The organism is Streptomyces sp. NPDC104581, assembly GCF_055583685.1.
The window spans coordinates 1-57,671 of record NZ_JBVJNN010000038.1 but is presented as its reverse complement, the minus strand read 5'-3'; the positions used below and the strand labels follow the sequence as shown (position 1 = coordinate 57,671).

At 70.7% G+C, this 57,671-nt stretch carries 43 protein-coding genes and 1 pseudogene (1 of these 44 running past the window's edge); 18 read left to right on the top strand and 26 right to left on the bottom strand.

The features are described from left to right. Positions 1 to 1,659 carry the 3' portion of an aminomethyl-transferring glycine dehydrogenase gene (gene gcvP / locus ACZ61E_RS25845; protein WP_469702253.1) on the top strand. The gene continues 1,227 nt to the left of window position 1, outside the view, so only the last 1,659 of its 2,886 coding nucleotides appear in the window; its start codon lies off the left edge, out of view; its stop codon occupies positions 1,657 to 1,659. Between the two features lie 71 nt (positions 1,660 to 1,730). On the opposite strand, the gene ACZ61E_RS25840 is transcribed toward gcvP, so the two are convergent. After that, entirely contained in the window at positions 1,731 to 1,937 is a 207-nt protein-coding gene (locus tag ACZ61E_RS25840) for a DUF5999 family protein (RefSeq protein ID WP_355187043.1), read from the bottom strand. A gap of 344 nt (positions 1,938 to 2,281) precedes the next feature. Further along, positions 2,282 to 2,896, bottom strand: a complete 615-nt coding sequence (locus ACZ61E_RS25835; protein ID WP_469702252.1) for a hypothetical protein — start codon at positions 2,894 to 2,896, stop codon at positions 2,282 to 2,284. A 509-nt stretch (positions 2,897 to 3,405) separates the two neighbouring features. On the opposite strand from ACZ61E_RS25835, the gene ACZ61E_RS25830 reads away from it, so the two are divergent. After that, on the top strand, positions 3,406 to 4,938 hold the full coding sequence (locus tag ACZ61E_RS25830; RefSeq protein ID WP_469702251.1) for a glutamate-cysteine ligase family protein: 1,533 nt from the start codon (positions 3,406 to 3,408) through the stop codon (positions 4,936 to 4,938). A 328-nt stretch (positions 4,939 to 5,266) separates the two neighbouring features. On the opposite strand, the gene ACZ61E_RS25825 is transcribed toward ACZ61E_RS25830, so the two are convergent. Further along, positions 5,267 to 7,024, bottom strand: coding sequence for a substrate-binding domain-containing protein (locus tag ACZ61E_RS25825; RefSeq protein ID WP_469702250.1), 1,758 nt, complete (start codon positions 7,022 to 7,024; stop codon positions 5,267 to 5,269). 161 nt (positions 7,025 to 7,185) lie between these two features. Here ACZ61E_RS25825 and ACZ61E_RS25820 point away from each other — a divergent pair, with 161 nt between their 5' ends. Together ACZ61E_RS25820 and ACZ61E_RS25815 are read left to right on the top strand one after the other, a co-directional pair. After that, entirely contained in the window at positions 7,186 to 7,986 is an 801-nt protein-coding gene (locus ACZ61E_RS25820) for a CPBP family intramembrane glutamic endopeptidase (RefSeq protein ID WP_469702249.1), read from the top strand. Positions 7,987 to 8,192: 206 nt separating this feature from the next. Next, the gene (locus ACZ61E_RS25815) at positions 8,193 to 9,119 is read left to right on the top strand and encodes a DUF4231 domain-containing protein (protein ID WP_469702265.1); all 927 of its coding nucleotides are present in this window, start codon (positions 8,193 to 8,195) and stop codon (positions 9,117 to 9,119) included. A 29-nt stretch (positions 9,120 to 9,148) separates the two neighbouring features. Here ACZ61E_RS25815 and ACZ61E_RS25810 read toward each other — a convergent pair whose 3' ends face one another. The 4 genes from ACZ61E_RS25810 to ACZ61E_RS25795 all read right to left on the bottom strand — a co-directional run bounded on the left by ACZ61E_RS25810 (position 9,149) and on the right by ACZ61E_RS25795 (position 15,861). Next, positions 9,149 to 10,213 carry a pyridoxal phosphate-dependent aminotransferase gene (locus tag ACZ61E_RS25810; protein WP_469702248.1) on the bottom strand — a complete coding sequence of 355 codons (1,065 nt, stop codon included), beginning with the start codon at positions 10,211 to 10,213 and terminating at the stop codon, positions 9,149 to 9,151. A gap of 14 nt (positions 10,214 to 10,227) precedes the next feature. After that, positions 10,228 to 11,154, bottom strand: coding sequence for a 2-hydroxyacid dehydrogenase (locus tag ACZ61E_RS25805; RefSeq protein ID WP_469702247.1), 927 nt, complete (start codon positions 11,152 to 11,154; stop codon positions 10,228 to 10,230). After that, complete coding sequence (locus ACZ61E_RS25800) at positions 11,151 to 14,357, bottom strand: TIR domain-containing protein (RefSeq protein WP_469702246.1); 3,207 nt, start codon at positions 14,355 to 14,357, stop codon at positions 11,151 to 11,153. The genes ACZ61E_RS25805 and ACZ61E_RS25800 overlap by 4 nt, the downstream gene beginning before the upstream one ends. A 727-nt stretch (positions 14,358 to 15,084) precedes the next feature. Beyond that, positions 15,085 to 15,861 carry a 2OG-Fe dioxygenase family protein gene (locus ACZ61E_RS25795; protein ID WP_469702245.1) on the bottom strand — a complete coding sequence of 259 codons (777 nt, stop codon included), beginning with the start codon at positions 15,859 to 15,861 and terminating at the stop codon, positions 15,085 to 15,087. Positions 15,862 to 16,193: 332 nt separating this feature from the next. Between ACZ61E_RS25795 and ACZ61E_RS25790 the strand changes: the two genes are divergently transcribed. After that, complete coding sequence (locus ACZ61E_RS25790) at positions 16,194 to 16,799, top strand: PadR family transcriptional regulator (RefSeq protein ID WP_078078425.1); 606 nt, start codon at positions 16,194 to 16,196, stop codon at positions 16,797 to 16,799. A 106-nt stretch (positions 16,800 to 16,905) separates the two neighbouring features. On the opposite strand, the gene ACZ61E_RS25785 is transcribed toward ACZ61E_RS25790, so the two are convergent. Beyond that, on the bottom strand, positions 16,906 to 17,100 hold the full coding sequence (locus tag ACZ61E_RS25785) for a hypothetical protein (RefSeq protein WP_469702244.1): 195 nt from the start codon (positions 17,098 to 17,100) through the stop codon (positions 16,906 to 16,908). 234 nt (positions 17,101 to 17,334) lie between these two features. Between ACZ61E_RS25785 and ACZ61E_RS25780 the strand changes: the two genes are divergently transcribed. The 3 genes from ACZ61E_RS25780 (at position 17,335) to ACZ61E_RS25770 (ending at position 20,153) form a co-directional block, all read left to right on the top strand. Beyond that, complete coding sequence (locus ACZ61E_RS25780; RefSeq protein WP_469702243.1) at positions 17,335 to 17,886, top strand: peptidase; 552 nt, start codon at positions 17,335 to 17,337, stop codon at positions 17,884 to 17,886. 83 nt (positions 17,887 to 17,969) lie between these two features. Beyond that, entirely contained in the window at positions 17,970 to 18,992 is a 1,023-nt protein-coding gene (locus ACZ61E_RS25775; RefSeq protein WP_469702242.1) for an EamA family transporter, read from the top strand. Between the two features lie 162 nt (positions 18,993 to 19,154). Then, positions 19,155 to 20,153 carry a DMT family transporter gene (locus ACZ61E_RS25770; RefSeq protein ID WP_469702241.1) on the top strand — a complete coding sequence of 333 codons (999 nt, stop codon included), beginning with the start codon at positions 19,155 to 19,157 and terminating at the stop codon, positions 20,151 to 20,153. 55 nt (positions 20,154 to 20,208) lie between these two features. Here ACZ61E_RS25770 and ACZ61E_RS25765 read toward each other — a convergent pair whose 3' ends face one another. Continuing rightward, complete coding sequence (locus tag ACZ61E_RS25765) at positions 20,209 to 20,883, bottom strand: pyridoxamine 5'-phosphate oxidase family protein (protein ID WP_469702240.1); 675 nt, start codon at positions 20,881 to 20,883, stop codon at positions 20,209 to 20,211. 36 nt (positions 20,884 to 20,919) lie between these two features. Here ACZ61E_RS25765 and ACZ61E_RS25760 point away from each other — a divergent pair, with 36 nt between their 5' ends. Continuing rightward, entirely contained in the window at positions 20,920 to 22,251 is a 1,332-nt protein-coding gene (locus tag ACZ61E_RS25760; RefSeq protein WP_469702239.1) for an aminotransferase class I/II-fold pyridoxal phosphate-dependent enzyme, read from the top strand. Here ACZ61E_RS25760 and ACZ61E_RS25755 read toward each other — a convergent pair. After that, on the bottom strand, positions 22,242 to 23,297 hold the full coding sequence (locus ACZ61E_RS25755; protein ID WP_469702238.1) for a DMT family transporter: 1,056 nt from the start codon (positions 23,295 to 23,297) through the stop codon (positions 22,242 to 22,244). The genes ACZ61E_RS25760 and ACZ61E_RS25755 overlap by 10 nt on opposite strands. A gap of 73 nt (positions 23,298 to 23,370) precedes the next feature. Here ACZ61E_RS25755 and ACZ61E_RS25750 point away from each other — a divergent pair, with 73 nt between their 5' ends. After that, entirely contained in the window at positions 23,371 to 24,288 is a 918-nt protein-coding gene (locus ACZ61E_RS25750; protein WP_469702237.1) for a LysR family transcriptional regulator, read from the top strand. Between the two features lie 48 nt (positions 24,289 to 24,336). Here ACZ61E_RS25750 and ACZ61E_RS25745 read toward each other — a convergent pair whose 3' ends face one another. The 11 genes from ACZ61E_RS25745 to ACZ61E_RS25695 form a co-directional block, all read right to left on the bottom strand. Beyond that, on the bottom strand, positions 24,337 to 24,807 hold the full coding sequence (locus ACZ61E_RS25745) for a Rieske (2Fe-2S) protein (protein ID WP_469702236.1): 471 nt from the start codon (positions 24,805 to 24,807) through the stop codon (positions 24,337 to 24,339). A 153-nt stretch (positions 24,808 to 24,960) separates the two neighbouring features. After that, positions 24,961 to 25,881 (bottom strand): endonuclease/exonuclease/phosphatase family protein, encoded by a 921-nt coding sequence (locus ACZ61E_RS25740; protein WP_469702264.1) that lies wholly within the window; start codon positions 25,879 to 25,881, stop codon positions 24,961 to 24,963. A gap of 410 nt (positions 25,882 to 26,291) precedes the next feature. Next, positions 26,292 to 27,629, bottom strand: coding sequence for an ABC transporter substrate-binding protein (locus ACZ61E_RS25735; protein WP_469702235.1), 1,338 nt, complete (start codon positions 27,627 to 27,629; stop codon positions 26,292 to 26,294). Between the two features lie 120 nt (positions 27,630 to 27,749). Continuing rightward, positions 27,750 to 29,357, bottom strand: a complete 1,608-nt coding sequence (locus ACZ61E_RS25730; RefSeq protein ID WP_469702234.1) for a glycoside hydrolase family 43 protein — start codon at positions 29,355 to 29,357, stop codon at positions 27,750 to 27,752. After that, on the bottom strand, positions 29,354 to 31,351 hold the full coding sequence (locus ACZ61E_RS25725; protein ID WP_469702233.1) for a DUF6807 family protein: 1,998 nt from the start codon (positions 31,349 to 31,351) through the stop codon (positions 29,354 to 29,356). The genes ACZ61E_RS25730 and ACZ61E_RS25725 overlap by 4 nt, the downstream gene beginning before the upstream one ends. Further along, a complete protein-coding gene (locus ACZ61E_RS25720) occupies positions 31,348 to 32,244 on the bottom strand; it encodes a carbohydrate ABC transporter permease (RefSeq protein ID WP_469702263.1) in 897 nt (298 codons plus the stop codon). Before ACZ61E_RS25720 ends, ACZ61E_RS25725 begins: the two co-directional genes overlap by 4 nt. 8 nt (positions 32,245 to 32,252) lie before the next feature. After that, positions 32,253 to 33,221 carry a carbohydrate ABC transporter permease gene (locus ACZ61E_RS25715; protein WP_469702232.1) on the bottom strand — a complete coding sequence of 323 codons (969 nt, stop codon included), beginning with the start codon at positions 33,219 to 33,221 and terminating at the stop codon, positions 32,253 to 32,255. Positions 33,222 to 33,269: 48 nt separating this feature from the next. After that, a complete protein-coding gene (gene araD, locus ACZ61E_RS25710; RefSeq protein WP_469702231.1) occupies positions 33,270 to 35,045 on the bottom strand; it encodes an L-arabinonate dehydratase in 1,776 nt (591 codons plus the stop codon). After that, positions 35,042 to 35,953, bottom strand: coding sequence for a dihydrodipicolinate synthase family protein (locus tag ACZ61E_RS25705; protein ID WP_469702230.1), 912 nt, complete (start codon positions 35,951 to 35,953; stop codon positions 35,042 to 35,044). The genes araD and ACZ61E_RS25705 overlap by 4 nt, the downstream gene beginning before the upstream one ends. Continuing rightward, positions 35,950 to 36,594: a GntR family transcriptional regulator gene (locus ACZ61E_RS25700; protein WP_469702229.1), complete on the bottom strand. Its 645-nt coding sequence runs from the start codon at positions 36,592 to 36,594 to the stop codon at positions 35,950 to 35,952. Before ACZ61E_RS25700 ends, ACZ61E_RS25705 begins: the two co-directional genes overlap by 4 nt. A 347-nt stretch (positions 36,595 to 36,941) precedes the next feature. Further along, positions 36,942 to 37,760 carry a hypothetical protein gene (locus tag ACZ61E_RS25695; RefSeq protein ID WP_469702228.1) on the bottom strand — a complete coding sequence of 273 codons (819 nt, stop codon included), beginning with the start codon at positions 37,758 to 37,760 and terminating at the stop codon, positions 36,942 to 36,944. Between the two features lie 219 nt (positions 37,761 to 37,979). Between ACZ61E_RS25695 and ACZ61E_RS25690 the strand changes: the two are divergent. The 3 genes and pseudogenes from ACZ61E_RS25690 to ACZ61E_RS25680 all read left to right on the top strand — a co-directional run. Then, positions 37,980 to 38,237: pseudogene (locus ACZ61E_RS25690) on the top strand (ATP-binding protein); the annotation flags it as partial. Positions 38,238 to 38,322: 85 nt separating this feature from the next. After that, positions 38,323 to 38,733 carry an ACT domain-containing protein gene (locus ACZ61E_RS25685; RefSeq protein ID WP_469702227.1) on the top strand — a complete coding sequence of 137 codons (411 nt, stop codon included), beginning with the start codon at positions 38,323 to 38,325 and terminating at the stop codon, positions 38,731 to 38,733. 116 nt (positions 38,734 to 38,849) lie between these two features. After that, a complete protein-coding gene (locus tag ACZ61E_RS25680) occupies positions 38,850 to 41,351 on the top strand; it encodes an excinuclease ABC subunit UvrA (protein ID WP_469702226.1) in 2,502 nt (833 codons plus the stop codon). Positions 41,352 to 41,402: 51 nt separating this feature from the next. On the opposite strand, the gene ACZ61E_RS25675 is transcribed toward ACZ61E_RS25680, so the two are convergent. Both ACZ61E_RS25675 and ACZ61E_RS25670 read right to left on the bottom strand, forming a co-directional pair. Next, entirely contained in the window at positions 41,403 to 42,737 is a 1,335-nt protein-coding gene (locus ACZ61E_RS25675; RefSeq protein WP_469702225.1) for a metallophosphoesterase, read from the bottom strand. Between the two features lie 12 nt (positions 42,738 to 42,749). Further along, positions 42,750 to 44,228, bottom strand: coding sequence for an FAD-dependent monooxygenase (locus tag ACZ61E_RS25670; RefSeq protein ID WP_469702224.1), 1,479 nt, complete (start codon positions 44,226 to 44,228; stop codon positions 42,750 to 42,752). 297 nt (positions 44,229 to 44,525) lie between these two features. Between ACZ61E_RS25670 and ACZ61E_RS25665 the strand changes: the two genes are divergently transcribed. From ACZ61E_RS25665 to ACZ61E_RS25645, 5 genes are all read left to right on the top strand, one after another. Beyond that, entirely contained in the window at positions 44,526 to 45,542 is a 1,017-nt protein-coding gene (locus ACZ61E_RS25665) for a thiamine pyrophosphate-dependent dehydrogenase E1 component subunit alpha (protein WP_469702223.1), read from the top strand. Next, entirely contained in the window at positions 45,530 to 45,796 is a 267-nt protein-coding gene (locus ACZ61E_RS25660) for an acyl carrier protein (RefSeq protein WP_469702222.1), read from the top strand. Before ACZ61E_RS25665 ends, ACZ61E_RS25660 begins: the two co-directional genes overlap by 13 nt. Continuing rightward, positions 45,793 to 47,988, top strand: a complete 2,196-nt coding sequence (locus tag ACZ61E_RS25655) for a 2-oxo acid dehydrogenase subunit E2 (RefSeq protein ID WP_469702221.1) — start codon at positions 45,793 to 45,795, stop codon at positions 47,986 to 47,988. Before ACZ61E_RS25660 ends, ACZ61E_RS25655 begins: the two co-directional genes overlap by 4 nt. A 15-nt stretch (positions 47,989 to 48,003) precedes the next feature. Continuing rightward, on the top strand, positions 48,004 to 49,008 hold the full coding sequence (locus ACZ61E_RS25650) for a 3-oxoacyl-ACP synthase III family protein (protein WP_469702220.1): 1,005 nt from the start codon (positions 48,004 to 48,006) through the stop codon (positions 49,006 to 49,008). A gap of 73 nt (positions 49,009 to 49,081) precedes the next feature. Next, on the top strand, positions 49,082 to 49,594 hold the full coding sequence (locus tag ACZ61E_RS25645) for a hypothetical protein (RefSeq protein WP_469702219.1): 513 nt from the start codon (positions 49,082 to 49,084) through the stop codon (positions 49,592 to 49,594). 644 nt (positions 49,595 to 50,238) lie between these two features. Here ACZ61E_RS25645 and ACZ61E_RS25640 read toward each other — a convergent pair. The 3 genes from ACZ61E_RS25640 to ACZ61E_RS25630 form a co-directional block, all read right to left on the bottom strand. Further along, the gene (locus ACZ61E_RS25640) at positions 50,239 to 52,524 is read right to left on the bottom strand and encodes a M28 family peptidase (protein ID WP_469702218.1); all 2,286 of its coding nucleotides are present in this window, start codon (positions 52,522 to 52,524) and stop codon (positions 50,239 to 50,241) included. A gap of 202 nt (positions 52,525 to 52,726) precedes the next feature. After that, positions 52,727 to 54,577 carry an AfsR/SARP family transcriptional regulator gene (locus ACZ61E_RS25635; RefSeq protein ID WP_469702217.1) on the bottom strand — a complete coding sequence of 617 codons (1,851 nt, stop codon included), beginning with the start codon at positions 54,575 to 54,577 and terminating at the stop codon, positions 52,727 to 52,729. A gap of 351 nt (positions 54,578 to 54,928) precedes the next feature. Next, on the bottom strand, positions 54,929 to 57,520 hold the full coding sequence (locus ACZ61E_RS25630; RefSeq protein ID WP_469702216.1) for an amino acid adenylation domain-containing protein: 2,592 nt from the start codon (positions 57,518 to 57,520) through the stop codon (positions 54,929 to 54,931). Between the last annotated feature and the right edge of the window lie 151 nt (positions 57,521 to 57,671).

Genomic DNA, 57,671 nt, shown 5'->3' with positions numbered 1-57,671 from the left:
GCCGCCGCCCGCGAGGGCGGGGTCAACCTCCGCCTCGTCGACGCCGACCTCGTCTCGCTCGCCTGCGACGAGACCACCGGACGCGCCCAGCTCACCGCCGTGTGGACCGCCTTCGGCGTCAAGGGCGACATCGAGGCCCTGGACGCGGCGTCCCGCGACGCGCTGCCGACGGCCCTGCTGCGCACCGACGACTACCTCACGCACCCGGTCTTCCACCAGCACCGCTCCGAGACCGCGATGCTGCGCTACCTGCGCCGCCTCGCCGACAAGGACTACGCCCTGGACCGGGGCATGATCCCCCTCGGCTCCTGCACCATGAAGCTCAACGCCACCACCGAGATGGAGCCGGTGACCTGGCCGGAGTTCGCTGCGCTGCACCCCTTCGCGCCGGCCGACCAGGCGCGCGGTTATCTCACGCTGATCCGGGAGCTGGAGGAGCGTCTCGCGGAGGTCACCGGCTACGACGCGGTGTCCCTCCAGCCCAACGCGGGCTCGCAGGGCGAGCTGGCCGGGCTGCTGGCCGTGCGGGCGTACCACAGGGCCAATGGCGACACCGGCCGTACCGTCTGTCTCATCCCGTCGTCCGCGCACGGCACGAACGCCGCCAGCGCCGTCATGGCCGGTATGAAGGTCGTCGTCGTGAAGACCCGCGAGGACGGTGACGTCGACGTCGAGGACCTGCACGCGAAGATCGAGCAGTACGGTGACGAACTTGCCGTCCTGATGGTCACCTACCCCTCCACGCACGGCGTGTTCGAGGAGCACATCACCGACATCTGCGCGGCGGTGCACGACGCCGGCGGTCAGGTCTACGTCGACGGCGCCAACCTCAACGCGCTGGTGGGGCTGGCGAAGCCGGGCCGGTTCGGCTCCGACGTCTCGCACCTGAACCTTCACAAGACCTTCTGCATCCCGCACGGCGGCGGCGGACCCGGTGTCGGCCCGGTCGGCGTGCGCGCCCACCTCGCGCCGTACCTGCCCAACCATCCGCTCCAGCCCGCGGCGGGACCCGCGACGGGTGTCGGACCGATCTCGGCCGCCCCCTGGGGCTCGGCCGGCATCCTGCCGATCTCCTGGGCGTACGTACGGCTGATGGGCGGCGAGGGCCTGAAGCGCGCCACGCAGGTCGCCGTCCTGGCCGCCAACTACATCGCCAAGCGTCTGGAGCCGCACTTCCCGGTCCTGTACGCGGGTCCGGGCGGACTCGTCGCCCACGAGTGCATCGTGGATCTGCGTCCGCTGTCGAAGGCGACCGGCGTCAGCGTCGACGACATCGCCAAGCGGCTCATCGACTACGGGTTCCACGCGCCGACCATGTCGTTCCCGGTGGCCGGCACGCTGATGATCGAGCCCACCGAGAGTGAGGACCTGGCCGAGCTGGACCGGTTCTGCGAGACGATGATCGCGATCCGTACCGAGATCGACAAGGTCGCGTCGGGGGAGTGGCCGGCGGACGACAATCCACTGCGCAACGCCCCGCACACGGCCGCCGCGCTGGGCGGGGAGTGGGAGCACGCCTACAGCCGTCAGGAGGCGGTCTTCCCGGGTGATGTCTCGCCGGCAGACAAGTACTGGCCGCCGGTCCGCCGTATCGACGGTGCGTTCGGTGACCGCAATCTCGTCTGCTCGTGCCCGCCGCTGGACGACTACGACAACTGACGGACGGCACAACTCCGTCGGGGCCGGTACGGAGTGGACTCTCCGGCCGGCCCCATTCGTTACGGACGGCGTCAGGCCGCCGTCATCACCTGTCCGCTGCCGGACGGCCGGTGCGGCGCGATGATCTGACCGTCGGGCAGCAGCTCACCGGTGTCCTCGAAGAGAAGAACGCCGTTGCACAGCAGGCTCCAGCCCTGTTCCGGGTGGTGGGCCGCGAGACGCGCGGCTTCCCGGTCGGCGGATTCGGCTGTCGGGCAGGCTGGCTGGTGCTGGCACATGGGCGGTTTCTTTCGCTGCGTCGTGGTGACTGTCCTGCGGCTCGATGTATTCATGGCCGCCCCCCGGTTTCTATTGGTCCGTACCCCAGTGTTGCCCCACGGGCGTCGTTCCGCAGGGATTTCGCGGCAGCGCTTGTCTCTGCTTAAGGACGTGTCACCCGCCCGGACGGTTCAGCCCAACTGGGGCGTCCCTTCGGGTGGTTCGGGGTGACCCATCGGGACTAGTCCGGACGGGCAAACAGAAAGCCCCGTGACCGCTGGGGGTCACGGGGCATTCTAGATGCGCCGGGGCGGTCCGCAGACCTCCCGGCACCGGCGTTCCGGCGACGGACCACCGGCACCGCTCAGGCGGGGGCGCTCAGCAGCGGGGCCGACGGGGCCGGGGCCGCCGGGAGCTCCGAGGTCAGGCGCAGGCCCATCATCGGGAGCAGGTCGGCGACACGGTGCGGCCGGTGGGCCACGATGCCCGGAGGGGCCGGCGCGAGCGGGATCAGCAGATCCGCGGGTGCCGGAGCGCCGACCGAGCCGTCCGCCTCGAGGTCCTGGTGCAGCCACAGAGTGAGCATGTAGAGCCCGGGGACCGAGAGCAGCCGCGGCTGGTACGGGGAGTTCAGCGTCTCGGCCTGGCGGAGCGCCCGTTGGGTGGCGGAGATGTAGGGGCCCTCGAAGAAGCGCGAGAACGCCCAGCCGTCCGGGGTGAGCATCGTGTCGGCCGCCGCGACGGCGCGATCGCCGCTGTGAATCAGGAAGCGCCACCCGGCCAGCCGGGTCTGGGGCGCGTCACTGCTGGGCGCGATCTGTTCCAGTACGTGTACCGGAAGGGGCAGTTCGGGGCTCAGCGGTCCCTGGACGGACCGGAGAGCGGGTGTACGGGCCTCGCGTACGGCGGTGGGAGAACCGAGGGCCGCGAGGACGCTGCGCAGGGCGGGCGCTGGAGCCAGGGGGACATGCAGCGGCATGATGGGTTGCCTCTCGCTCAGTAGGCACAGTCAAGCGTCGGTGATGCGGGGTGCGGGTGCGGACGTCGCTGTCGGCGCACGTGGTCAGAGGAGGGCCCAAGACGTGGCCGGGCTCCGACTCTCTGCCTCGTTCCCACACACTTTATACGATGCGTGTTCACAGAATGTTTCTGCTAGCTGTCGCCCGTATTGCGCACAAGGGCATATCCGGACCATCTCACTCGGAATCGTCGTCGATGAACCGTGAGATGAACGGTGAACGCAGGCTCGTGGCCTGGGGTTGTTCGACCGGAACGGTAGGCCGAAACCCGTTCGCGTTTTCTGCCGCCGAACCGGGCAGTGAAATTGCTCACTGCCCATGCCCAAGGAATGTGCCGCGAGGCCGTTCTGTCCACTCTACCCGGCGCGGCGCGCGAACGGGACGTTATGGATCACTCAGTCTGGGCACTATCGATCGTGAAGCGATGCCCGGGGCGGCCGGGACGCCGACGTGAAGGAGGAACCCTCCGATGGGGGAGAAGGTCGAATCGGGCGGTACCAGCCTGTCCGATCGGCAGAAATACCGGGCGAAGCTCCAGCAGTGCCTCGCGGTGCTGGGGCGGCTGCTGGGGGAGAAGCGCTTCGACAGGCCCCGGAATCTGATGGGCCTTGAGATCGAGCTGAATCTCGCCGGTTCCGACGGGATGCCGCGCATGATGAATGCGGAAGTGCTTGAGAGGATCGCCAGTCGTGATTTCCAGACGGAACTCGGAATGTTCAATCTGGAAGTGAACATCGCTCCGCACAGAATCGGCGGACGTGTTCTCGATCAGCTTGCCGAAGAACTGCGCACGGGGCTCGGATATGCCCATCGCAAAGCGAATGAGGTCGACGCGGGGATCGTGATGATCGGCATTCTTCCGACACTTTCCTTCGATGACGTGGCCTCGACGAACCTCTCGGACGCGGACCGCTACACACTTCTCAACGACCAGATGGTCGCCGCGCGCGGCGAGGATTTCGCGCTCGACATCGACGGGGTGGAACGGCTCACGTGCAGTTCACCCTCGATCGCGCCCGAAGCCGCCTGTACGTCGGTGCAGCTGCATCTCCAGGTCACCCCGGACCGCTTCGCCGACGTGTGGAACGCGGCGCAGTGCGTGGCCGCCGTGCAGATCGCGGTCGGTGCCAACGCGCCATTTCTCTTCGGGAAGGAGCTGTGGCGCGAGTCGCGGCCACCGCTGTTCCTCCAGGCGACGGACACCCGGCCGCCGGAGCTCCAGGCGCAGGGCGTCCGGCCGCGGACCTGGTTCGGCGAGCGCTGGATCGACTCCGCGTACGACCTCTTCGAGGAGAACCTGCGCTACTTCCCGCCACTGCTGCCGATGAGCGACGAGGAGGACCCGCTCCAGGTCCTGGACGAGGGCGGTACGCCGCGCCTCGCGGAGCTGGTGCTGCACAACGGCACGGTGTACCGGTGGAACAGGCCCGTGTACGACGTCGCGGACGGCCTTCCGCACCTGCGGGTCGAGAACCGCGTCCTGCCCGCCGGGCCGACCGTCACGGACGTCGTCGCGAACGCCGCCTTCTACTACGGTCTGGTGCGCGCGCTCGCCGAGGACGAGAGGCCCGTGTGGACCCGGCTGCCGTTCGCCGCCGCCGAGCGGAACTTCGAGACCGCGTGCCGCGACGGCATCGAGGCCCGGCTGCGGTGGCCGCGCGGCGGCCGGGGCGGCAGCGATGTCGCCGAGATCTCGGCGGTCCGGCTGGTCCGCGACGAGCTGCTGCCGCTCGCCGCGGCCGGGCTCGACGCGTGGAACGTGGAACCGGCCGACCGCGACTTCTACCTCGGGGTCATCGAGGGACGCTGCGAGCGGCGCGTGAACGGTGCCTCATGGCAGGTGGACACCTACCACCGGGCCCGGGAGGCCGGCCTCCGCCGCGAGGCCGCCCTCGCCGCGACCACGCGGCGCTACGCCGAACTCATGCACCAGGGAGACCCGGTCCACACCTGGCCGGTGGGCTTCCCGGCCCCCTCCCGTATGCCGGACCTGTCGGCCTGACGGGGACTGGGCCCCGTGGCCCCGGCCCGGCCGCGCGGCGGGGCGGCCTCCGCCGCGCGCTGGACGCGGCCGCCGTACCCCTCGCCCCCGTGCCCGCCCGCCCGGACACGGCCCGGGGCGTGGCCGCGGAGCCCCGCCCTGCCCGCAGGCGCCCGGCGCGGGACTTCTCCCCCGTGGCTCCGGAGGGGGCGCGGGAGGTCCCGCCGCGTGTTGTCGTAAGCCGTCCCAGTACGCCCGGTACGAGGCCGGGTCCTCCGCCTCGCGACGCACCGCGCCGGACACCTCGGGCACCGCCCCGCGGGCGAACGGCGCTCCTCGCGCACACTCCCTAGCGTTTGGTGCCGCCCACCGACATGATCGCTTCGATCATCACCGCCTGGATCTCGGACGGGTCGCTCACCTCGTAACCCGCGCCGCCGGTGATTCCGGCGACCTCGTCCATCTCCTCGCGGTCCGCCTCCGGGCCCACCGCGATCGCGATCAGGGGGACCGGGCGCCGGGGGTCGCCCAGTTTGCGGAGCTCGTCCATCAGGGCCGTGCGGGCCGCGGTGTCCGTGTCCCGGCCGCCGGTGAGGATGATGACCGCGTTGCACTTGCCGCTCACGTACGACGACTGGGCCTCCTTGAAGGCCGCCAGCGTCGTGTCGTACATGCCCGTCGCCGACCCCGACGACACGGGCGCCAGCGCCGAGACGGCGTCCGAGAGGCTCTCACGGTGCGTGGCGCCGTCCTTGGCGCGTTCGCCGAGTGGCGCGGTCTCCGCCAGCTTGCGGAAGTCCTTCGCGCCGTCCAGGCCCGCCGCGAAGTTCCACAGGCCCACCTCGTCCGCCGGCGTGAACTGGGCCAGCGTCTGGAGCATCGAGGTCTTCGTGACGTCCATCCGGGACTCGCCGTCACTCCCCGGTACGGTCCCGGCCATCGCGTCGGAGGTGTCCACGACCACGGTCAGCCGCGCGTCCTGCACGGTGACCGTCCACATGCCGAGCGACTCGTCGACCATGTCCGTCGCCGGGGGCTGGGCCTTCGTCAGTGCGTACGGCTGGGGCGCCCGGCCGCCCGCCGTGCGGACCACGCCCCCGGGTACGACGGAGTGGCCCGTGCGGAACCCGTACTCCGCCATCGTCCGCTGGGGCCCGTCCTCGCTGAGGAGGGAGATGAACCGCATGGCGGCGCGGCTCTTCTCCGCGGTCAGGTCCGGCTCGTTGACCAGGTTCAGCGGGTAGTTGAGGACCGGGGCCGCGTCCGTCGGATAGAACAGCTGGAGATCGGGGCCGCCATCGTCGGCGGAGTTGTGGACGAACGCGGCCTGTTCGGAGAGGAACACCGCCTCGTTGCCCCGCGCGTCGCCCGACCGGCCGCGCACCAGGGAACGGACCACCTGGCCGTCCGAATCGGACACCCGCCCCGCCAGCGCCTCGGCGGTGGCGGCGATCCGGCTGTCGCTGTCCGGGTCCTCGTCGCGCGTCGACCCGACCACGCTGCTGAACGCGAGCAGCCCGGTGGCGCTGCGCGCCGGATCGGCCGCGCCGAACCGCAGCGCGTCCTTTCCGGTGGCGGCGGTCAACTGCGCCCAGGTGTACGTCTTCTCGGGCCAGCCGAGCTTCGTGCCGGCGGAGGGGACCGCCGCCAGGGTCACCGGTGTGGTCGCCGCGTTGCCCGCGGGCGTCAGCGTGACGCCGTCGCCCGCGTCCAGGGCGCGTTCGACCCAGACGTCGGAGTCGGGCAGCCAGACCTCGTAGTCCGGGGCGCTGGTGCCGGTGGCGAGACCGTCGGCGATCTCGTAGTTCTCGCGGGCGTCGACCCGGACGTCGACGCAGCGGCCGGCGGAGGTGACGTGCTTCCTGCGGGCGTCGTCGGCGACGGCCCGCACGGCGGGGGCGATGTCCGGCGAGGCCGCCAGGTCGATCCGTACGGCGGAGCCCGAACAGCCGTCGGCGAAGGACAGCAGACCGCTCTGCGCCGCGACGCCCGTTCCCGCGGCCACGCTCAGCACGAGAGCCGTGGCGATCAGTACGGTGCGACGGCGCGGGCGACGGCCCCTGGTGCTGTCCGTCGCTTCTTCGTCGGGCAAGCTGTGACGTTCCATGGCGGTGGTGCCCCTCCTTGACCTGAACAAGGAAAATGGGGGACCTCGGCCCGCTGAGAAACGCCCGTCCCCCGACGTGTAGCGCGATCTTCGTACCCGCATTCGAGACACTAGCGGCACGGGAAGGGGCGTGCGGCGCGAATAGTCAACTGGAGGCAGCTGTGCAGTCGGAGGCGGGCCGCGTGGCCGATTTCCTTCCCCAAGAAGACCTTTCGCGCAAGATGCTGCGCTCCGAGGTGCTGATCGTCCTGGCGCTGTCGCTGGGAGCCAGCGGCGTTTCGGCGCTGATCAGCTTTGTCGGATCGGTCACCAAGCCCGGAGGCCTGAGCGATCAGGCGGCCACGCTCAACGGTTCGCACGCGCCGGGACGCCCATGGCTCGATCTCGCCTGGCAACTGTTCGGCATCGCCAGCTCGTTGGTGCCTGTGGTACTGGTGGCGCACCTGTTGCTCCGAGAGAGCAGCGGACTGCGCGCCATGGGGTTCGACCGACTCCGGCCATGGTTCGATCTCGGCCGTGGCACGCTGGTCGCCGCCGGTATCGGAAGCGCCGGGCTCGCCTTCTACATCGCCTCGCGCGCGGCCGGGTTCAACCTCACGGTGGTGCCGGAATCGCTGCCCGAGGTGTGGTGGAAGTTCCCGGTGCTGATCCTCTCCGCCGTGCAGAACTCCGTACTCGAAGAGGTCATCGTCGTCGGGTACCTGCTGCGCAGACTCGATCAGTTGGGATGGACGCCGACGGCCTCACTGGTGGCGAGTTCGCTGCTGCGCGGTTCCTACCACCTGTACCAGGGCATCGGCGGCTTCATCGGGAACATGGTCATGGGCGTGGTGTTCGTCCTGGCCTACCGGCGCTGGGGGCGGGTCGGCCCGCTGGTCGTGGCACACGCGCTGCTCGACATCGTGGCCTTCGTCGGATACGCGCTGCTGGCCGGGCACGTGGACTGGCTGCCGACGCCGTAGCGGGCGGGCGCCGGCAGCAGCGAATGCTTCACGGGGGAGGGGACGGTGATCTGCTTCCATGCCGGTCTTGATGATCATCGACGGGAAAAGCCTTGATCGGGGCCCCGGAGTGACATATGGCCAATCCCCGCAGGAGACCGATGTCGGCCCACCTGACCGGATGGGTCCCGGTACTCTTTCGCTTCGGGCAGGCTGGGAAGCCAGCCGTGAACAGGGGGCAAGAAGTGAGCGGCGAGCCGCACGTTGGACTGAGGCACAGTGACTTACCAGGCGTGTTTCACGCCGCAGACAGGGAGTCGCTGTTGGGACAGCGTAGCTATCTGCGGGGTACACGAATACGTCTTGGCCTCCTACTCGCCGTAGCGGCGGCTTCGCTGGTTTCGTACCACTCGGGGGGAAGCCGTCTGAACTGGACGGCCTTGGCGGCGGCAGTCGCGCTGTGCGGCGCTCTGATCACCGAACTCACTCTAATTCAAACCGTTCCCGAACGAGCTTGGTACGACGGTCGGGCGCTTGCAGAGTCGGCCAAGACTCTCGCATGGAAGTACGCGGTCGGTGGTGCCCCCTTCCAGATCAGCGGCACAGGTGGGAGCGACTCGGAAGCCGACGTGATGCTCGCATCACGGTTGGAGGTGCTACTGACCACGATCCGCACGCGAATGGAACTCGTCCCGGAAGGGGCGGTTCAGATCAGCGAACGCATGCGCACCCTGCGCTCGGCACCACTCAGTGAGCGTCAGCGCGCCTATGCGGAGGGCAGGCTGCTCGGTCAGTACGCCTGGTACTCGGCCAAGGCGCGTTACCACCGGCGCAGGGCGACCGCCTGGCGGCTCACGATGCTGTTCGGCGAAGCAGCGGGGCTGGTCTTAGCCACCCTTCGTGCCGTGGGCGCCATCAGCCTGGATATGGTGGGGCTGGCCGCCACAGTAGTGGCCGCAGCCGCGGCATGGCTCGAGACGCGTCAGCACACCACCTTGAGTCGGGCCTACACAGTGACAGCTCACGAACTCGCACTCGTTCGTATCCGACTTGACCTGCCACAGTCTGAGCAGTCCTGGGCACGCGCTGTCAGCGACGCGGAGGAGGCCATCAGCCGCGAGCACACGATGTGGCAGGCATCGAGAAGCGGATGAGGGCCTGCACCTCGGGTCTTTCCTTGGCGTTATGCCTTCGGCCAATCGGGATAAAGCAGGTTTACCCGCACGTGCTGGTCAAATCCTTTGAGACCGAAGAACCGCTGGTCCATCACGATGGCGCCTTTCATGAACGCGTCGTTCAGAACGGCAAAGGTGTAATAACCCGCGTCGGGTGAAGCGGCTTCGGCCAGTATCACCCCTTCGGTGAGGAGACGTTCCCTCTCCCTACTTATGTGTAGCACCAGTTCCTCGTTCGACTTCTCCGAGTCGAGCACTTGCATGATCTGCGTAGCGAAATGCTCGTTGGCCGCGCCGGTTGCGCCGGTTATGTTTGCGCAAGCGTAGCGAATTTCCTCCTGGAATTCGGGTGGGAGGAGGAGATACGCGAAACGCGTCCCGTGTACTGCGAGGCTCTTTGTTGGGCATACAATTCGAAACGTGAGATCTCTTTCGAGTCGAGACGTCTGTTCCGCACGTGAAGACCTGTCCCAGCGCATGTACTGAAAGGTGCCGTCAACCAACACCAGTGATCCTGTGCGACGTTGCCATCTGGCGATTCTCTCGATCTGTCGCTCGTGCACGGTGGTGCCGAAGACCCAGATCGGATCGCTGAGGACGAGAGCTGTTTTCCTTTCAGGCAGTCGGAGTTCGGCTTTCTCGCTGTGCAGTAGATCTGAACTGGCCTGGTGCATTGCTAACCCGAGGGATGCGCAAAAATAGTGGCACGAGTAGTACACGGGCGGCACATGGATTACATCCTGGACGCCCATTTCTCGTAGCGCGAGAAAGAATCCGAGGAGAAGTGGGCTCGAGCCGCTTGATACATAGATGGAATCCTTGCCATATACCACACCGTCCGCCGTGGCGTGGAAATCTGAAATCGCAGCGGCCAACGGTATGGAGTCTGATAAGAAGCTGTAGGAGTCCAGTGAGCCAAGATCTTGCGGGACTCCGCGTGTGCCGTTGAGGTACTGGTGCACGTAAGGGTGGGTCGTCTGCCAACCCGAAAGGAATCGCCCGCTCGTTTCCGTTCGAGATTTTCTATCCAACTCACGGTGTAGGCGTAATATCTCGGTGGGGGAAATGATCACTCCCAACCTTCCTGTTATACAACCTGATGGGTTGGCTCGCCTGTCAGTGCACTTTCGATCGTGTTGATCCATGTCTCCGCACGCCTGTGCACGCTTTCGGCGGTGTACCAGCCGCGAGCCGGCGTCATCACCGTGTTCGGCAGGTCGGTGTACGTCTCGGCCGAGCCGATGACGTCAAGCCCTGCCCCAGCGATTTTTCCCTCCCGCAGTGCGGTACCCAGCGCCTGGGGGTCGATCAGTTCGTCCGAGGAGATGTTCACGACATAGGCCGTCTGCTTCATGAGAGCGAATGCGTGCTGGTCGAGCAAATGGTGGCTCGCCTGAGTCAGCGGAAGGCAGAGAAAGACGACGTCAGCCGCAGAAAGTAGCTCTTCCAGCCCGACCTGGACCGCTCCCTCCACTGTCTTGGTGGTTCGGCTAGCGAACTGAACTCGCATCCCGAAACCATTGGCAATGGAGCAGATTCTCTTCCCGATGTCACCAGCCCCGATGACACCAGCGATCTTTCCTTCGAGTTCGAGACCGAGGTGCTCTGAGGTCTCCGAGCCCGTGCGTAGTGCCTGATCGAGGGTTGTGATCCGGCGATTTGCCGAGAGATAGAGCGCGACGGCGTGTTCGGCTACTGAGGAACCTGTATAGCCGGGCGTATTACAGACTGCGATACCGTTCGCCTCGCAATAGGAGATGTCCACGTAGTCGTAAGCAGTGCCTGTTGCGATAATCAGGCGCAGTTCCGGCATCTTTTCCAGTACTTTCGCGCTCAAGTCGCGGTTTGCCGTGACCAGGATCTCGACGTCGTCCGCGGTGATGTCGCCACTCGGCCGCCACACGGCACGCACCATGGATTCCAGCCGTGGTCGCAGGCTGTCAGGCACATCCCCCGGGGTGATCAGGAACAGGGTCCTTGGGGCTGCCTGTGAGGTTGAGAAGGGGAAGGTCACGATAGATTCCGTTCCGTGGTCGTCCCACCGTCGAGGGGCGAGTGGGCAATGTTCTCTAGAGTCACGCGCAGCCATATGGCGATGTCGGTGAAGGCTGCGTCAGGGTTCGGCCACGCTGTGACCGGTCTGCCGTCGCGGGGCAACGCCTGAAGTGAGCCGAATGGGAACCCGTTCCAGTCGCAAGCCCTGAGTACCACCGGAACTACCCGCGCTGTCCCGTCGGTGTGACGTTCCATAGCCCGACGCATCTCGATGTCCCTGCAGTATTCTGAAGCCAAGAAATCGGCGCTGATGAGTAGCAGGATGATGTCCGCTGACTCCAGATTTTCATCAATCGCACCGCTCCACTCGTCTCCCGGCCGGATCTTCCTGTCGGACCAGGAATCCAGTAGCCCCCGCCAGCGAAGAAAGCTGAGATGCTTTTCAAGCTGCAATCTGAGCTCGTCGTCGCGATGAGAATAGGAGATGAACATCTTGGCGCGCCGGGCGGAGGAGGGAAAAATCGGCGGTCGGCGTTCCGACCGAGGGGAGGCGCCAGCCGTTCGCTGTCGTGGCGTAGGAGGATTCGGCGAAGAAGACTCGATCGCACCCAGGGCTTTCAGCGAACTCAGCTCGGCGGGGGTGATGCCGCGGCAGCCGGTGATGTCGAAGCCCTCGAACTGCCTGTCCACCCGCATGGCTTCGGTCTCGTCAAGGTCCGGAAAAGTGTAGTGACGGATCGCCTCGTCGCTTCCTACGGCGGCGACCCGCGTGGCGTCGGTGTGCCATGCGATCGAGCGGATGGTGCCACTGGGCGTGCTGGAAACACCTTGCAGCTGTAGTCCGTTCGGTCGCCAGGTACGGAGGTACCCGTCCTGTCCGGCGCTCAGGAACACGTCCGCGTGTGGCGATGCCAACAACGAGAGGACAGCGCCGTCGTGGCCTCGGCTCTGGGCGTGCAGTGTCCCTGATTCCAGATCCCACAGCCGTAGCAATCCGTCACTACCGCCTGTGACGCACCGCTTGTCGCTGAGGACACAGACACTGGTGACGTGGCCTTCCATGCTGCCGAGCAAGTGCGATTCGCCGCTGGGGATCTCCCACAGTCTCGTCTGCCCGTCTTCGCCGACCGAGACCATGCGCTGACCGTCGGGGGTGTACTGGACCGCCCGCACTCGGGCTTCGTGACCAGTAAGACTGTGAGCGCCACCCCGCCCTTGAATGTCCCAGATTCTGATCACCGCGTCAGCGCCCGCGGCTGCGACGCTGTGGCCGTTGGGCTCGAAGGCGACAGTCCACAACCAGTTGCGCGATCCTGTGAGAACTGCGGAAAGCTGGTTGGCTTGCAGGTCCCACAGGTGGACGTCCCAGTCCTCGCCTGCCGTTGCGAGTAAATTACCCTCCGGGTGGAACGCGACGGCGCGGATGCCGGCGGTATGGCCGCGCAACTCCGAGACGCAGCCACCGGTTTCGGGGTCCCAGATGCGGACGAGCTGATCGTGGCCCCCCGTGGCGATCAGGCGCCCATCCGACGAGGATGCTACGCCCAGTACCGTTCCCGAGCTGCCAGAAAGCACCTCGAGACACTCGGCGTTGGCCGTGTCCCAGAACCGAATGGTGGAGTTCCGACCGACGGAGGCGAAGTAATGCCCGTCGTTGTCGGCCGCGACGGGCCAGACCGGGCCGTCGAGGCTGCTGATGACGCGTTCGCACCGAGCCGCCGAGGGGTCTGCGATACTCCACACACGGATGGTCTCGTCATGACTGCCGGTGACGAGCACTTCACCCGAGGCGTTCTTCGTGACAGCGAGTGCCCACACCGACGAGGTGTGTCCGAGTAACTTCGCGACGAGGCGGCGGCTCTCAATGCTCCACACCCGGATCGCACCGTCGTCGCAGCCGACGAAAACGTGCCTGCCGTCGCCTGAGAATCTGAGGCACCGGCCCGCTACAGGTTCGCTGCCCTCCAACGTGATTTCCTCGTCGGTGCTCGTGTCCCAGACACGCAGACAGGAGTCGTCGCAAGCAGCGGCGATCAAGGATGAGGTGGGAGCACTGTGGAGGCCCCAGATCTCTCCCTCGATCCCGCACAGTACGCGTGGTTCAGCGGCTCGCGGCTCCAGGGACCAGGCGAGGATGCGTCTGTCCTCGCCGGCGCTGAAGAGCGTACGTCCGTCGGCAGAGAAGACGACACTGCGAGTCTGGCGGTCATGTCCGCTGAAGTCCGTGGGCAGGTTGGTTGTCAGATCCCACACACGCAGCCGCCCGCGCTCGTCGGCACAGGCGAGGCGACTGCCGTCCGGCGAGAATGCGAGTGCTCTGATCCAGTCGGCGTCCCAGGGCAGGGTGCGCAGCCTGGTTCCGTCCGGCACATTGACCAGGACGACGGCGCCACCACTCTGCCCGATCGCGGCGACTCTTCCCTCGGGGGAAAATTCCAGGGCGAACACATAGTGGTAGACACCGGGAAACCGGCAGCCGGAGAACTCCGTCTGGCGTGCACTGGCCTCAGACAGGCGGAAGCCGGACAAGTCCAGCTGACGCAAGACAAGTTGCGACAGGTCGATGCTGGAAAGGTCGCTGGTCCAGACGTGATAGAGCGACAGCGCGTTGGCGGCCAGATAGGTCCCGTAGGCGTCGGTCCCGATCCTGGAGGCATCCAGCAGGCCGAGCAGTTTGGGCGCGATCTGGGTGGCGGAGCCAAGGCGGTCCTGGAGCATCTGCATCATCGGCTGCGAGAGGAATCTGCGCTGGGCTTCGCGGACGTGCTCCGGTACCTCGGCGTCAACGAGGGCGAAGCGTTTGAGTGTATGAGGTCGGCCGGAGTGCACTTCCTCGACGCAGTCCAGGTTCAGCCGGGCGGTCACGAATTCCTGGATCATGTACTGGAGATAGAAGCTGCCGTTACTCTCCTGAATCAGCGATCTGCGCCGCAGTCGTTGCAACATCGTCGCTGGTGAGGCTGCTGCCGCTCGCGGTTCTGCGGAGATCTCACGGACCGTCAGGGGCCTCCTGGCTGTCGCGAGGAGAAAGAGGATCATACGTTCGGATTCTGTCAGCCGTTCGAAGTGCTGGTGAAAAAGCCCTTCCAGTTCTCCGAACAGGAACTCTCCGGACTCGACGAACCTGGCGATGCTGCCGTCGTGTACATCCAGGATGAGATCCGAGGCGAGGTGGATCGCCAACGGATTTCCGTCGTATTTGTTGACCAAATCTCCGCGCATGCGTGTATCACCTCTAAGCCCCCGGCGGGCCAGCAGCGTTCTGGCCGGTACCTTGGGGAGGCCCTGGAGGTGGAGAGCCCGCACTGTTGTGCTTGTCTCGCGCAAAAAGGAAGGATTTTCGCGAGAAGTGATCAGTACCGTAGAGCGATGGGGCTCCGATGCGAGACAGCGTAACAGCGTCCCGTACTCCTCGTACGCCGGGCGGAATTCGGTCGAAAATCGTTCGGAGTCGAGCAGTACTTCCAGATTGTCAAGGACGATGAAGCATGGCTCGGTGGTCAGGCATGCGATGAGCTGCTCGACAGTCGTGCCCTCTGATTGGGCGTCTCTGTCGGGAAAGAGTGAGAGTATTCCATTTATCAATTCGTCTACGGATGGCGCATTTGCGAGGGAGGCCCAAATGGTCCGGCGTGGGGATTTGGTTCCCGCCTGGGCGAGTCGATAGGCTAACGCGCTTTTCCCTACACCACCAAGTCCGTAGACTGTGCATACTCTGCAACCGGACTCGATAAAATTCAGGAGTTTGCTGACCTCTCGCGTCCGGTCGACAAACTCGTCTGGTGGTACGTGATAGGTACTGAAAAGGTACGAGACTGACATGGCACTCACATCCAGACTGCCTCCCCGTGATGCGTGCGGGCGCCACAAGGCGCAACCGCCCTCGGGAAGGTGACGGTGGGCGCGATTGTAGCGGGTCAACAGTGGTGCCCAGTGTCACTTCCTCACTTCACACGGTCTTCGCCATGGGTGTGATGTCCACCAGCACCACGGCGCGTTCACCCGGACACGTCCTATCTCCCCGACGGATTGGGTCGACATGGTGGCTGACGCGTTCGTCGTGGATGCCGTAGGAGTCCAGTGGGTCTTCGAGATTGAACGTCGCCGCCACCAGTTCGGGAGGTACGTCGCTCGGCTGTTCGCCGGCGCAACTGGCGTCCGCGACGTAGTTCGTCCCGCCGATCGCGTTGCGTTTGTAGATGAGGTGGGCGAAGTGGAAAGGCTCGCCGTCCTGATGTAGAAAATTCGGCGACGATACGGCCGATTCATCACTTCCCTCGACGGCGAGTTTAATGAAGTGCACTCCAACGTGCATGGGTAGATTTTGTTCCCGTTCGTCCCACCAGGTCTGTGCGAAATCAAAAAGGACGATCCGCTCGAGCAGAGGATTCGTTTCCATCCTTGAGGATATTGCGGGGAAGTACCTGTCCTGGCCGCGATGCTCAGGGTTGTACCCGCCCTGGAAGTAGTGTGTGACTTCACCGGCGGATGTGTCTTTGATCTTTGGCACCCAGTGTAATTTCTTGGTCCATGGCAGAAGGATCGCGCACGAGTGTCTCCGGTAGCGGTGCAGCAATGGGTCGCCGTAGGGGTCCGGCGGGAGGTCGGCAAAGCCTTCCCTCAGATCGCCGTACCATTTTTCGATGAATTCTGGCTCGAACTCTTTGGAGAGCGAGAACCGTTCGAAACCGTTGTTTCGCAGCGACGGCTCCATGTGCGCGATCACTCTCATGCCCCCTTGTGATCCATGGCTTCACTGTGAGCGGTTAGCTTTTACGGGGCTTGCCCAAGCTGAAGGTCCGTCAACCCTTCTTGGCTCACTGCGAGGCGTTCCGCGTGCGGGCCGCCGTCATGCCGGCCCCGGGAGCCCCTGCCTCCACTTTCGTGGGCCGACGAGCCGGACGGGCCGGCTCAGCAGTCGCCTTTGGTGGCGACGGCATCGGCAAGCCCCTTTGTGCGCCCGTGGCATCGAAGGTGTTTGCCAAACGAACTGTTCCGATATATCGTCGAAGCATCGCGACAGACTCGCGACTGATCAACGATGGAAGGAGCGTAGCGATGCGTTCACATGGACACGAGCAGGATCACGGACATGGGCAGTGCGGGCCCGGCCATCGGGGTCGGGGCGACTTCGAGGGGCGGCGCGGGGCCTTCGGGCCGTTCGGGCCGAACTTCGGACCCCCCTTCGGGGGTGGCGGAAGAGGCCGCGGCGGAGGCAGAGGCAGGGCGCGGCGCGGCGATGTGCGCGCGTCGATCCTGGCGCTGCTGAAGGACCGGCCGATGCACGGCTACGAGATGATCCAGGAGATCGGCGAGCGCAGCTCGGGCGCCTGGCGCCCCAGCCCCGGTTCGGTCTACCCCACCCTCCAGCTCCTGGAGGACGAGGGGCTCATCGCCAGCCGCAGCGAGGGCGGCAAGAATCTCTTCACCCTGACCGAGGCCGGTCGCGCCGAGGCCGAATCGGGGCCCGACGCCCCGTGGGAAGAGGCCGGGCGCGGCGTCGACTGGGAGACGATGAACGAGATCCGGCAGGCCGGCTTCGGCCTGATGGAGGCGTTCGGGCAGGTCTGGAAGACCGGCTCCGCCGACCAGCGCACCAAGGCCCTCGCCGTCATCAACGACGCCCGTAAGAGGCTCTATCTGATCCTCGCCGACGAGGACTGACCCCGACGGGTGCCTTCCGGCCCCGTACGGCTCACCAGGGCCCCGCGAAGATCCCCGTGATGGCCGCGGGGCTCTCCCGGTGTCCGTGGCCGACGTCCGCGGTCCGTCACGTCCGGGCCGCCGGCAGCAGCCGCCAGAACTCCGCCGAGTCGAAACGGTCGCTCGCCCGGGGGTGCGGGCCCTCGTCGTGGCAGTGGAACGCCGCCCAGAACACATCGCCGCGCAGGGCGTCGGCCGGCGCGTACACGCGGTACACGTACTGGCGCCCGTCGGCCGCGAGCAGGGCGACCATCCAGTACATCGGAGCTCCCCCGGCGGTCGTCGCGGCTTCGTCGTACCACTGAGGGACGAACGCTGCGGCGTGACGGTTGCGCCGGGAGGGGTGGGGCAAGGCGGCGCGCGCCCCCGTGGTGGGGAGGCGCCGGATCTCATTCGTAAGGAGGAGAGGGGGTACTGCTGTGCCCAACCCCGGTGGGACCCCCGAATGCTCCCCGCCGGGGATGTTTCCCCACCGGCCGGCTGATGAGGTGGGAGAGTGCAGAGCCCTACCCCGTGGTTGCCCGGACAGTCCGATTCGACCGTTGTCTCCGCCGTCTCGATCCGCGCGGACATCGACGCCGGACTCTCCGCCGAACTCGCGGCCGTCGTGTCGGGGGCGCGCAGGAGGGCGCACCGGGACGGCGACCGGCAGGTGGACACCGCCCATCTGCTCCACTCGCTGCTGGAGTCGGACCCCGAGGTGCGCGCCGCGTTCGACGGCGGTCCGCAGGTCGCCCGTGTCCTCGGCTATCTCGTCCAGCGGAGCATCGGTTACGGGCTGCGCTGGCAGGGGACGGTGGAGGAGTCGGGCGCGGTCCCCCTCGTGGCGACGCCCGCGGTGCCCGGCTGGTCGCCCTCGGCCGTCACCGTCATGGAGGCCACCGTCGAACGGGCCCGGCGGCGCGGCGAGCCCAGGGCCGGTGGTCTCGATCTGCTCGACGCGCTCGCGTCCGACCGGGCCTGCCGTGCGGTGGACGTGCTCGAACGGGCCGGAGTGGACGCGCGTGCGCTGACCGGCCGGATCGCGGACGCGTCTCACGGAGTGTGACGGTCCGCGGGCAGGCGGCGACGATCCGTCTCGACAGGTGCGAAAGCGCCGATGCTCCTGACGCCGGCTGACATGATGTGTCCATGCACGCGTCTCAGGGGAGAAGCGTCGGCCTGGGACTCGCTCTCTTGTCGGCCTTCGCATTCGGCGGATCAGGTGTCGCGGCCAAGCCGCTGATCGAAGCGGGGCTCGACCCGCTCCATGTGGTCTGGCTCCGCGTCGCCGGGGCCGCCCTGGTGATGCTGCCCCTCGCCTGGCGCCACCGCGACCTCGTCCGCCGCAGGCCCGCGCTGCTGGCCGGCTTCGGACTGTTCGCCGTGGCGGGTGTGCAGGCCTTCTACTTCGCCTCGCTCTCCCGTATCCCCGTCGGCGTCGCCCTCCTCGTCGAATACCTGGCGCCGGCACTGGTCCTGCTCTGGGTGCGCTTCGTCCGGCGCAGGCCCGTCACCCGTGCCGCGGCCGTCGGTGTCGTCCTGGCCGTCGGCGGACTCGCCTGCGTCGTCGAGGTGTGGGCCGGACTCTCCTTCGACGTGATCGGCCTGCTGCTCGCGCTCGCCGCGGCCTGCTGCCAGGTCGGCTACTTCCTCCTGTCCGACCAGGGCGGCGACTCCGTGGAACCGGCCGACACGGTCGCCCCGCTGGGCGTCATCGCGTACGGGCTGCTCATCGGCACGCTCGTCCTCACCGTCGTCGCCCGGCCCTGGGGCATGGAGTGGTCGCTGCTGGCGGGCCGCGCCGACCTGGGAGGGTCGGACATCGCCGCGCCGCTGCTGCTCGGGTGGATCGTGCTCATCGCGACCGTGCTCGCGTACGCCACGGGCGTCGTCAGCGTCCGCAGGCTCTCGCCGCAGGTCGCCGGCGTCGTGGCCTGTCTGGAGGCGGTCATCGCGACCGTGCTGGCCTGGGTCCTGCTGCGCGAGCACCTGTCGGCGCCACAGATCCTGGGCGGTCTCGTGGTGCTCGCGGGCGCGTTCATCGCCCAGACCTCGACACCCACGGCGCGGGCCGGCGGAGTGGGCGACACGGAGCTGCTCAGCGAAGTGCCCGAAGTGCCCGAAGTGATCGGCGAGGGGGACGGGTTGTCCGCCGGACGGACGCCCACGTAGGCTCCCGATCATGCGACTGACAGTACTTCCGCCCCCCGCCGCCTGAGCGCGGGCGGCCATCCGCTGACGAAGACCGGGCTCGGGCAGTCCCCGAGCGGTCCGTCGCTGCCCGCGAGACGCAGTGAGCGACCACCAGCCCGTTCTTCAACACGGAGAAGTCACGTGTCGATTTCCGCATCCTCCGCTTCCGCGCCGTCCGCCGCTTCCGGCGTGCCGGTCGGCCGCAGCCTGTTCTATCTCGTCGTCGCCGGTGTCGCCTGGGGGACCGCGGGGGCCGCCGCCTCGCTGGTCTACCGCGTCAGCGACATCGGTCCGCTCTCCCTCTCCTTCTGGCGCTGCGCCGGCGGGCTCGTACTGCTGCTGGGCGCCCTCGCCCTGCGCCGCAGGCGCGCGGCGGCGGTCCGCCCGGCGGGGGCCACGGCCGAGCCGCGCCGCCGCCGGCTGATCCGCGTCCTCGGTACGGGCGTGGGCCTCGCGGTCTTCCAGAGCGCGTACTTCGCCGCGGTCGAGGAGACCGGACTCGCCGTCGGCACCGTGGTCACCCTCGGCGCCGGACCCGTGCTCATCGCGCTCGGCGCGCGGCTGACCATGGGCGAACGGCTCGGCGGCAGTGGTCTGATCGCCGTCGTCGGCGCGCTCGCCGGCCTCGTCGTCCTGGTGCTCGGCGGTGACGGGGCGACGGTACGTCCCGCCGGTATCGCCTACGCGGTGCTCGCGGCGGCCGGATACGCGGCCATCACGCTGCTCACCCGGTGGCTCGGCCGCGACGGTGGCACGGCCGACTCCCTCTCCACCACCGCCTGGGCCTTCGCCGTCGCCGGGCTCTGCGTGCTGCCGCTCGCGGCCGGTGAGGGTCTGCTGCCGCACACGGCCGAACTCGCCCAGGTGCTCTGGCTGTTGCTGTACGTCGCCGCGGTGCCGACGGCGCTCGCGTACGCGCTGTACTTCGCGGGCGCGGCGGTCGTACGGTCCGCCACCGTCTCCGTGATCATGCTGCTGGAGCCGGTGAGCGCGGCCGTCATCGCGGTCGGGCTGCTGGGTGAACAGCTCACCGCCGCGACCGTGGTGGGAACGGTGTTGCTGCTCGCCGCCGTGGTGGGTCTCGCCACGGCGGAGGCGCGCCTCGCCTCCGGCCGGCGCAAGGCGGCCGTCCTCGCGTGAGGCCGGCCTCCGCCTCTGAGCGGCGGGTGGTCCCACCGCGTGGCGGGCGCCGGAGTCAGAGCGCGCAGAGATAGCCGGGCAGGCCGACGGCCGGGTCCAGGTCGTCGGCCGGGACCGGTGTGCCGTATCCCTGGACGACGGGCACCACACCGGTCCAGTGGGGGAGCGACAGGTCCTCCGGCTCGTCGTTCGGGCCCCCGGTGCGGACCTTGGCGGAGACCTCGTCGAGATCCAGGCGCAGTACGGCGGTCGCCGCCAGCTCCTTCGCGTTGCCGGGCCGTGAGTCGTGGGAGCGGCCCGGCACCACGTGGTCGACCACGGCGTCCAGCGCGGTGCGCCGCTCGTCGAGGTCGGTCACCTGGTACGCGGTGCCGTGGACCACGACGGAGCGGTAGTTGATCGAGTGGTGGAAGGCCGACCTCGCGAGCACCAGACCGTCGACGCGGGTGACCGTCAGACAGACCGCCAGCCCCGGGTCGCCGCCGTCGCCCGCCATCCGCAGCGGCCGGGAGCCGGTCGAACCGTGGACGTACAGCCGCTCGCCGACCCTGGCGTAGAGGGTGGGGAGGACCACGGGCGCGCCGTCGCGGACGAATCCGAGATGGCAGAGGAAGGTCTCGTCCAGTATCCCGTGCACCAGCTCGCGGTCGTACGAGGCGCGGTTGGCGGAGCGGGTGGGGACGGTGCGGTCGGTGGGGCGGTAGGCGGTGGAGGAGGTGGGCTCCGGCATTGCGCTTCTCCTATGTACTAGTGCATAGTGTGCTTTGTGCTAGGAGAGTATCGGATCGAAGGGCGGCGCGCCGCCGAGATCTCCGCGAGCGTGGAGCGGGGCATCGGCGCCGGACAGCTGGCGCCCGGCCAACTTCTGCCACCCCTGCGGGAGCTGGCCCTGGAGCTGGGCGTCAACCCGAACACGGTGGCCGCCGCCTACCGCACTCTGCGCGACCGCGGCGTCATCGAGACGGCGGGCCGCAGAGGCAGCAGGGTGCGCGCGCGCCCGTCGAGTACGGCGCGCGGCTCGATCCGGGTCGACGCGCCCGAGGGCGTACGGGAGGTGTCGGACGGCAATCCCGATCCCGCCCTGCTGCCGCCGCTGCACGACGCGCTCGCCGCGGCGTCCCGGCGCCACGCGGAGCGGCCGGGCCGGTACGGGGACGCCGCCGTGCTGCCGGAGCTGGCCCGGCTCGCCCGCGCCGCGCTGGACGAGGACGGGGTGCCCGAAGGCCCTGTCGCCGTGACCTCCGGTTCGCTGGACGCGATCGAACGGGTCCTGGCCGCGCACCTGCGGCCGGGCGACGCCGTCGCCGTCGAGGATCCGGGCTGGGGCGCCCTGCTCGACCTGGTGCCCGCGCTGGGCCTGCGGCCCGTGCCGATGGCGCTGGACGACGACGGGCCGCTGCCGGGGGAGTTGGAGCGCGCGCTGCGGGCAGGGGCGCGGGCCGTCGTCGTCACCGACCGGGCGCAGAATCCGACGGGCGCGGTGGTGGGAGCCGACCGCGCGCGGGAGCTGCGTGCGGTGCTGGCGGCCCACGCCCATGTACTGCTCATCGAGGACGACCACGGTCACCGCATCGTCGACGAGCCGCTCCATCCGCTGGCCGGGGTCACGGACAACTGGGCGCTCGTGCGGTCCACGGCCAAGGCGTACGGTCCCGATCTGCGGCTCGCCGTGCTGACCGGGGACGCCGTGACCGTCGACCGGGTGACGGGCCGTCAGAGGCTTGGGCCGGGCTGGGTGAGCAGACTGCTGCAACAGGCGGTCGTGGAGCTGTGGACGGCGGGCGCGGTCGACGCCCGCGCCGTCGCGCACGCGTACGGAGAGCGGCGCGACACGCTGGTACGGGCCCTGGCCGCGCGCGGGGTCGAGGCGCACGGGCGCAGCGGGATGAACGTCTGGGTGCCGGTCGCCGAGGAGACCGGCGCGGTGGCGCGGCTGCTGCACGCCGGCTGGGCGGTGGCGCCCGGTGCGCGCTTCCGGATGGCGGCGCCCCCCGGTGTGCGGCTGACGGTCTCGGCCATGACGCCGGACGACATCGAGCCGGTGGCGGACGCGGTGGCCGGCGCGGCGGGGGCCGCGCCGGCGCGCAGTTACGGCTGATCGGCCGGGGCGGCCGTGGGCGCGGGCTCCGGCTTCGCCCCGGCCGGCGGTGAGGACTTCCGCGCCGCCGAACCGCCGCCCCTGCTCTGGGTGAGCGCGGCGCCGACGAGCACGATGACCGCGCCCACCGGGGTGTTCCAGTGCAGCGGCTCGCCGAGCACCGCCACACCGGCGGCCGTCGCGATGACGGGGACGAAGTACGTGACCATCTGCCCGGTCGTCGGGCCCACTTCGGCGACGAGACCGTACTGGATCAGCAGGGCCAGCCCCGTACCCAGGCTGCCGAGGGCGATCACGGCGAGCAGCGGCACCACCGGGAAGGAGGTCGGCATATCGGTGAACAGCGGTGTGACCACGGCCAGTTGCACCGTCGCCATGAACAACTGGGCTCCGGTGAGGGAGAGGTGCGAGCTGCCGCTGCCCGCCAGGGTGCGGCGGACGTAGACCCAGCCGACGGCGTAGCTCAGCGAGGCCAGCAGCGCCATGGCCGTACCGCCGAAGTCCAGTCCGGAGAAGCCCTGCCAGGCGCCGAGGACGGTCAGGACGCCGATGAAGCCGAGCCCCAGACCGCCGACACGGCGCCGGGTGGGGCGGTCCTCGGAGAGCGCGACCAGCGACAGCAGCATGCCCCACAGCGGTGACGTCGCGTTGCAGATGCCCGCCAGCGTCGACGGGATGGTCAGCTCGGCGTACGAGAAGAGCGAGAACGGCACGGCGTTGAGGATGAACGCGGCCACCGTGAGGTGGCCCCAGGTGCGGAGGGACCGGGGCAGCCGCTCGCGCCGTACCGCTATCGCGACCGCCAGCACCGCCGTACCGAAGAACAGCCTGCCGAAGGTCACCTGGAACGGCGCGTAGCCATGGGTGCCGACCTTGATCAGCAGGAAGCTGAAGCCCCAGATCAGCGAGAGCACGCCGAACCGGACGCGCCAGTCGATCGCCCGGCGGCGGGCCGCGGCGGGGCCGGGCCCGCCGGCCGGCGCCCGGGGCGGGGTGGTGGAGGCGGATGCGGAGCGTCCGGTGCGGGGCGGGGTGGCGGTGGTCATACGGCTACGATGCGGCCCACCACCTCTTAGGACAAGCGAGAATTTCTCGACCTGTCCGCGTAGCATCGCTTACATGTTGAACCTGGAGAGACTGCGCATCCTCGACGCGCTCGCCCGGCACGGCTCCGTGAGCGGAGCGGCCGACGGCCTCCACGTCACCACCTCGGCCGTCTCGCAGCAGATGGCCAAACTGGAGCGGGAGGTCGGACAGCAGCTGCTCGCCAAGCACGGGCGTGGCGTCCGGCTCACCGACGCGGGACGCCTTCTCGCCGACCACGCCGCGCGGATCATCTCCCAGGTGGAACTCGCCCAGTCGGACATCGAGGCCCGGCGCGGCCAGGTGGTCGGCGAGGTACGGCTGTCGGCGTTCCCCACGGCCGCCCGCGGCCTGTTCCCCGCCGCGCTCGCCGCACTGCGCAAGGCGCATCCCGATCTGCGGGTCCGCTCGCTGGAGTCGGAGCCGGACGGCGCGATCCGCCAGGTCCTGCGCGGTGACCTCGACCTCGCCGTCGTACTGGACTGGAACAACAAACGGCTGCCGGTGCCCGGCGGCCTGGCGGCGGCTTCCCTGCTGGAGGACGCGGCCGATGTGGCGATGCCGGCCGGTCACCCGCTCGCGGAGCGGCGTGAGGTGGATCTGGAGGAGTTCGCCCACGACTCGTGGATTTCGTGGCCGACCGGCGAGTTCTGCCACGAGTGGCTGGTGTTCACGCTGCGTTCGAAGGGGATCGAGCCGCGGATCGAGCACATGGCCGGTGAGCAGCACACCCAACTGGAGCTGGTCGGTGCCGGGTTGGGAGTCTGTGTGGCGCCCCGCATGGGGCGGGGCCCGCTGCCCGGGGGTGTGGTGGCCGCGCCCGTACGGCAGAAGATGTTCCGGCACGTGTACGCGGTGTGGCGCGCCGACGCCGACCGCCGCCCGTCGATCCGGGCGGCGGTCGAGGCGCTGGAGGAGGCGGCGGGAGTGCTGAGGACGGCGGACGCGGCGTGACGTCGGCGGGCCCACCGCCGGGCCGGGCCGGTGGCCGGGCCCGCCGGATCAGGCGAGTTTGATCTCGTCGCCCTCCACGGTGATCGACGCCGCTCCCAGCGGCTTGGTGGCCGGCCCCTTCTTCACGCTGCCGTCCGAGGCGTCGAACTGACTGCCGTGACAGGGACAGGTGATGGTGCCGTTCGCGATGCTCCCCACCGCGCACCCCGAGTGGGTGCACTCCGAGGAGAACGCCTTGAACTGCCCGGCCGACGGCTGGGTGACGACCACGCCCTCGGCCTCGAAGACCTTGCCGCCGCCCTCCGGGATGTCGGCGGTCCTGGCGAGCACCGCGCCCTGTCCGCCGCCGCCGTTCGCGCCGTCGTCCGCCGGAGCCTGGCCGGCGGAGTCCGACGAGTCGTCCGAACCGCAGGCGACGAGCGCCGCGCTCAGGCCGACCGCGCCCACCGCCGCCACGACCGTACGGCGCGGCACTGTCGGGCCCGTGGTCGTCGGTGCGGTGTCCTGCGTTCCCGTCATGTCTGCTCCCTGTCCGTGGCCGGCCCCGGCGGCCGGTTCCCCAGGGGGTACGCACCGCCGGATCGCGGTGTTCAAGCCCCCCAGGACTTTCTCAAAGTTTCAAGGACTCCTCGGGGAGATCCACGTCGGGAACAGGCCGTTTCCTCATCACGATCAGCCATCGGGGCGCTCCAGCCCCGTGATCCCGGCGACGACCGGCAGATGGTCGCTGCCGGTCGCGGGCAGCGTGCTCAGGTGCGCGACGGTCGCCGAGCGCGCCATCACCTGGTCGATCCGGGCCACCGGGAAGGCGGTGGGGAAGCTGAGGGCGAAGCCCCGTTCCGCCACGTTCATCCGGGACGTGAGCGGGGCCAGCCCCCGGTCGTCGACCGTCCCGTTGAGGTCGCCCAGCAGGATCACCGCCTCCGTCGGCTCGGCGGCGACGGCCCTGCCCAGCAGCCCGGCGCTCTCGTCGCGCGAGGACGACACGAGACCGCTCGCCCGGAAGCGGATCGACGGCAGATGCGCGACATACGCCGCCACCTCGCCGTGCGGGGTGGCCACCACCGTCCGCAGACCGCGGTTCCAGCCCTCCTCGATGCCCCGCGGCCTGATGTCCAGCAACCGGGTGCCGCTCAGCGGATACTTCGACCAGAGCCCGACCGTGCCCCGCACCGCGTGGTGCGGGTAGTCGGCGGCGAGGGTCCTCTCGTAGACCGCCAGCGCCGGGGGCATCAGCTCCTCCAGCGCGATCAGATCGGGTCCCGCCCCGGCCAGCGCGCGGGCCGTGCCCGCCGGGTCGGCGTTCTCGTCGCTGACGTTGTGCTGCGCCACGACCAGGTCGTACGCACCGGCCGACGAGCCCGGCAGGAACAGCCCGCCGAAGAGATACGTCCAGGCAACCGCCGGCAGCAGCAGGGCCACCAGCGCGAGCGCCGAACGGCGCAGCAGCGCCAGACCGAGCAGCGGCACGACGGCGAGACCGAGCCACGGCAGGAACGCCTCCAGTGAACTGCCGAGATTTCCCAGGGAGTTGGGCACGGACCGGTGGAACACCAGCAGCACGGCCGTCAGCACCGCGAGCCCGGCGAGCACCCGGCCCCGTGTCCACGCCGACCGGGCGCCGCCGCCGTCCCTCCGCGTGTCCCTCGGCCCGTCCTCTCCCGGAGTCCGCCGCGCGGCCCACCGCCCCGTCCGGCGCGGCGCCGTCCTCGCCGTCGACAGCGCGTCTCCGCGCGTCCCCGCCCGCTCCACCATGGCTTCCCATCCGCTCGACCCTCTCCATCAGGACGAACCAGCAGGTGGAACAGTTGCCGTCCACGCGCGCGTGTCCGCCGCGTCACCGTCCGGCGCGGGACCACGGGAGCCGAGGCACGTCCGTGCCTGCCCCCTGTCGGCGCAGAACCCGGTGGCCGGCGCCGATGATCGCCGGCGCCGGCCCGAGTGATCACTCGTCCAGGTGTGCGGCGGTGGGTCCGCGACCGGTGAGGGCCGCGGCCCCGGTGTCACTTCTCGGTCTGCTCCTTCCACTCCGCCTGGGCGTCGTTCAGCTCCTTGGCCACCTTGTCGGCGAACTCCTTGGCGGTCATGTCGCCGAGGAGCACCTTCTGGAAGTTCGGCTCGTTGCCGGACTTGCTGATCGTGTTCCAGTCGGGCAGGTAGTACGGCAGGTTGACGATCTTCGTCGAACCGTCGCTGAGCGCCTTCATCGCCGCGGCGGTCGGCTCCGCCTTCCGGATCCACGGATCGGACGCCGCGTCGATGTTCGCCGGTATGGAGCCCGCCGACTCGTTCCACGCGCTGTTCGACTTGTGGGAGGCGGCGAACTCGATGAACTTCCAGGCCGCAGCCTTGTTCTCGCTGTTCTTGAACAGGCCGAGTCCGTCGACCGGGTTGGAGACCTGGACACGTTCGCCGTTCTCCCGCGCCGGATACGGCAGACCCTTGAACTTCTCCTCGCCCAGCGACTTCACATGGTCCTGGTACGACGCGAGATTGTGCGTCAGCATCCCGATGGTGCCGTTGTCGTACTGGGCGACCATCTTGATGAAGTCGTTGTTGACGTCGGCGGACGGCGTCACCTTCTTGTAGAGGGCGACGTACTTCTCCAGCGCCGCCACGTTCCTCGGGTCGTTCACCGTCGTCCTGTCGCCGTCCCAGAAGGACGTGATGCCGGACTGGCCGTACATCGCGTCCATCGCCGGGGCGATCGATCCCGCGCCGCCGCGGATCGTGTAACCGAACTTGTCCGTGCCGGGTTCGGTGAGCTTCTCGGCGGCGTCGTAGAAGGCCGACCAGGTGGTCGGCGGTTCGAGACCGGCCTTGGCGAACAGATCCGTCCGGTACCAGAGCGTGCCGTTGTTGGTGGAGCTGGGCACCGAGTACATGGTGTCGCCGCGACCGCCCGCCGCCTTCACGCTCTCCACCATCGACGGCACGAGCTTGCCCTTGAGCGGACCCGCGTCGATACGGTCGCCCACCGGCTCCAGGACGTCCCGCACCACCAGATTGGAGAGGTACGCGGTGCCGACACCGCCGACGTCCGGCAGCCCGCCACCGTCGATCGCCGTGTCGTACTTCTGCTGCACCTGGTCGATGGGCAGACCGACGTACTTGACCTTGATGTCCTTGTTCTGCTTCTCGAAGTCCTCGATGATCTGCGCCCAGATGTCCCGGCGCTCACCCGTGTTGTTGTCCCACAGGGTGATCTCACCCTTGCCGGACCCCTCGCTGCCGCTTCCGCCGCTGCCGTCGTCGCCGCAGGCGGTGGCGGTGAGGGCGAGCACCGTCGCCAGGGAGACGGCCGCGGCCGTCCGCCCTCTGTCCTTTTTCGAGACTGTCATGATCGGCTCTTCTCTCTGAGGTCTCTTCTGAGGTCTTTCCGGGGTTCTTCCGGGGTTTCCGGCTGTTTCGGGGTGGTGCTTCCCGGGGGGGGTCTCCGGGCCGCCGTCGGGATGCGCGGATCAGGCGGTGATACGGAAGTCGTCGAAGGCGGCCGTCCCGGCGAAGCCCTCTTCGGCAGGAGAGGGGATCCGCGTGGAGCCGGGCGCCGCGGCGAACAGGCCCAGGAGCGCGCCGACCCAGCGCCAGGGTGTGGCGGTGAAGACCGGGCCCGAGGCGTGGAAGGCGTCCGGCAAGCTCTCCGGGAAGCCCTCAGCCGGCCGCACGGCGGCGGAGAACCGGCACCGGCCCCCGGCGCTCACCTCCACGCGCAGCACGGCGCGCGCGCCGGGCGCGGCCACCGGAGGCGCCGCGTCCCGCTCATGGGTGGCACCGGTCTCGGCGAAGCGGTGCACCAGACGGACCCCGCCGTCCGTGCCGCGTTCCAGACCGATCCAGGAGAAGGCGTCGCCGAGCACCGCGAGTCCCGCCCTGGCGCCCGGCTCCTCGCTCTCCAGGGCCATCCGGACCGTGACGGTGAAGCTCTCCGCCGGCATCCGCTGCACCAGGACGTGCGGCAGCGCGCGCAGGTCGTGGGCCGTCTCCGAGCGTCGGCAGGTCAGCCGCAGCCCGTCGCCCGCGTGCGGCACCGTCCAGCCCGGATCCGACCCCGCCCACCCGGTGGGCGGATTGGCCGCCCACTGCCACTGGAGCCCGAAACGGCCGCCCGGGAAAACGTCGTCCGTCGCGGGCGCCTGCACCGGCCCCCGTGGCGCGACCGGTTTGCGGTGCACACGGACCGGCTCGCCGCCCGCGCCGACGACCGGCCAGCCGTCGCCGTCCCAGCGCAACGGCTGGAGGTGCACCACCCGTCCGTACGCGCCGCGATCCTGGAAGTGCAGGAACCAGTCCTCCCCGGGCACGTGCCCGGGGACCCAGGCGCCCTGGTGCGGCCCGTTGACGTCCGTACGCCCCTGGGCCAGTACGGTCCGCTCCTCGTACGGGCCGAGGAACTCCCGTGACCGGAACGCCCCTTGCCAGCCGGTCGACACCCCGCCGGCCGGAGCGAGGATCCAGTACCAGCCGTCGCGCCGGTACAGCTTCGGCCCCTCCAGCGTGAACCAGCCGGGCAGCGCGTCCCCGTCCACGACGGTCCCGCCGTCGTCGAGGAGCCGCCGCCCGTCCGGGCTCATCCGGTGCCCCGTCAGCCGGTTCTTGACGCCTGAACGCGACTTGGCCCAGGCGTGCACCAGATACGCCTCACCGGTGTCCTCGTCCCACAGCGGACAGGGGTCGATCAGTCCCTTGCCCGCCTTGAGGAGGAAGGGCTCGCTCCACGGGCCCGTGATGTCCGGGGCGCTGATCTGCCATATCCCGTGGTCCGGGTCGCCCCAGAAGATCCAGAACCGGTCCGCGTGGTGGCGGAGCGAAGGCGCCCACACCCCGCCGTCGTTCCGGGGCACGGCGAAGTCCGCGGCCGGTTCGAGCCGGTCCAGGGCGTGCCCCACGAGCGACCAGTTGACCAGGTCGCGGGAGTGCAGCAGGGGAAGTCCCGGCGCCCGGCCGAAGCTGGAGGCGGTCAGGTAGTAGTCGCCGCCGACCCGGATGACGTCGGGGTCGGACCAGTCCGCGTTCAGTACCGGGTTGCGGTACGTACCGTCGCCCAGGTCGGCGCGCCACGGCAGGCTCATGACGGCGCCACCTCACGGGCCAGGGCCGCCAGCGCCGCCGCGGCCGGGCGGTCGAGCCGGCCGTCCGCGACGACCGTGACGATCCGGCGCGTCAGACCGGCGCCCGCGGCCAGTGGCAGCCGCCGCTCCCAGGCGAGTGACGAGCCCACGCCCGGGTACTGGCCGGTGCGGACGAACCACGGGTCCCGCCGGGTCCGCTCGTCGCCCCCGGCGAAGACCAGCGTCCACCCCGGACCGGCCAGCGCCAGCCACTCGGCGGTGCTCCCGTGCACCGCGTCCTCGCCGCTCGCGGTCGCGGTGAACACCTCGGGCCGAGGGTCCGCCGGCCCCTCCTTCGGGGCCCGCCAGAAGAAACCGCCGTAACCGGCCCCCGGCCGCCCGTTGGCGGCCGGACTGCCGAAGGAGAGAGCGGCGCCGGACACATTGGTCAGCGTCGAGGCGAAGTCCAGGGCCCAGGCGCCGACGGACAGCGCACGCGCCCGGATCGTGCGCCGCTCCGAGAGCAGTGGGCGCCCCTCCCGTGTCCAGGACAGCTCCTGCGCACAGCCGTCGGGGGCCGCCGCCGCGAGCCAGTCCGTGTGCTCCTGGACGCCGTGGTTGTCGAGCGCCACCGGGCCCCGGTCGCGCACATAGGTGCGCCCGCCCCAGAAGTTGACACCCGCCACGTCCGGCACGGCCATCGAGACCCCGAGATGGTGCGCGTGGTCGGCGGGCCGCAGTTCGGTGACGACCAGACCGCCGAGGGTGCGCACCGGGTGCAGATACGGGCGCGGGGACAGCGCCGCTGGCAGCCGCGGCCGGTGCGTGTAGTCGGCCACCGCGCGGCCGGCCAGTCGCAGGACCGTCCTGTCCGGGGACGCGGCCGGCCGCCCGGCCCAGCCGGCGCCCAGTTCGGCGAACGTGGCGAGGGTCTCGGCGCTCCGCGCGACCAGCGCGTCCACGCCCTTGACGATCCGCCGCGGTCCGCTCTCGCCGGCCGCGCCGTACCAGGCGCCGGCGGGCAGCGGCACGGGTGACGGGCCGGTCCTGACCGCCTCCAGGATCCGCATGAACGCGCCGGTACGGTGTGGCGGTACGGCGAGTTCGGCGCCCGCGTCCAGATGCGCGACCAGGTTCTCCAGCAGGTCCGTTCGCCCGTACACCGACTCGGCCGGCTCCCGGCCCGCGCGTTCGACACGCACCCGGTCCTGCTTGTACCAGAAGGTGACGCGCCCCTCGGTCCCGTGGATCACGACGTACGGCTCGGTGTTCCGCTCCGCGCAGAGGGTGACGGCGACCGTGATCCGGGTGGAGCGGGCGGTGCGCAGCCGCAGACAGCTCGTGTCGTCGGCCTCGATGTCGTTGGCCCGGAACTGCTCCAGCTCGATCCCGGAGACGTCCTCGGCCCGGTCGCTGCCGTCGAGGCGCAGAGCCGTCGCCACCGCGTGCGCCAGCGGGTTGGTGAGCACACCGTCCACGACGTCGCGCCCGTCCAGTGACCGGCGCCCGGCCCAGGGGACGCGGCGGTAGTACGCCTCGTCGCGCACCCACGCCCCGGCGGCGCCGATTCCGCGGACCCGTCCGATCGCACCGTCCCGGACCAGCTCCGCGATCGCGCCCACCGCGTGGGAACCGAGGGACTGGAACCCGATCTGGCAGGCCGTGCCGCTCTTGTCCAGACCGGTGAGCAGCCGCTCGAACTCCGGGTACGAGGCGGTGGTCGGCTTCTCCAGCAGGGTGTGGACGCCGTGTGCGGCTGCGGCCAGCGCCAGATCGGTGTGGGTGTGGATGGGGGTGCAGACGACGGCGATCCGCGCGCCGGTGCGCTCCAGCAGTTCACCGAGGTCGGCGGACTGCTCGGGCGCCGCGAAACCCTCCAGCTCGGCGGGGGACAGCGGGTCCAGCTCGCAGACGCCCACGAGCCGTACCAGGCCGCTCTGTTCGAGCCGGCGGATGTTGCGCAGATGTGAGCGGCCGTGTCCACGGGCGCCGGCGAGCACGACGGGCAGGCTCATCCCTTCACCGCCCCCGCGCTGAAGCCGGTGATCAGCCACTTCTGGATGAAGGCGAAGACGATGACGACCGGTACGGCGGAGATCACACCACCGGCGGCGAGCGCCCCGAAGTCGACGCTGTCCGCGCCGATCAGGGTGGAGAGGCCCACCGGGATCGTCTGCTTGTCCTGGTCCATCAGGAACATCAGGGCGAAGAGGAAATGGTTCCAGCTGTGCACGAAGGCGAAGGAGCCGACGGCGATCAGACCGGGCCGCAGCATCGGCAGTACGACGATACGGAACGCCTGGAGCCGTGAGCAGCCGTCGACCCAGGCCGCCTCCTCCAGCGAGTACGGCACGTTCTTGATGAAGCCGCTGATCAGGATGATGGAGAGCGGCAGCTGGAAGACGGTCTCCGCGATGACCACGCTGAGCGGGGAGTTGATCAGCGAGAGGTTCTTGAAGATCTGGAACAGCGGCACCAGCATCAGCGCGCCCGGAATGAACTGCGAGCAGAGCAGCGCCAGCATGAAGGTCTGCTTGACCCGGAAGTCGAACCGCGCGAGCGCGTAACCGCCGGCCAGTGCGACCGTGGTCGTACAGATCAGGGTGAACACCCCGATCAGCGCGCTGTTCTGGAAGAAGACGGAGAAGCTGCGGTCGTTCCAGACCTTCTCGAAGTGGTCGAAGGTCATGGGCCACGGCACCAGTGAGGTGGACCCCGCGGGCCGCAGCGAGAACAGCAGCATCCAGTAGAACGGCACCAGGGTGAAGAGGAGATACAGCCCGAGCGGCAGGTAGATCTGCCAGCGGGGCACCTCGTCGAAGGAGCGCCCGCGCCGCCGCCTCCGCCGCACCGGCGGGGGCCGGTGGCCGCCGCCCGCGGGCGGGGTGGCGGTGCCCTTCTCGGTCATGAGCGCGGTCACTTGTGATCGCCTCCGAACTTGCTCAGGCGCAGATAGAGGATCGAGCAGAAGAGGAGGATCGCGAAGGCGACGGTCGTCAGCGCGGTGGCGTAGCCGAAGTCGTGCGCCTCGAACCCGGTGACCGCCACGTACAGCGGCAGCGTCGTGGTGACGCCGGCCGGTCCGCCCTCGGTGAGGGTGAGCAGCAGATCGACGTTGTTGAACTCCCACACGGCACGCAGCAGCGTGGAGAGGATGATCGCGTCCCGCAGATGGGGGAGGGTGATGTGGAAGAACTGCCGGAACCGGTTCGCCCCGTCGACCGACGCCGCCTCGTACAGATCCCCGGGGATGGACTGGAGATCGGCGAGGATGAGGATCGCGAAGAACGGCACCCCGCGCCAGAGTTCGGCCAGTACGGCGGCCCAGAAGACGGTGCCCGTGTCGGAGAGCACGGACGAGCCGTAGGTGCCGATGCCCGCGTCGGCGAGATAACGACCCACTCCCGTCGACGGGTTGTAGAGCAGCAGCCAGATCGTCGTCGTCAGCACACCGGAGACGGCCCAGGGCGAGAAGACCATGGCGCGGGCGGCGGCGCGGCCCACGAACGTCTGGTTGACCAGCAGCGCGAGGATCAGACCGAGGGCCAGTTGGAGCGTGACCTCGGTGAAGACCCATTTGCCGGAGAAGACGAGGCTGTCCCAGAACAGCGGGTCGTCGGTGAAGATCCGCCTGAAGTTGTCGAGACCCGCGAAGCCGTTCCGCCAGGGCTTGGTGGCGTTGTAGTTCTGGAGGCTGTAGTAGAAGACGCTGAGCATCGGATAGGCGATGAAGCCCACCATCAGCAGTACGGCGGGGGCGATCAGCAGATACGGCAGGCGGCGTGGTGAGATGCCCGCGCCCTTGGCGCGGGTCTTACGGGACCCCGGCTTCCCGGGTGCCCCGGGCGGGGCGCCTGATGAGTCCTGCGCCACAGCTGAGGCCATGACCGGTTCTCCGTTCTTCGGTGAAAGGGGTGTGCGTTCCTGGCCGGCTCATCCCACGTACGGGTCGGGGACCTCTCCGGGACGGGCGAGGAAGGCGAAGTCGCAGCCGGTGTCGGCCTGGGTGATCTGATCGAGGTAGAGCGCGCCGTAGCCGCGCTCGTAACGGGCGGGCGGCGGTGTCCAGTCGGCCCGGCGACGCGTCAACTCCTCGTCGGGGACGTGGAGGTGGAGACTGCGGGCGTCGACGTCGAGGGTGATGAGGTCGCCGGTGCGGACGAGGGCGAGGGGTCCGCCCACGTACGACTCGGGTGCGATGTGCAGCACGCACGCGCCGTAACTGGTGCCGCTCATCCGCGCGTCGGAGAGCCGGACCATGTCCCGCACACCCTGCTTGAGCAGATAGTCGGGGAGGGGGAGCATGCCGTACTCGGGCATGCCGGGGCCGCCCTTGGGGCCGGCGTTGCGCAGGACCAGCACATGGTCCGGGGTGAGGGCGAGCGCGGGGTCGTTGATGGTGCGCTGCATCTGCCGGTAGTCGTCGAAGACGACGGCGGGGCCGGTGTGGCGCAGCAGACGGGGCTCGGCGGCGATGTGCTTGATGACGGCTCCGTCGGGGCAGAGGTTGCCGTGCAGCACGGCGACGCCGCCCTCGGTGGCGAGGGGGTTGTCGCGTTCGCGGATGACGTCGGCGTTGTGGACCCGGGCACCGGCGAGCTGTTCGCGCAGGGTGTCGTGCGCGACGGTGGGGCGGTCCAGATGCAGCACACCGGTCAGCCGGGACAGGAAGCCGGGCAGTCCGCCGGCGAAGTGGAAGTCCTCCATCAGATACCTGCCGCCGGGGCGGAGGTCGGCGAGGACGGGCACGGTGCGGGCGACGCGGTCGAAGTCGGCCAGCGTGAGCGGGACACCGGAGCGCCCGGCCATCGCGATCAGATGGATGACGGCGTTGGTGGAGCCGCCGAGCGCGAGGACGGTCGCGACCGCGTCCTCGTACGCGTCGGGCGTCAGGATCTTCGACAGGGTGAGGTCCCGCCACACCAGCTCCACGATCCGCCGTCCGGACTCCGCGGCCATCCGCTCGTGACCCGAGTCGACGGCGGGGACGGAGGACGCGCCGGGGACCGTGACGCCCAGCACCTCGGCGGCGGCGGTCAGGGTCGACGCCGTGCCCATGGTCATGCAGTGACCGGGGGAGCGGGCGAGCCCGTTCTCCAGTTCGGTCAGCTCGCAGTCACCGATCAGTCCGGCGCGCCGGTCGTCCCAGTACTTCCACATGTCGGTGCCGGAGCCGAGGACCTCGTCGCGCCAGTGCCCGGGAAGCATCGGTCCGGCAGGGACGAAGACGGTCGGCAGGTCCACGGACGCGGCGCCCATCAGCAGCGCCGGTGTCGTCTTGTCGCAGCCGCCCATCAGGACGGCGCCGTCGACCGGGTAGGAGCGCAGCAGCTCCTCCGTCTCCATCGCCAGCATGTTGCGGTAGAGCATCGGGGTCGGCTTCTGGAACGTCTCGGAGAGCGTGGACACCGGGAATTCCAGCGGGAAGCCGCCCGCCTGCCAGACGCCCCGCTTGACCGCCTGCGCGCGCTCGCGCAGATGCACATGGCAGGGGTTGATGTCGGACCAGGTGTTGAGGATCGCGACGACCGGTTTGCCGAGGTGCTCCTCGGGGAGATAGCCGAGCTGGCGGGTGCGGGCCCGGTGGCTGAAGGAGCGCAGGCCCGAGGAGATGTCACTGCCGTACCACTGGTGGCTGCGCAGGTCCTCGGGGGCGAGGCGCCCGCCGGGGCCGGTGGCGTCGGGGCGCGAGGCGCCGGGTGTGCTCATGTCGGCCATCCCGCGATCAGGCCGGCGACCTCGGCGCGTACCGGCTCGGGCAGTACGCGGCTCGGCGCCCGTACATCACGGCGGCACAGCCCCAGCGCGGCCAGCGCTTCCTTCACGACGGTCACGTTGTCCGCGGACCGCCGTGCCGCACGCAGCTCCTCGAAGGGCCGGATGCGATCGAACACCTTCATGGCCGTGCCGTAGTCCCCGGCGCGCAGCGCCTCCAGCATCCCCAGCGAGACGGCCGGGGCGACATTGACGAGCCCGGACGTGAACCCGGTGGCGCCGCATGCGAAGTACGAGGGCGCGTACAGCTCCGCGAGCCCCGCCACCCACACGAAGCGATCCAGCCCCGCGTCGCGGGCGAAGGCGGCGAAGCGCGCGGCGTCCGGTACGGCGTACTTGGCGCCGACGACATTGGGGCACAGCTCGCCGAGCGCCGCGAGGCTCCCGCCGGGCAGCCGCGGATCACGTATGTACGGGACGACTCCCAGCTCCGGCACCGCCTCGGCGATGGACCGGTGGTAGTCGACCCAGCCGTCCTGCGACACATAGGGGTGTACCGGCTGATGGACCATCACCATCGAGGCCCCGCACTCCCGGGCGTGCACCGCGGCGGCCACGGCGGTCGGCACCTCCAGACCGACGCCCACCAGGACCACGGCCCGGCCGGCCGCCTCCTCGACGGTCAGCTCGGTGACGGTGCGGCGCTCGTCGGGGCTGAGGGCGTAGTACTCACCGGTGTTGCCGTTCGGCGTGAGCGTGCGCACGCCGCCGTCGATCAGCCGGCGAAGCAGTGCGCGGTGCGCATCGGTGTCGATGGTGTCGTCGTCGGTGAAGGGCGTGACGGGGATCGCCACGACATCGGCGAGCGCGTCCCGCGCCGCGAGAAGCCCCTGGCTCGTCATATCTGGTCTCCCTCGGGGAACGCCCGCCGTACGAAGGAGGCGATGTGGTCGTGCAGGGCGAGTGCGGCGCCGGCGGAGTCACCGGCCAGCGCGAGGCGCAGGATCTCCCGGTGCTCGTCGGCCTCCCGTTCCCAGGACGGATCGGCGGCCCAGGCGACGGTGGAGACGAGGGCGGCCTGGTCGCGGACCTCGTCGAGCATCCGGGTCAGCAGCGGGTTGCCGCAGGAGAGATACAGCTCGCGGTGGAACTCCCGGTTGGCGAGCGAGCGTTCGGCCCGGTCCACCGCCTCGTCGGCCCTGAGCAGGGCGTCCCGGGCGGCGTCCAGCGAGGCGTGCCGGGCCAGGGAGCGCCGCAACGCCTCCGGCTCCAGCAACAGCCGTACCTCGTAGACCTCGTGGGCCATTGCCGCGTCGACGGTCCGTACGGTGACGCCCTTGAACTGGCTCATGACGACGAGGCCGGTACCGGCGAGCGTCTTGAGTGCTTCTCGTACCGGAGTTTTCGACACCCCGAACCGCGCGGCCAGTTCGGTCTCGACCAGGGCCTGACCGGGGCTGAGACCACCGGTCAGGATGCCGTGTTTGATCGCTTCCAGGACGAACTGGGTGCGGGAGGGGATCGGACTCGGAGCGAATGCCATGGGCGCTCTCACATCTCGCGTATCGCGTCTCATATATGACGTACGAAGTACGACGCGATGAAAGTAGGACCGCTCAGATGTTTCGTCAATGCTTCGCGCAGAAGTTCTTCCACCAGGTGGTAAGCGCTTGCTCCGGTAGCGCCGAGCGTGGCGGGAGCGGGAAGGCAGGGCCGGGAAGGCGGAGGCGGGAAAGGTCACCGCACTCCGGTCGCATCCGGCCGGGCCGGGGCCGGGCGTGGGCCGAGGAGCCGCCGGCCGCGGCTGGTCCTCACTCGGTGGTCCGGGCGCCCCGGAAGGGGCTGACGCGGTCGGGGCGGCGCCGCTCCCCGCCCCGACCGCGCGCGCGGTTACAGGACGACGCCGCGCTGCTGGAGGGCGGCGGCCTTGAGCAGGGTCACCACGCCGGGGGTGTCGCGACCGATCGCCACACCGATCCGCTCCAGCTCCCGCTTCTCCGGAGGATTGCCGGACGCCCGCCCCTCCGACAGGATCGCCACTCGCTGGAGTCCGGCGGCGGCGAAGCCGCACACCCCCGCTTCACCGGCCCGGGTGGCGCCGTCGCTGCCCGGCAGCGTGACGAGACTGACGTCGGCCTCCGCGATCACCATGAAGCCGTCGATGGCGAACCCGGTCTGCTGGCCGAGGGACCACTCCTCGATGCGGCCCGCGACGGTGTCCTTGATGCCTCGGCCGGTCTGCGCGTTGGCGTCCTCGGCGGTGGGCGGTCCGGTGATGGTCGCGTCCAGAGGGTGCCCCCCGAACGTGCGGTGGGCGATGATCTGCCGGGCCTGCACGGGGTTGGTGCCCCGAGTGATCACGACGACGCCCTGCGCGCGCAGACCGTCGAGAGTCGTCGCCTGGCGCTGCTGCGCGGAGGCCAGGATGCCGGCGGTACCGCGGTCCCAGTGCTGCTGGCACCAGGTGCGGTCCGCCGCGGTCGTCGTGGCGAAGCCGGTCGCCTGAGTGAGGAAGCCGTCGTACACCTGCAGGACGTCCGGCAGTTCGAACAGCGCCGCGTCGCCGGCCGCGACGGCGACCGTCGCGCCCAGCACCATGCGCTGTGGTGTGTTCTCCCTCGGTACGGCTGAGCCCATCGCCTTGTAGGCGGCCGACTTCGCCTCGCCGGGCGACATGCGGTCGTATGTGATGTCACCGATCTTGAGCACGGAAACCCCTTCCCGGGGCCGTCGCGGGCCCCGTGTCCCGCTGCCCCGCCGATCGTCGCGGGGCGGCAACACCGTCACGGTCCCACCGGAATGCGGGCGGACGCCGGTATTCCACCCAAAATCATCGGTATCCCCCTGAAAAGAACCGTCGCCGCTCCGTCAGGACGGGGCGAGGACGGAGAACTCGTAGCTCTCCGGGGCGGCGCCGAGAAGCACGGCGTCACCGTCGAGAACACCGGCGAGCGGCTCACCCAACAGCTGGTCCCGACACTCACCCAACCCTTTCGGCACGGCGGCGAGCGCGTACCCACCGACCACGCCGGTGCCGGCCTCGGTCTGGCGGTCGTCAAGAGCGTCACCCACGCGCACGGCGGAATTCTCACTCCCGCCCCGCGCGCCGGCGGTGGACCGCGCGTCACCGTGGAACTGCCCGCGAAGGCCCCGCACACGGACGGATCCCGGCTCCGGCGCCACTGACCGTGACGCCGCCCGCCGGGCGCGGGGCGCGTCCACCGGCGGTCCGGTACACGCTCCGGCCGCTCGGCTGCATAGGGTGTGTTCCGTGCCTGGCGAGACTGACCTGCGACGACTTCTGATCGACATGCGGCCGGAACTGAATCCGGGGCGCTTCGTGTTCACCACGGTGGCCGACGGCATTCCCCCCGGGGTCTCGCCGATCGTCACCGTGGCCGAACGTGAGGGCCTGACGATGGTGCTGAGCCAGGAGGACGCCGAGGCCGCCGGGCTCGGATACGACTACGTGGCCGGCTGGCTGGTGCTCCGGGTGCACTCCGCGCTGGACGCGGTCGGCCTGACCGCCGCCGTCGCCCACGAACTCGCGGGGGCCGGGGTCAGCTGCAACGTGGTGGCCGGTTTCCACCACGACCACCTCTTCGTGCCGTACGAGGTGGCGGACCGCGCGATGGCCCTGCTCGAAGGGCTCTCCCGGAGATCGGCGGCAGCGCTGTCGTAGTAACATAAGTGGTTTTTCCGGGAGGGGAGTTCGGGGCGCTGGGGACGGGTAGCCGGTCCGTTCTCCGGGGTTCCGAGCGCGTACGCCCCTCCCCACGCAGGGAGAGGACTCCACGCATGACAGCTTCCGCGCACAACGCCGAGACCATCGGGGTGGTGGGGGCGCGCACCAACAACCTCCGCGATGTCACCGTGAACATCCCCAAGGGACAAGTGGTCGCCTTCACCGGGGTCAGCGGCAGCGGCAAGACCTCGTTAGCCATCGACACCATCCACAGCGAGGCACAACTCCGCTATCTGGAGGGGCTGTCGCCGTTCATCCGGCAGTACATCACCCAGCGCAACCGCCCCAAGGTGGACCGGGTCCTCGGCCTCGGCGCCACCCTCGCCGTCGACCAGCGCCGGCTCAACCGCAACCCCCGCTCCACCGTGGCCACCATCACCGGCATCGACGGCCACCTCGGACTGCTCTACTCACGGCTGCCCGGTGTCGGCGCCGATGCGGGCCCCGGCGACGGCCACCTCACCACCGCGCACTTCGACCGGCACACCCCGGAGGGGAGCTGCTCCGACTGCCACGGTGTCGGCGGCCGGTGGCAGGCGCGGGAAGAACTGATCATCACCCACCCGGAGTTGCCCCTCTTCGACGGCGCCTCGCCCTGGTACGCCAAGTGGCGCTCCGGTGAACACGCCTTCATTCCCGCCCTGGCGGAGAAGCGCGGTGTGGATCTCGCCCTGCCCTGGCGGTCACTGCCCGAGGCATTCCGTCACAACGTGCTCCACGGCACGGGTGACGAGAAGATCGAGGCCACCGTCGACATGCCGAACAAGAACGAGACGTCGTCCTGGACGTACACCTCCAGCGAGCCACTGCGCGGAGCGCTCGCCGAGGTGGAACGGGTCTTCGCGAACGCCGCGACGCCCACCGCCAAGGAGCGCTACCTGCCGTACATGCGCAAGATGCCCTGCGCCACCTGCGGAGGCACCGGATACGACGACGTCGCCCGGTCGGTCCGGCTCGGCGGGCTCGCCTACCCGGAACTGCTGGAGGTCGACGTACGCGAGGTACGCGCCTGGGGCGACCGGGTCACCGAGGGACTCGGCACCGGACAGCGCGTGGTGGGCGAGCCGCTGCTCCAGGACCTGGCCCGCAGACTCCGGGTGCTCGACCGGCTCGGCCTGGCCCATCTCCAGCTGTCCCGGGGCGCCGCCACCCTGTCCGGCGGCGAACTCCAGCGCACCCGGCTCGCGGCACAGCTCAGCACCGAACTCAGCGACATCATCTTCGTCCTGGACGAGCCGGGCACCGGCCTCCACCCGGCGGACAAGGCGCATCTGCTCGACATCGCGCTGGAACTGCGTGCCGCCGGGAACACCGTGCTGCTGGTGGAGCACGACCCCGAACTGATCGCCCGCGCCGACTGGGTGATCGACATGGGGCCGGGCGCCGGGCGGCTCGGCGGCGAGGTGCTCGTCTCCGGCGCGCCCTCGGACGTCGCCGCCCATCCCAGCTCGCTGACCGGCCACTACCTGGCGGGGAAGGGACCGCGACTGCGCCGCACCCGCCGTCCGGTCGGGGACGGCTCGAAGTGGGTGGAGCTGCACGGTCTGTCCGCGCACAACGTGACCGCCGACCTCGTCCGCTTCCCCGTGGGCCGGCTGACCTGTCTGACCGGGGTCAGCGGCAGCGGCAAGAGCAGTCTGCTCGGGGCGCTCGGTGCCGGGATGGAGGCGGCCCTGACCGGAACGGCGGCCGACACCGTCCGCCGGGTCACCGGGGGCGAGGGCTTCAGCTGGGTCGCCGTGGTCGACCAGGAGCCGATCGGCCGGACCCCCCGGTCCAACCCCGCCACGTACAGCAAGGCGTTCGACATCGTCCGCAAGCTGTTCGCGGAGACGGACGAGGCGCGCAAGCGCGGCATCAAGTCGTCCTGGTTCTCCTTCAACACGGCGAACGGCGGACGGTGCGAGACGTGTACCGGGTACGGCCGCAAGCTGGTGAACATGCACTTCCTGCCGGACGTGTGGGTGGTCTGTGACGTCTGCGAGGGCCGCCGCTACACGCCGGAGGCCCTGGAGATCACCTACGAGGGGCTGACCATCGACGGGGTGCTGGATCTGACCGTCGCCGAGGCGGTGGAACGCCTCACGGAACAGAAGCAGTTGGCGGAGACGCTGGAGGCGCTGAACCGGGTCGGTCTCGGATATCTGCAACTCGGCCAGAACGCCACGGAACTCTCCGGCGGCGAGGCGCAGCGACTGAAGCTGGCATCGGCGATCCAGCGGGGCGCGGCCGGCCGCAAGGCCGGACTGGTCGTGCTCGACGAGCCCGTCTCCGGTCTGCACCCCTCCGACATCCAGCGCATGGTGGACGCCTTCGACCTGCTGCTGGACTCGGGCAACACGGTGGTCGTCGCCGAGCACGACATCCCCGTCGCCGCCTCCGCGGACTGGGTGATCGACCTGGGTCCGGGCGCGGGCCCGGACGGCGGGGCGGTGGTCGCGGCGGGTTCCCCGGAACAGGTGGCCGCCGCCGACACACCGACCGCGGGATTCTTCCGGCGGTACGCGGCGGGCCTGCCGCTGCTGGGGGAACCCACCGGGCCGTCGGGCAACTGACCCGTACGGGCGGGTGGTTGACGCCCCGCGTCCGGCCGCGGTCGTACGCGGTCAGGCGCGGGGCGAGGTCAGTTCCACCACGGTGATGTCCGGTTCGGCGCCCAGCCGGACCGGCGGCCCCCAGAAGCCGGTGCCCCGGGTCACGTAGAGCAGGGTGTCCCCGTGCCGGCTCAGCCCGGCCACGTTCGGCTCGGCCAGCCCCATGAGCTGGTTGAACGGCCAGAGCTGGCCGCCGTGGGTGTGGCCGGAGAGCTGGAGGTCCACCCCGTACCGGGCGGCCTCGTCGACCTGTCCCGGCTGGTGGGCGAGGAGTACGACGGCCCGGTCCCGGTCGCGTCCGCCCAGCGCGGCCTCGTAGTCCGGGCCGTCACCGTGCTCGGCGCCGCTCTCGTCCTCGACCCCGGCCAGGTCGAAGCCGGGCAGCGCGACCCGCTCGTTGCGCAGCGTGCGCAGCCCGACGCCCTCCACGAACCGGACCCACTGGTCGGCGCCCGAGTAGAACTCGTGGTTGCCGGTGACGAAGAACGCGCCGTGGCGGGCCCGCAGGTCCGCGAGCGGTTCGGCGGCCCGTCCCTGGTCGGCCACGTCGGCGTCCTCCACGAGATCGCCGACGAGCGCCACCAGGTCCGGTTCGGTGCCGTTGAGGAGGTCGACCAACTGCCTGGTGCGGTCCCGGCCCACCAGCACGTTCAGATGGATGTCGCTGATCAGGGCGATCCGGAACCCGTGGGCCGCCGGGTCGAGCTTCGCGAGCGGCACGGTCAGGTGCTTGACGCTCGGAGGGCCGAGCGCCGTGTAGGCGCCGTACCCCACGGTCGCGCCGGCGACGGCCCCGGAGGCCAGGGCGACGGCCCGGCCGACGAACAGCCGCCGGGAGGGGTCGAGTTCGGCCCCGGACATGGACCGGGACGCGGACGCCGATTCGGATTCGGATTCGGATTCGGAACCGGCCTCGCGCTCCGACCCGGGCCCGGGGGTGTCCGAAGTCGGCACGGAGTCCGTACGGGGCGCCGGCGCCGGGCCGGCCACGGATAGCGCACCGGGCGCCGCGGGCACCGTGACCGCGGCGGTCGCCCGGCGCCGTTCCGCCCGCAGCAGGAACACCCGCGCCACCTCACCGACCAGCAGCGCCAGGGCCAGATAGAGGATCCCGGCCATCCACACGAAGCCGGGCCAGCCGACAGCCGTCGCCAGCGGCGCGGGCAGCGCACGCTCGCCGGGCGGCGCGGCCACCAGCAGTACCCCCAGCAGCACGATCACAACGGTGCCGCCCCGGCGCCACGCGGAGCCGGGAGTCGTGGTGTCGCGGACGGTACGCCGCCACACGTAGTAGTGGACACCGGCCAGGAGCGGCAGGACGAGCGCGACGAACAGCGCGGAGGACACCCGGGCCCCCGATCAGCGGTCGATCGGCTGCGGTTCACCGCACCAGTGCCGCAGCGCCCTGGTCAGCCCCCGGCCGGGCTCGGCGCCCGCCCAGGCCACGTAACCGTCGGGCCGGATCAGCACATGCGCGGGCCACCTGGCACCGAGGGGTTCGGCCAGTACACCCGTACGCAGCCGGGCCTCCCAGCCGGCGGCGGCGGGCGGACAGCCGTCCGTGCCCGTCAGTACGAACCCGCCGCCCCTGAACAGTTCGTAGAGCCGCTCCGGACCGCCGGGAGCCGGCTTGAGCGGCCGGTCGGGCACCCGCAGCCCCGTCCACCGGTCACGCCCCGCCGCCGGATAACGCAGGGTCAGACCCGACAGGTGCAGCACGTTCAGCCGGTGGACCGGCTTGATCCGCATCGACCACATCGCGGCCTTGCGTATCAGCCGGGCGGGCAGGCTGTCCGAGGTCTCGAAACGGAAGGACAGGTCGGTCTTGCGCAGCGTCTCCGCCGCGATCGGGTAGCGCTCGGCCTCGTAGGAGTCGAGCAGACTCTCCGGCGCCCACCCGTCGAGCACCGCGCGCAGTTTCCAGCCCAGGTTGAACGCGTCCTGGATTCCGGTCTGGAGGCCCTGTCCGCCGGACGGGATGTGGGTGTGCGCGGCGTCCCCGGCGAGCAGTACCCGGCCGACCCGGTACCGCTTGGCGTGCCGCTGCGAGCTGCGGAACCGCGACAGCCACAACGGGTCGGTGATACCGATGTCCAGGCCCAGGACGGCGGCGCAGCTCTCGCTGAGGTCCTCCAGGGTCAGCGGCTCGTCCGCGGGAACGGTGAACTTCTCCCGGTCCAGCACGATCACCCGGTACGTGCCGTCCCGGAACGGGAACAGGGCCGCCATACCGCGCCGGTTGATCCTGGCGTACTCGGCGGGTCCCGGCGGACTGCTCAGCCGGGCGTCGGCCATCATCAGCGACTGGTCGTAGTTCCAGCCGTCGAAATCCACCCCCAGCACCTCGCGTACGGTGCTGTTGACCCCGTCGCAGCCGACGACGTACTGGGCCCGGACGGTCGTCGGGCCCTCCGGACCGGTCAGCTCGACCACGACCCCGTCGTCGTCCTGCGACAGTCCGGTCATCTCGGTGCCGGGCAGCAGGACCGCGCCCGCCTTCTCGGCGGCTATCTGCAACGCGTCCTCGGTCTTCGACTGCGGTATGGAGAGGCTGAACGGGAAGCCGGTGTCGAGCAGCCCGTAGTCCAGATAACCGTCCTCGTTGCCGAGCGGGGGGTGCGGGCACTCCAGGCCCCAGGCCAGCACGTCGTCCACCCGGCCCCGCATGTCGAGGAGTTCCAGGGTGCGGGGTTCGACCGTGCAGGCCCGGGACAGCCTGGCGCGCCGGGTGCGCTTGTCCACCACCTGACAGGAGATACCGAACCCGGCCAGTTCCGCGGCGAGCGCGAGCCCGGCGGGTCCGCCGCCGACGATGAGCACCTGAGGGGACGGCGGCATCTGAGACTCCTTCGGATCGGCTGGTCCCGCCGCACGGGGAGGGTGCGGCGCGCACAGGGCCACAGCAGGGCAAGGCGGCCGGACGTCCGGCGCGGAGCCGCTCCTCGCCGGACGCCAGCCAGTTAAAAGGCGGTCCGTGGCGGGCGCAACCACGGTGAGAACGAGGTGAGAGGCGCCGGAGAGCGGCCGTTCGCCGGTGAGAGCGGTTCGAGAACCAGGTTGAGAACGGCGGGCCCTAGCGTGGCGGCCGATCAGGTGGTGTCCATGCAGTCCAGCCCGCAGGGGGGGCGTCCCGCCATGACCGCGCATCCGCCGGAACCACTTCGCGCACCGGCCGCCCCGGCACCGCCGGCCGGCACCGAGCCGTCGGCCGCCGCGAGTTCACCGGCCGGCCCGGAGCCCGAGGACCTGGAATCCCTGCTGACCATCCGTCACTTCGAGAACCTGCTGCTGCGGATGTTCGCCGAGGGCAGGCTCAACGGCACCACGCACACCTGTCTGGGACAGGAGTACGTGCCGGTCTCACTGGCCCCGCTCCTGGCGGGCGACCACGTGCTCAGCAACCACCGAGGCCACGGCCACTACCTCGCGCTGTTCCGCGATCCCGCCGGACTGCTCGCGGAGATCATGGGCCGGGCCGGCGCCGTGTGTTCGGGCGTCGGCGGCAGCCAGCACATCCGCCGCGGGAACTACCTCTCCACCGGGGTGCAGGGCCAGAGCCTGCCGCTGGCCGTGGGCATGGGGATGCGCTGCAAGCGCGTCGGGTCCGGCCGGATCGCCACCGCCTTCGTCGGTGACGGCACCTGGGGCGAGGGCGCGGTGTACGAGGCGCTCAACATGGCCGCCCTGTGGCGGGTGCCGGTCCTGGTGGTCGTCGAACACAACGCCGTCGCCCAGTCCACCCCGACACAGCTCCAGATGGCCGGTTCGATCGCGGACCGGGCCGCCGCCTTCGGCATCGACTTCCTGGAGATCACCGGCCATCAGGTGCCGGAGATCCGCGAGCGGCTGGCCCCGGTGGTCCGCCGGGTCCGTGAGGAACACCGCCCGGCCGTCGTGCAGTTCACCACCCGCCGGCTGGGTCCGCACAGCAAGGGCGACGACACCCGTTCGCAGGCGGAGGTGGACCGCCTCTGGGAGCAGGACTGGCACCGGGAGCTGACCGACCGGCTGGGCGAGCCGTTCCGGGAACTCGACGCGAGGATCCGCGCCGACCTGGAACAGCTGGCCCGGGAGGTGGAGGCACGGCCGCCCGCCGCCTGGACGGGCTCCGGTCTCCCGGACACGAGGATGGAGTACTCATGGCCGAACTGACCGAGCCGACCGAATCGACGGAATCGACCGAACTGACGGGCCTGGTGGCCGATGTGCTCCAGATGGCCGCCGCCGAGGTCACCGACGACACCGGCCCCGCCACCACGGCTGCCTGGACCAGCCTGCGGCACGTCCAGATCGTCGCCCGGGTCGAGCAGACCTTCGGTGTGAAGCTCACCGCCCGTGAGGTACGCGGCTGCCGCACCGTCGGCGCCCTGCGCGGACTCCTCGCCGAGAAGCGGGAGGCGCGGTGACCGCGCGGCCGGCGCCCCGGGTGGTGGAGGCGCTCAACAGCGCCCTGCACCGGCTGTTCGACGAACGGCCCTCGCTGCACCTGATCGGCGAGGACGTGCTCGACCCGTACGGCGGCGCCTTCAAGGCGACCCGCGGGCTGTCCACCCGCCACCCGGACCGGGTGCTCGGCACCCCGATCAGCGAGGCGGGCATCACCGGCGTGGCGGGCGGTCTGGCCCTCGCCGGAGACCAGGCGGTCGTGGAGATGATGTTCGGCGACTTCGCCGCGCTCGCCTTCGACCAGGTGCTCAACCTGATCTCCAAGTCGGTGACCATGTACGGGGAACGGGTGCCGATGCCGGTCGTCGTGCGCTGCCCGGTGGGCGGCAACCGCGGTTACGGCCCCACCCACAGCCAGAGCGTGCAGAAGCACTTCCTCGGCATTCCCAACCTGGCGCTGTACGAGACGAGCCCGTTCCACGACCCGTACGCGCAGCTGGCAGAGGGGCTCGACCACGGGCCCGCGATGCTCTTCGAGGACAAGGTCCTCTACACCCGGCGGGTCTGCCGCGACGGGGTGGCCGACGAGCACCACAGGTACGAGCTGCTCGGCGGGCCGACCGGCTGGGCGCACGTCACCCCCGTGGACGGGGCCCCCGCCGACGTGGTGCTGATGTGCCCCGGCGGGACCGCGCACCGGGCGATCGAGGCCGCGCGGCTGCTGCGCGGCCGCGGACTGACCACGCACGTACTGGTCCCGGCCCGTCTCTACCCGCCCGACCTGGAGCCGGTCCTGCCGCTGCTCGCGTCCGCCCGGCTGGTCGCGGTGGCGGAGGAGAGCACCGCCGGCGGTACCTGGGGCGCCGAGATGGCCGCCCAGGTGCACGGGCGGATCTGGGCGGAGCTGCGCGCACCCGTCCTGCCGCTGTCCTCGGCCGACTCGGTGGTGCCGACCGCCCCGCACCTGGAGGCCGGGGTGCTGCTCGGGGCCGAACGCATCGCCGACGAGATCGAGTCGGCCGCGGCCCGCGCCCTGCCGCCCCGCGCGCCGGCCGCGCCCGTCCCGGCCGCCGGGCCACTGACGGACACCGGGCCCCGGGCCACCCCCGTCGCGGAGCCGCCCGCCCCGGGCACCGTCACGCCGGACGCCGCCGGGCCGGTCGCCGCCGGGCCGGAGGGGGCCGAGCCCGTGGCCGGAGTACCGGTCGCCGTGCCCAAGCTCAACAACAACGACACCGCCTACCTGGTGCTCCAGTGGCTCGCCGACGACGGCGCCCAGGTCGCCGAGGGCGATCCGCTGGTCGAGGTGGAGACCTCCAAGGCGGTCGAGGAGATCGTCGCCCCGGCCGCCGGGCATCTGCGGGTGCGCGCCGCCGAGGGCATCGAGGTCGGTATCGGCGAGCTGCTCGCCGAGCTGTTCGCCGAACCGCCGACGGCCCTGCCCGACGCCCCGCCCGCCACGCCGCCGGGGAACCCGGTCGCCGCCGCCCCCGTACCGCCGGTGGCCGCCGAGCCGGCGGCCGCCCCCCGTACCCATGTGCTCGACCGGGCCCAGCAGGGCACCGCTGCCGTGGTCACCCGCGCGCACCAGGAGGTACCCGCCGCCTTCGCCGCGGTCGAGGTCGAGGTGGACGCCGTGCTGGCCCGGCTGCGGTCACTCTCCGACGAGACCGGCGCCGAGGTGGGTCTGCCGGAGGCGGTGGTGAAGGCCGTGGCCGGCGCGCACCCCGCCTTCCCGCACCTGTTCGGGACCCTGCTGGACGAACGGACCGTACGACTGGCCGACACCGTGGACATCGGGGTCACCGTGGACGCCGGGAACGGCCTCTACATCCCCGTGCTGCGGGACTGCGCCGCCCGTTCCCTCGCCGATCTCTCCGACGACCTCATGGATTTCCGGATGCAGGCGTTCCGCGGTGAGTTCACCGCGCGCGAACTGTCCGGTGGCTCCCTGACCGTGTCGCTGAACGTGGAACCCGGCGTACTGGTCGTCCAGCCGATCGTCATGTGGCCGCAGCTCTGCATGGTCTCGATCGGCGGCCCGCTGACCCGCCTCGTCCTCGCCGACGGTGTGCCCGCCCCCGTCACCGTCGTCACCCTCGGTCTCGCCTACGACCACCGGGTGGTCAACGGCCGGGAGGCGGTCGGGTTCCTGCGCGCCGTCGCGGACGCCCTCCACGACCCGGAACAGCTCGTCAAACTCATCGACTGACCGTGAGGAGTTCCAGTGGCGTACGGGTTGACCGCCTTCGGTACCGCCCTCGGCGAAGAGGCCGCCGTCAAGGACGTGGTGGCCGAGTACACCGAGGACGTCGAGCGTGTCCTCGGGTACGGCTACGAGTACATCCACCGCGCCCCGCCGGACGTGAGCGTCACCGATCTCGCCGTCGAAGCGGGCCGGCGCGCCCTGGAGTCGGTGAACCCGCGCGAGGTGGACCTGCTCGTACTCGCCCTGACCGACCTCGCCGACCATCTGTACTGGGACGCGGCGGCCCGGGTCCAGTGGGCGCTCGGGCTGAGCCGGGCCGAGGCGGTGCTCATCGACCAGGGCTGTGTGGGCGGGGTCACCGCGTTCGACACCGTCGCGGGGCGCTTCGCCACCCATCCCGGCTACGGCACGGCGCTGGTCGTCGGCGCCAACCGGACCGTCGAGGCGTACTGGAACAGGCTGGACACCCACTCGCTGCTCTTCTCGGACGGGGCCGCGGCCGCCGTCGCCGTACGCGACGCGCCCACACTGCGCTGGCGCTCCTCCTACGCCGAGACGGACGGCCGGTACGCCGACTTCTTCCGGATGGACGTCGGCGGCGCGCGGCAGCCCTTCGTACCCGGCACCGAGACCCCCGCCGTACGGGACGCCTGGGACGTGGTCGACCAGTTCGAGCACGACGCCGAACGGCTGGCCGCCTACGCCGAGGAGATCGACGAGCGCACCGCCCGCGCCGTGCACCGGGCCTGCCGGCAGGCCGGCTGCGACGAGGAGGAACTGGCCCGGCTGCTCCTGCTCAACGACAACGCACGGGTACTGGCGACCCAGGCCGAACTGGTCGGGGTGCCGCTGGAGCGGACCAACGCCCGACTGGCCGCCCTGAACGGGCACTTCGGCGCCGCCGACCACCTGTTCTCCCTGGCCCGGCTGGAGGAGGCCGGAGAGCTGGCGTCCGGGGACCTGCTGGCCCTCGCGGCCAACGGCCGGGGCATGCACTGGGCGTGCACGGTCCTCCAGTGCTGACCGTGCCGCCGGTCCGTGTCCCCGCGGTCCGGGGAGTCCCCTCCCGCCACCGAACAGATCGGAGTAAAACGATATGAGTCGTCACCCCGCCCGGCGCGCCCTGATGGCCGCCGCGCTGGTCTGCGCCGGCCTGGGGCTGGTGTCCTGCGGCGCCGATCCCGACACGTCCGTGCAGTCCTCCGACTCCGCCGACACCCCCGCCTGCAAGCTGCTGAGGCCGGTGTCGGTCGAGTTCGACCTCGGGCAGCCCTCGGTGAGCGAGATGTCCGGGGACGGCTGCACCGCCCACAGCCACGAGTTCGGCACCCTCACGGTGACCATGAAGGACCGGCCGCTCGAAGACGCGGCCACCGGGCAGGGCAAACGGAGCACGATGCGCTTCGGCGACCACGACGCCGTGATGCTGATGGGTTCGCTGAACGGCGTCTGCAAGATCTTCCTGGACACGGGGGAGAAGAACAGCCTGGAACTGCGGCTCGGCCGGACCACGGCGATGACCCCGCAGGTGTGCACCTCGCTGAAGAAGGCGACGGCGAAGGTCGCCGAAGACCTGCCCGCCGCGTCCCCGGCCAAGGCGACCGGCTGACCCGCCGGCGCCGGGAGTCCCCGCCAGGACACGCCTGTGTGCCGGAGCCCGTCCACCGACCGGGCTCCGGCACACAGGCGTGCGCACGGCCCCGGCGCTCGCCAGTGCGCGAAGGGACGCTCCCGCGCGGCGCACGGCACGGCAGTGCCCCGGCCCCGGCGCCGTCCCGTTCGCCACGTCCGTCTCGGACCGGGCCCCGGGCGATGTGCCCGCACACGCCACGCACACCGGCACGGCGCGCACCCGCTCGGTGCGCACCGAGCCGCTCGTCCCTGTGTGTTGCCCACCGGGCGGTGGCTTCCCGCGTACGGGGGTGTGCCACCTCCGTGCCGCTCGACCTCGCGTGTTGACGCCCGCGCGGTTCGTCCCCGCGTACGGGGGTGTGCCACCTCCGTGCCGCTCGACCTCGCGTGTTGACGCCCGCGCGGTGGCGTTCCCGCGCGGTTCCCTCCCGGGTACGCGGTGTGCCCCCTGCTGCTCGTCCCTGTGTGCTGACGCCAGCGCGGTTCGTCCCCGAGTACGGGTCTGCCACCCCGTGGCGCTCGTCCCCGCGTCTTGACGCCCGCGCGGCGGCGTTCCCGCGTACGCCGTCCGCCGACCCCGCGGTGCGGTCCCCCGTCCTCCACGCCCGCGCGGCCCCTTCCTCACTCCAACGTGCGCTCGGTCGTGACCAGCGTCGCCTCGCCCACGGAGGCGATCCCGAGGGCCGGGGCCCGGGTGTCGGCCGGGCCTTCGGCCGCCGGTCCCGGCAGGCCCGGGGTGCGGTCGATGACCCGGACCTTCGCCGGTCCCGGTGCCAGCTCCAACTCCAGCTCCACGCCCCGCTCCGGCACTTGACGGATCGTCAGTTCCCAGGGGTCGTCCCCGGGCGGGTCGTCCGCGAACTCTCCGGGCACCCCGGACAGGGACCAGCCGCGGACGGCCGCCCCGCTGACGACGACGACCAACTCGTCGGCGCCGCGCTCGGAGACCGCCGTCAGCCTGACCCGTCGTCCCCCGTCCTCCGAGCCACCGAGAGCCTCGGTGGTGATCCGGGGGCCGGGCAACGGGTACTCCTCGGCCGGGCCCCGCCGTACCGGCACCCGCCAGCCCGGCCAGAGGTCCGTCACGGAACCGGGCTCGGCGTCCGCCGGCAGGAATCGGTCGCTCCAGTCGTCCGACGGCGCCCCGCTGACCCAGTGGGCCGTACGCCGGTCGGCGTCCCACACGTACGCCAGGTCGGCCCGCAGATCGCGTTCCTGCTCCGGAGGAATCAGCGCGATGCCCGCCAGTACGGCCACCGACACCACGCCGGCGGTCACCGGCAGCAGCCGGGGCAGGCCCGGCAGCACCCCCGGCAGCAGGGCCGTGAGCAGCGCCGCGACGGCCACCGGAGCGGCGACCAGACCGAGTCCCAGGGCGTCGGTCAGCAACGGCAGCAGCGGGAACACCAGCAGCGCGGCCGGGACCGTGCCCAGCGCGGCGGCCAGCACCCGGCCCCCCACGGTCGCCCCGGCCCGGGAGGTGAGCACGGCCGCGGCGGCCAGCAGGCCCAGCGCGGGCCAGATGAACACATGGCTGCCGCCCGGCAGCGCCACCGCGCTCACGCAGGACAGCAGGATCCACAGCAGCGCCGCGCCCGCCACCTGTTCGCGGGGGCCGGCCCACCGCCGGACGAGCAGGGCCAGCGTGGCGCCGACGGCCAGGGTGAGCAGCAGGAACCCGGCGAGGGCCGGACCGTGCCCGCCGATGTCGTAGTAGTGGTCGAACTCGGCGTGCCCGGACGCCGTCAGCGGGGCCAAGGCGAACGCGGCCCCGGCGGCCAGCAGCAACTGGCCGAGGGCGACGAGGAGTCCGCGGCCGACACCGCCGATGGTGAGCAGCCCCCGGGCGCGCAGCCGCAGTAGCAGCACCAGGCCGAGCCCGGCCGCGGTCAGCGCGGCGGGCAGGGCCGCGCCCAGCGGATAGGAGACGAACCATCCGCCGGCCTGGAAGTACGCGGAGTCCCCGGCCGGGGTGCGCGCCAGATCGGCGGAGCCGAGCGCACGGGCCAGGCCGAGGGCCTGCCCGCCCTGGTGCTGGACGGTGGCCGGGTCGACCTGCTCCGGGGTGTCGGTGGCCCCGTGGTAGTGGGTGTAGCCGTCCAGATAGGCGAGGTTGAGTCCCTGGTGCCCGGCCTCCTGGAACACCGTGAAGTCGGTGAGGTTGGGCATGTAGTCGTACGCGGCGTCGAGCAGTGAGTCGGTCCGCGCGCCCGGCACCTCCCCGGCGAGGGTCTTCACCAGCCAGGCGGTATCGGGTCCCGCTTCGAACATCAGGCTGGGGCCGCGGCTGCCACGGGCCTCGAAGTTCAGGATCACGGCGTCGGACGGCAGCACGCCCGGCGTGTTGACCAGGGCCTGCGCGCCGAGCAGACCGCTCTCCTCGGCGTCGGTGAACACCAGCAGCACGTCGTTGCGCGGCGGTGGTCCGGTACGGAGCGCGCGGGCCGTCTCCAGTAGTACCGAGACCGGCACCCCGGCGTCGTTGGCACCCGGGCCCGCCTCGGTGGAGTCGTAGTGGGTGACCAGCGCGACGGGCCGGGTGCTGTCGGTGCCGGGGATCCGGGCGACGACGTTCTCCAGCCGCAGACCGGCGTATCTGGAGTCCGCGCCGATGGGGGAGAGGTCCGGCCGGTGGGAGGCCGCCGCCCCGGTGTGCACCCGGGTGTCGATGCCCAGCCCGGTGAGGGTGCGCACCAGGTACTCGCGGGCCTCCGTGTGCGCGGCCGAGCCGCCGGGGCGCGGGGCGGCGGCGATCTCCCGTACGTGCTCGGCGGCGCGGGCGGCCGAGAAGGTGTCGGCGGGGGCGTCCGGGCCGCGTGCCGCCGGCATCCGGCCGTCCCAGATCACCAGGGACAGACAGAGCGCCGCGAAGGCGGCGACGGCCACCGGGAACACCCAGCGGAGCACGCCGGTACGGCCCGCTCCCCGCCCCCCGTCGGCCGGTTCGCGCCGGTCCGTGCCGTGGTCGCCGGGGCTTTCACGGGTCTGCCCGTCGGCGCCGGGAACCGCCGGGCCGGCAGAGCCGCCGGTGTCGCCGGTGCCGGCCGCGCCGGGTGGGCCGTGAACCGGCGTCTCCCGGCTCCCGGGCGGGGTCCCGCCCGGACCGGTGTCATACCGCCTGAGTGCCATAGACCGTCGGTCCCTTGCTCGGCCGGTATCCGCGTGGCACCCCGGCGGCGCTCCGCCGTCGCAGCGCGATCTCGATGCGGTCGAGCACGTCCTGCTCCGCCACCCCACCGAGTTCCGCCGCGGCGCGCTGCCGCGCGTGGTCGCGGACCAGCGGGTTGAACGCGTAGGTGGGGCCGTCCTTCGTCCCGCCGGGGGAGACCGCCAGCAGATGCAGGTTGACCAGGGTGTCCAGCAGCCGCTGGGCGTCCTCGCCGGGCCGGTCGGAGACGGCGGAGGCCATCCACTCGGGGACGTACTCCAGGTCGCACAGGCTGAGCCGGAGCCACAGCCGGTACCCGGCGGGGGACAGCTGGTCGAGGGAGGACGCGAGCCGCGCCCCCATGTCCAGCCAGCCTATGGAGAGTTCGTCGATGCGGTTGCGCTGGGTCGCCAGACGTTCCGTGAAGGTGAGCAGGGTGCAGCGCGGGCGGGCCCGCAGCCGTGCTCCCGCTGCCCGGATGGCCAGCGGCAGGTGTCCGCAGAGCTCGGCGATCCGCCTGGCGCTGTCGACCTCGGCGAAGACCCGTTCCACGCCCACCAGGGAGGCGAGCAGGTCGAGCGCCTCGTCGGTGGGCAGTCCGTCCACGCTGTACTCGGTCAGGCCCGGTATCTTCAGCAGGCTGGCCCGGCCGGTGCACAGCACCGCGCTCTCGCCGCTGGGCAGCAGGGCCTCGTACCGGGTGGACTCGGCGACGTCGTCCAGCACGATGAGCAGCCGCTTGGTGGCGGTGACGCTGCGGAACAGCGCGGCGCGGGCGGCGAGGCCCGCCGGGATGCGCTGTTCGGGCACCCCGAGCGCGTCGAGGAACCCGTGCAGCACCTCCTGCGGGGCCGCGGGGTCGGTCTGTCCGTGCAGGTCGGCGTAGAGCTGGCCGTCCGGGAAGCGCTGCCGCAGGCTGTGGCCGACATGGATGGCGAGCGCGGTCTTGCCGGTGCCGCCGCAGCCCGCCAGCGCCACCACGCGCGAGCCGTTGTCCGTGCCCAGGTCCGAGGTGATGCGGTGTACCAGGTCGCGCCGGCCGGTGAAGTCCTTCACCCGGGGCGGCAGTTGGGCTGGCACTTTGGCGGGCGGACAGGGCTGGTACGACACGGCGGGCGGCGGTGCGAGCGGTTCGCCGGACAGGATCTTCTGGTGCAGTTCCTGAAGGCCGGGGCCCGGCTCCAGACCGAGGTTGTTGATCTGGGTGAGGCGGTTGTTGCGGTAGACGGTGAGTGCCTCCGCCCGGCGCTGGGACAGGTGCAGCGCGGTCATCAGCTGGGCGCACAGCCGCTCGCGCATCGGGTACTCGGCGACGAGTGGTTTGAGTTCACTGATGAGTTCGGCGTGCCGGCCCAGGGTCAGGCCCACGTCGAGCCACTCCTCCAGAACGGAGAAGCGGCGCTCCTCCCAGTGCGCGGCCACCGCGTAGGTGAGCGGTCCCGAAAGGTCGGCGAGCGGCTGCCCGCGGAAGAGGGCCAGGGCGCTGCGGTATTCGGTGCTGGCGGACTCCAGATCGCCGACGGCCACCAACTCCCGGGCCCGGCGTGCGGACTTCTCGAAAGCGTGCGCGTCGAGATCGTCGTCCCCGAGCCGGATCCGGTAACCGCCCTGCTCGGTCTCGATGAGGTCCACCGGCGCCCCGGCCGCCGCGAACGCGTTGCGCAGGCGCCAGACGCACGTCTGTATCTGCTTGTCGGCGGTGGCCGGCGGAGCCGAGCGCCATACGGCGTCGATCAGTGAATTGACCGGGACGATTCGGTTCGCATGAAGCAGCAGGGCCGCGAGCACCGTCAGCTGGCGATTCCTGCCCACACGAATTGGCTTGCCGTTAATGATTACCTGTAAGGGCCCCAGGATGCGAAAGAAAATGTCACGACCATTGTCGTCCAGTTCTTCTTGGGAGTGACCTGTATTGAGAGATGAATATCCATTGTGGATCGGCAAGATCATCCTCCGGGGCGCCGACGCTATTTGCAGGCCAGCAGGGAACTTTAGGAGAGCATCGGCCGTCATGTCCATACCCCCGCTAGCTGATGACCATGGACTTTGTTCGGAGAAACTTTTCCACTGGCGCGGATTCTTTGCACTGTGCACAATGCGGACTGGCTGGAATAGTTCGGTCCTGTGGAGTCGGCTATCGGCGGTGCCTCGATCGGCCGCCAACTATGCGCGTTGGCCTGAAATCGCCATCGTGCGCAGGGCCAGTGCGTCGACCTTTCCGCCCGGTGTTCTCGGCAGTTCGGGCAGCACCGTGATGTGATCCGGGCGCATCGGCCCCGGAAGGGTCTCTGCTATTTTCTCGCGCAACTCCGGGGCCGTCGCCCCGCCACCCAGCACCACGAACGCGATCAGCCGTTCCCCCGCCTCCTCCCGCCGCAGCACGACGGCGCAATCGGTCACCGCCGGATGTCTGCGGACCGCCGCCTCCACCTCGCCCAGTTCGATCCTGAACCCGCGTACTTTGACCTGGTGGTCCACCCTGCCGAGAATGCGCAGCCGGCCGTCGTCGCCCCACCACCCGCGGTCCCCGGTCCGGTAGAGGCGCCCGCCCGGCTCGAACGGATCCGGCAGGAACCGCTCGGCGGTCGGCGCCGGCCGCCGGTGGTAGCCACGGGCCACCCCGGGGCCGCCCAGATGGATCTCGCCCGGCACTCCGGGCGGTACGGGCCGTAGCCGGGCGTCGAGTACATACGCCCGGTAACCGGGCACCGGATGCCCGATCGGAATCGCCGCTCCGGCGGCCTCGGCGGGGCCGCAGCGGTGCGTGGTGGCCCAAACCGAGCACTCGGTGGGCCCGTAGTCGTTGAACAGCGGCGCGTCCGGACACAGGCGCAGATGCTCGGCGACGATGTCCGGGCTGAGCGGTTCGCCACCCACGGCCACCATCGAGAAGCGGTCCAGCACGCTCCTGTCCGCGACCTGGAGCACGATCCGGTAGTGCGAGGGAACCGCGTGGACATGGGTGACGGCCGCGGAATCCAGCAGCTTCCGCAGCGCCATGGGGTCGTGCGCCTCGGTCTCGGTCGGCAGCACCACGGCGCCGCCGGCGGTCAGTGCCCAGAACATGCCGCCCGCCGCGCCGTCGAAGCACAGCGGCGGCAGCACCAGGTCCCGGCCGGGCGGCGGCCCGGCCATCGCGCGGGCCGCCGTGGACGCGACGATCGCCCGGTGGTGCACCCCGATGCCCTTCGGCTCGCCGGTGGAGCCGGACGTGTAGATGACGTACGCCAGATCGTCGGGTGTGACCGGGACGCCGGGGGAGGTGCCGGGCAGTCCGGCGGCCTCATCGGCCGGCAGAACCGGTACCGGGACGGACAGTTCCGGCCGCCCGCGGGCCAACAGCGCCACGGCCCCCGAGTCCGCCAGGATGTGCCGGATCCGCTCGGGCGGGTACGTCGGCTCGATCGGGACGTACGCGGCGCCCGCCTTCAGGACGCCGAGCATGGCCGTCACCGACCAGGCGGCGCGTTCGGTGAGCAGGGCCACGAGCCGGCCGGGGCCGACCCCGGCGGCGCGCAGCTGCCGGGCCACCCGGTTGGCGTCCTCGTCCAGTTGACGGTAGGTCAGTTCGGTCTCCCCGCACAGCACGGCCGGCGCGCCGGGGGTCCGTGCGGCGTGTTCCTCGACCAGGGTGTGCAGGCAGCGTTCGGGGAAGGGCTGTCCGGCGCCGCGCGACCAGCCGTCGAGCGCGGTCCGCTCCGGCTCGGTGACGCCGTCGAGCTCGTGCACCGGCCGGTCGTCGAGCAGTCCGTCCACCACGGCGAGCAGGCGTTCCACGAACGTGGCGACGGCCGACTCCTCGTACAGACCGGTGTCGTGCTCGACCCGCAGCCGGTCACCTTCCGGCAGGATCAGCAGCCCGTGGTGCGCCACCGCGTCCGGCACCCGGACCGGCAGCGCGGTGTACGCGCCGATCCGCTCCGGCTCCGGTTCGCCGCCGGGGGCCACCGCGAGCGCCGCGCGGAACCCCGGGGGAACCGGGACACCGGCGGCGACCGCCTCCACCGTCCGCCCGAGGGCGGTGGCCCCGGACTCGGTCTCGCTCAGGCGCGGCGCGACCGCCACGGGGCTGTCGGACGCGACGACCAGCGCCGTTCCGGGGGATTCGCCGCAGCGCACCAGCAGCAGCGCGACGGCGGCGGCCAGCGCCGCATCGGCGGGCACCCCGGTGGCCCGCAGCCGTGCGGCGGCCGGGCCGGCCGGGACCCACAGGGTCCGCGCGTTCCCGGAGGCCCGGCCGGAGCCCAGGACGGCCGGCGGCACCGGCGCCGCGTCCCCGCCGCCGGTGCCCACCGCCCCGGCGAGGTCCGCTGAAGAACCCTCCGGAGCGGTCCCGGCCGCCGGGAACGGGGCGTCGTCCGTCAGCAGCCACCGCAGCACCGCGGCCGGCGGCACCGGGTCCTCGGTGACCACCACCAGGAGGAACCTTTCCTCACCGAGCCGGGCCAACAGCACCCGGGCCGGCCCCGGTTCCACCTCGGCGGCGTAGGTCTCCTCCCGGACCAGCTCGCCCCACTCCGCGCTGTCCGCCCCGCCGCCCACCAGGTCGTGCACGGTGAGCGGGACCTCCGGGACCCGGTCCGCGACCCGGTCCGCGACCCGTGCCCGCAGCGCCCGCAGATCCGGCCGGCCTTCGACCACCCAGGCCCCGGTGGTGAGACGGGGACGGCCGTCCGCGGGCACACCCGCCGGAACGGGCGGGGGAACAGCCGCCGGAGCGGTCGCGGACACGGATGCGGGCACGGATGCGGACATGACGCTGCCTCCTGTGACGCTGTTGTGATGTCGTGGTGGAGGGGGGGGGGGGGGGGGGGGGGGGGGGTTTTTTTTTTTCCCCCCCCCCCCCCCCCCCCACCCACCCCCCCCACCCCCCCCCCCCCCCCCCCCCCCCCCCCCCCCCCTCCCC

Excerpts from the sequence above, each read along its gene's own strand:
- ACZ61E_RS25630 (WP_469702216.1), bottom strand. The coding sequence starts at position 57,520 with ATGTCCGCATCCGTGCCCGCATCCGTGTCCGCGACCGCTCCGGCGGCT.
- ACZ61E_RS25735 (WP_469702235.1), bottom strand. The coding sequence starts at position 27,629 with ATGACAGTCTCGAAAAAGGACAGAGGGCGGACGGCCGCGGCCGTCTCC.
- araD (WP_469702231.1), bottom strand. The coding sequence starts at position 35,045 with ATGAGCACACCCGGCGCCTCGCGCCCCGACGCCACCGGCCCCGGCGGG.
- ACZ61E_RS25825 (WP_469702250.1), bottom strand. The coding sequence starts at position 7,024 with ATGGAACGTCACAGCTTGCCCGACGAAGAAGCGACGGACAGCACCAGG.
- ACZ61E_RS25765 (WP_469702240.1), bottom strand. The coding sequence starts at position 20,883 with ATGCCGGAGCCCACCTCCTCCACCGCCTACCGCCCCACCGACCGCACC.
- ACZ61E_RS25830 (WP_469702251.1), top strand. The coding sequence starts at position 3,406 with ATGGGGGAGAAGGTCGAATCGGGCGGTACCAGCCTGTCCGATCGGCAG.
- ACZ61E_RS25785 (WP_469702244.1), bottom strand. The coding sequence starts at position 17,100 with ATGTACTGGATGGTCGCCCTGCTCGCGGCCGACGGGCGCCAGTACGTG.
- ACZ61E_RS25715 (WP_469702232.1), bottom strand. The coding sequence starts at position 33,221 with ATGGCCTCAGCTGTGGCGCAGGACTCATCAGGCGCCCCGCCCGGGGCA.
- ACZ61E_RS25705 (WP_469702230.1), bottom strand. The coding sequence starts at position 35,953 with ATGACGAGCCAGGGGCTTCTCGCGGCGCGGGACGCGCTCGCCGATGTC.
- ACZ61E_RS25750 (WP_469702237.1), top strand. The coding sequence starts at position 23,371 with ATGTTGAACCTGGAGAGACTGCGCATCCTCGACGCGCTCGCCCGGCAC.
- ACZ61E_RS25725 (WP_469702233.1), bottom strand. The coding sequence starts at position 31,351 with ATGAGCCTGCCCGTCGTGCTCGCCGGCGCCCGTGGACACGGCCGCTCA.
- ACZ61E_RS25665 (WP_469702223.1), top strand. The coding sequence starts at position 44,526 with ATGACCGCGCATCCGCCGGAACCACTTCGCGCACCGGCCGCCCCGGCA.
- ACZ61E_RS25680 (WP_469702226.1), top strand. The coding sequence starts at position 38,850 with ATGACAGCTTCCGCGCACAACGCCGAGACCATCGGGGTGGTGGGGGCG.
- ACZ61E_RS25670 (WP_469702224.1), bottom strand. The coding sequence starts at position 44,228 with ATGCCGCCGTCCCCTCAGGTGCTCATCGTCGGCGGCGGACCCGCCGGG.
- ACZ61E_RS25755 (WP_469702238.1), bottom strand. The coding sequence starts at position 23,297 with ATGACCACCGCCACCCCGCCCCGCACCGGACGCTCCGCATCCGCCTCC.
- ACZ61E_RS25840 (WP_355187043.1), bottom strand. The coding sequence starts at position 1,937 with ATGTGCCAGCACCAGCCAGCCTGCCCGACAGCCGAATCCGCCGACCGG.
- ACZ61E_RS25720 (WP_469702263.1), bottom strand. The coding sequence starts at position 32,244 with ATGACCGAGAAGGGCACCGCCACCCCGCCCGCGGGCGGCGGCCACCGG.
- ACZ61E_RS25700 (WP_469702229.1), bottom strand. The coding sequence starts at position 36,594 with ATGGCATTCGCTCCGAGTCCGATCCCCTCCCGCACCCAGTTCGTCCTG.
- ACZ61E_RS25790 (WP_078078425.1), top strand. The coding sequence starts at position 16,194 with ATGCGTTCACATGGACACGAGCAGGATCACGGACATGGGCAGTGCGGG.
- ACZ61E_RS25800 (WP_469702246.1), bottom strand. The coding sequence starts at position 14,357 with ATGCGCGGAGATTTGGTCAACAAATACGACGGAAATCCGTTGGCGATC.
- ACZ61E_RS25835 (WP_469702252.1), bottom strand. The coding sequence starts at position 2,896 with ATGCCGCTGCATGTCCCCCTGGCTCCAGCGCCCGCCCTGCGCAGCGTC.
- ACZ61E_RS25745 (WP_469702236.1), bottom strand. The coding sequence starts at position 24,807 with ATGACGGGAACGCAGGACACCGCACCGACGACCACGGGCCCGACAGTG.
- ACZ61E_RS25660 (WP_469702222.1), top strand. The coding sequence starts at position 45,530 with ATGGCCGAACTGACCGAGCCGACCGAATCGACGGAATCGACCGAACTG.
- ACZ61E_RS25775 (WP_469702242.1), top strand. The coding sequence starts at position 17,970 with ATGCACGCGTCTCAGGGGAGAAGCGTCGGCCTGGGACTCGCTCTCTTG.
- ACZ61E_RS25645 (WP_469702219.1), top strand. The coding sequence starts at position 49,082 with ATGAGTCGTCACCCCGCCCGGCGCGCCCTGATGGCCGCCGCGCTGGTC.
- ACZ61E_RS25730 (WP_469702234.1), bottom strand. The coding sequence starts at position 29,357 with ATGAGCCTGCCGTGGCGCGCCGACCTGGGCGACGGTACGTACCGCAAC.